The sequence below is a fragment of the Steroidobacter sp. genome (genome assembly GCF_036402275.1).
Classification (GTDB): Bacteria; Pseudomonadota; Gammaproteobacteria; order Steroidobacterales; family Steroidobacteraceae; genus Steroidobacter.
On sequence record NZ_DASWTF010000023.1, the window covers coordinates 1 to 42680 of the forward strand.

At 61.3% G+C, this 42680-nt stretch carries 29 protein-coding genes; 20 read left to right on the forward strand and 9 right to left on the reverse strand.

The window, feature by feature from the left end; genetic code table 11:
• Positions 1 to 220 precede the first annotated feature (220 nt).
• Entirely contained in the window at positions 221 to 1063 is an 843-nt protein-coding gene (locus tag VGD45_RS11140) for a peptidoglycan DD-metalloendopeptidase family protein (RefSeq protein ID WP_331155371.1), read from the reverse strand.
• The gene (gene xseA / locus VGD45_RS11145) at positions 1060 to 2742 is read right to left on the reverse strand and encodes an exodeoxyribonuclease VII large subunit (protein ID WP_331155372.1); all 1683 of its coding nucleotides are present in this window, start codon (positions 2740 to 2742) and stop codon (positions 1060 to 1062) included. Before xseA ends, VGD45_RS11140 begins: the two co-directional genes overlap by 4 nt.
• Before the next feature lie 138 nt (positions 2743 to 2880).
• On the opposite strand from xseA, the gene guaB reads away from it, so the two are divergent.
• The 7 genes from guaB to VGD45_RS11180 all read left to right on the forward strand — a co-directional run bounded on the left by guaB (position 2881) and on the right by VGD45_RS11180 (position 14250).
• Positions 2881 to 4350, forward strand: coding sequence for an IMP dehydrogenase (guaB, locus tag VGD45_RS11150; RefSeq protein ID WP_331155373.1), 1470 nt, complete (start codon positions 2881 to 2883; stop codon positions 4348 to 4350).
• Complete coding sequence (gene guaA, locus VGD45_RS11155) at positions 4337 to 5932, forward strand: glutamine-hydrolyzing GMP synthase (protein ID WP_349263254.1); 1596 nt, start codon at positions 4337 to 4339, stop codon at positions 5930 to 5932. The genes guaB and guaA overlap by 14 nt, the downstream gene beginning before the upstream one ends.
• A gap of 472 nt (positions 5933 to 6404) precedes the next feature.
• The gene (locus VGD45_RS11160; RefSeq protein WP_331155374.1) at positions 6405 to 7970 is read left to right on the forward strand and encodes a class I SAM-dependent DNA methyltransferase; all 1566 of its coding nucleotides are present in this window, start codon (positions 6405 to 6407) and stop codon (positions 7968 to 7970) included.
• Positions 7967 to 9181, forward strand: a complete 1215-nt coding sequence (locus VGD45_RS11165) for a restriction endonuclease subunit S (protein ID WP_331155375.1) — start codon at positions 7967 to 7969, stop codon at positions 9179 to 9181. The genes VGD45_RS11160 and VGD45_RS11165 overlap by 4 nt, the downstream gene beginning before the upstream one ends.
• Before the next feature lie 109 nt (positions 9182 to 9290).
• Positions 9291 to 10349 carry a Fic family protein gene (locus tag VGD45_RS11170; protein WP_331155376.1) on the forward strand — a complete coding sequence of 353 codons (1059 nt, stop codon included), beginning with the start codon at positions 9291 to 9293 and terminating at the stop codon, positions 10347 to 10349.
• 147 nt (positions 10350 to 10496) lie between these two features.
• Positions 10497 to 13922 carry a DEAD/DEAH box helicase family protein gene (locus VGD45_RS11175; protein ID WP_331155377.1) on the forward strand — a complete coding sequence of 1142 codons (3426 nt, stop codon included), beginning with the start codon at positions 10497 to 10499 and terminating at the stop codon, positions 13920 to 13922.
• Between the two features lie 139 nt (positions 13923 to 14061).
• The gene (locus VGD45_RS11180) at positions 14062 to 14250 is read left to right on the forward strand and encodes a hypothetical protein (RefSeq protein ID WP_331155378.1); all 189 of its coding nucleotides are present in this window, start codon (positions 14062 to 14064) and stop codon (positions 14248 to 14250) included.
• A gap of 10 nt (positions 14251 to 14260) precedes the next feature.
• Here the strand turns inward: VGD45_RS11180 and VGD45_RS11185 are convergent, their stop codons facing one another.
• Positions 14261 to 15376, reverse strand: a complete 1116-nt coding sequence (locus VGD45_RS11185; RefSeq protein WP_331155379.1) for a D-alanine--D-alanine ligase family protein — start codon at positions 15374 to 15376, stop codon at positions 14261 to 14263.
• A 144-nt stretch (positions 15377 to 15520) separates the two neighbouring features.
• Between VGD45_RS11185 and VGD45_RS11190 the strand changes: the two genes are divergently transcribed.
• Positions 15521 to 16108, forward strand: a complete 588-nt coding sequence (locus VGD45_RS11190) for a YhgN family NAAT transporter (RefSeq protein ID WP_331155380.1) — start codon at positions 15521 to 15523, stop codon at positions 16106 to 16108.
• Here VGD45_RS11190 and VGD45_RS11195 read toward each other — a convergent pair.
• The 3 genes from VGD45_RS11195 to VGD45_RS11205 are packed head-to-tail and all read right to left on the reverse strand — an operon-like array spanning position 16053 to position 20667.
• The gene (locus tag VGD45_RS11195) at positions 16053 to 17474 is read right to left on the reverse strand and encodes an ELWxxDGT repeat protein (protein WP_331155381.1); all 1422 of its coding nucleotides are present in this window, start codon (positions 17472 to 17474) and stop codon (positions 16053 to 16055) included. The two genes, VGD45_RS11190 and VGD45_RS11195, sit on opposite strands and share 56 nt — an antisense overlap.
• A 29-nt stretch (positions 17475 to 17503) precedes the next feature.
• Positions 17504 to 18520 (reverse strand): ThuA domain-containing protein, encoded by a 1017-nt coding sequence (locus VGD45_RS11200; RefSeq protein ID WP_331155382.1) that lies wholly within the window; start codon positions 18518 to 18520, stop codon positions 17504 to 17506.
• A 35-nt stretch (positions 18521 to 18555) separates the two neighbouring features.
• Positions 18556 to 20667 carry a PQQ-binding-like beta-propeller repeat protein gene (locus tag VGD45_RS11205; RefSeq protein WP_331155383.1) on the reverse strand — a complete coding sequence of 704 codons (2112 nt, stop codon included), beginning with the start codon at positions 20665 to 20667 and terminating at the stop codon, positions 18556 to 18558.
• Between the two features lie 457 nt (positions 20668 to 21124).
• Between VGD45_RS11205 and VGD45_RS11210 the strand changes: the two genes are divergently transcribed.
• Positions 21125 to 24028, forward strand: coding sequence for a TonB-dependent receptor domain-containing protein (locus VGD45_RS11210; protein ID WP_331155384.1), 2904 nt, complete (start codon positions 21125 to 21127; stop codon positions 24026 to 24028).
• Here VGD45_RS11210 and VGD45_RS11215 read toward each other — a convergent pair.
• The gene (locus tag VGD45_RS11215; protein ID WP_331155385.1) at positions 24001 to 24867 is read right to left on the reverse strand and encodes a sugar phosphate isomerase/epimerase; all 867 of its coding nucleotides are present in this window, start codon (positions 24865 to 24867) and stop codon (positions 24001 to 24003) included. The genes VGD45_RS11210 and VGD45_RS11215 overlap by 28 nt on opposite strands.
• 149 nt (positions 24868 to 25016) lie before the next feature.
• Here VGD45_RS11215 and VGD45_RS11220 point away from each other — a divergent pair, with 149 nt between their 5' ends.
• From VGD45_RS11220 to VGD45_RS11240, 5 genes are all read left to right on the forward strand, one after another.
• Positions 25017 to 26456 carry an aldehyde dehydrogenase gene (locus VGD45_RS11220; protein WP_331155386.1) on the forward strand — a complete coding sequence of 480 codons (1440 nt, stop codon included), beginning with the start codon at positions 25017 to 25019 and terminating at the stop codon, positions 26454 to 26456.
• Between the two features lie 23 nt (positions 26457 to 26479).
• Positions 26480 to 27679: a CoA transferase gene (locus tag VGD45_RS11225; protein WP_331155387.1), complete on the forward strand. Its 1200-nt coding sequence runs from the start codon at positions 26480 to 26482 to the stop codon at positions 27677 to 27679.
• The gene (locus VGD45_RS11230) at positions 27676 to 28506 is read left to right on the forward strand and encodes a citryl-CoA lyase (RefSeq protein WP_331155388.1); all 831 of its coding nucleotides are present in this window, start codon (positions 27676 to 27678) and stop codon (positions 28504 to 28506) included. The genes VGD45_RS11225 and VGD45_RS11230 overlap by 4 nt, the downstream gene beginning before the upstream one ends.
• A 30-nt stretch (positions 28507 to 28536) precedes the next feature.
• Complete coding sequence (locus VGD45_RS11235) at positions 28537 to 30294, forward strand: thiamine pyrophosphate-binding protein (protein WP_331155389.1); 1758 nt, start codon at positions 28537 to 28539, stop codon at positions 30292 to 30294.
• A 74-nt stretch (positions 30295 to 30368) separates the two neighbouring features.
• A complete protein-coding gene (locus VGD45_RS11240; protein ID WP_331155390.1) occupies positions 30369 to 32042 on the forward strand; it encodes a carboxylesterase/lipase family protein in 1674 nt (557 codons plus the stop codon).
• A 7-nt stretch (positions 32043 to 32049) separates the two neighbouring features.
• Here VGD45_RS11240 and VGD45_RS11245 read toward each other — a convergent pair whose 3' ends face one another.
• Positions 32050 to 33363, reverse strand: coding sequence for an MFS transporter (locus VGD45_RS11245; protein WP_331155391.1), 1314 nt, complete (start codon positions 33361 to 33363; stop codon positions 32050 to 32052).
• Positions 33364 to 33468: 105 nt separating this feature from the next.
• Here VGD45_RS11245 and VGD45_RS11250 point away from each other — a divergent pair, with 105 nt between their 5' ends.
• The 6 genes from VGD45_RS11250 (at position 33469) to VGD45_RS11275 (ending at position 42247) form a co-directional block, all read left to right on the forward strand.
• The gene (locus VGD45_RS11250; protein WP_331155392.1) at positions 33469 to 34140 is read left to right on the forward strand and encodes a TetR/AcrR family transcriptional regulator; all 672 of its coding nucleotides are present in this window, start codon (positions 33469 to 33471) and stop codon (positions 34138 to 34140) included.
• A 94-nt stretch (positions 34141 to 34234) separates the two neighbouring features.
• Entirely contained in the window at positions 34235 to 36109 is a 1875-nt protein-coding gene (locus VGD45_RS11255) for a bifunctional sugar phosphate isomerase/epimerase/4-hydroxyphenylpyruvate dioxygenase family protein (protein ID WP_331155393.1), read from the forward strand.
• A gap of 74 nt (positions 36110 to 36183) precedes the next feature.
• Entirely contained in the window at positions 36184 to 37221 is a 1038-nt protein-coding gene (locus VGD45_RS11260) for an alpha/beta hydrolase (RefSeq protein ID WP_331155394.1), read from the forward strand.
• Between the two features lie 8 nt (positions 37222 to 37229).
• On the forward strand, positions 37230 to 38117 hold the full coding sequence (locus tag VGD45_RS11265; protein ID WP_414717577.1) for a shikimate dehydrogenase: 888 nt from the start codon (positions 37230 to 37232) through the stop codon (positions 38115 to 38117).
• A gap of 63 nt (positions 38118 to 38180) precedes the next feature.
• Positions 38181 to 41093 (forward strand): TonB-dependent receptor plug domain-containing protein, encoded by a 2913-nt coding sequence (locus VGD45_RS11270; protein ID WP_331155396.1) that lies wholly within the window; start codon positions 38181 to 38183, stop codon positions 41091 to 41093.
• A gap of 26 nt (positions 41094 to 41119) precedes the next feature.
• Complete coding sequence (locus tag VGD45_RS11275; RefSeq protein ID WP_331155397.1) at positions 41120 to 42247, forward strand: hypothetical protein; 1128 nt, start codon at positions 41120 to 41122, stop codon at positions 42245 to 42247.
• Positions 42248 to 42380: 133 nt separating this feature from the next.
• Here VGD45_RS11275 and VGD45_RS11280 read toward each other — a convergent pair.
• Positions 42381 to 42680, reverse strand: a 300-nt coding sequence (locus VGD45_RS11280; RefSeq protein WP_331155398.1) for a fibronectin type III domain-containing protein, incomplete at its 5' end; no start/stop codon positions are given.

A 42680-nucleotide genomic window follows, 5' to 3' on the forward strand; every position in this document is an offset into this window, starting at 1 on the left:
GGCAGTGTCGAGAAAGAGGGACCTTTTCGGCACAGTGCGCCCAGGGACGGGACCCGGCGGCACGCGCGATAGCGCGGGCAAGGGGGAGCACGGTGCCGGAAGGAGGAAGGTCACCTCGGACGACGCGAGCCACGACGCCTCTCTTCTCCGCAGGCAGCTCGCCGCAGGTCAAAAATTAGTTTACTTCCCCAAGGGGTGAAGCTTCTGGCCGGCTATAAAACTACTTGGCCCCGATAAACAACGCCGGATCCACCATCGCGCGATTCAACGCAACGCCCCAGTGCAAATGAGGCCCGGTGACGCGGCCGGTGGCGCCGACGGTGCCGAGGAGGTCGCCTTGGGCGACGCGGTCGCCGAGTTTTACTTTTATGGTGTCGAGGTGGCAGTACATGGTCACGAGACCGTCGCCGTGATCGATATAAAGCGTGTTTCCGTTGAAAAAGAAATCACCCGCCTCCACCACCGTCCCCGCCGCGGGCGAGCGAATCGGTGTGCCTTTGGCGGCCGCGATGTCCATGCCGGAGTGAGGATTGCGCGGCTGGCCGTTGAACACGCGACGCGAGCCGTATGAATCGGAGCGCACGCCTTCGACAGGTGAGATCAGCTGCAGCGCCGGTGCTTCGGTCGCCGTGAACTTCGAGAGCGCTGCGTCGGAACGTTTGGTCTCCGCGCTGATGCGCTTCAGATCATCGGGATCAGGCTCGACTTTGCGCTGATCCTTGATGGTCAGATGCTGCGTGCGATAGATCTTATCTGAAATCCGAAAAGGCACTTCAGTCGTGCCGCTCGGCGTGCTCACTTTCAACTTCAGCTCGCCCGGCTTCTCCGCCAGCGGAATCCCAACCACCGCGACCCACTGATCGTCGCGACGAACCACAGCGACGCGATATGCATTGAACTGGACCGTAGGCGCCAGGTCGCTGCTGCCCGGCACGGGCACGAGCGCAATGCCCCCGGGAACCCGGCTTTCCTTGGGCAATGCCGTAGCGCCGGCAGTGAAGCTGGCGAGTAGCAGTAAAGGCAGGGCGGCGCGAAACAAACGGGACGTGAGCTTCGAATTCATTGGTTCTCGTCATCTCGATGCGGCGTGACTCGTTCGACTCGTGCCTGCAGCGAACCGCGGGACAAGCGTGTTTCGATCACGTCGCCATGCTCGACTGAAGTCGCATCGGTTACCACCTTGCCGTCCGCGTCGGTCACGATGGCATAACCACGTTGCAGCGTGGCCAGCGGACTCACGGCATTCAACTTCCCGGCCGCGAGTCGCAGCCGCGCATCGAGTTTATGAAGCCGCCGATGCAGTAAGGAATCCATGCTATTGCTGGCGATCTCGACTCGACCACGCAGAGCCGAAATCCGTAGCGCCGGCGAGTGTTGCCGCAGACTACCGGCCGCATGACGCAGGCGACTATCCAGCAAGCTGAGCCGCCGCTGCAGCGACGTGCCCAAAGTCTTACGCGCGATTTCCAACCGGCCGCGCGCAGCGGCGACGCGCAGGGCAGGTGAGCGTTGACGAAGATGCGCGGCCAGATGGACGAGCGTGCTCTTACGCTCCTGCAATCCACCGCGAACCACGCGGATCAAGCGTTGCTCCAGCTCATCGAGGCGCTGCGCCTTCTGTCTGAGCTCGACGCCAGGATGAACCTGCGCGAGACGCCGCTCCAGCCACACCAATCGTTGCTGGCAACTCGCCACATGACGAACCATCGCAGCGTTCGCGCGCCTGCTGAGCAGCGCAACGCTTCGCGTCCACTCATTGCAATCAGGCGCGGCGATCTCGGCAGCACCCGACGGCGTCGGCGCGCGCACGTCGGCGACGAAATCCGCGATCGTGAAATCCACTTCGTGGCCGACGCCCGACACGACAGGAATCTGGCAATCGAAAATGGCGCGAGCCACCACTTCCTCATTGAACGCCCACAGATCCTCCAGCGAACCGCCACCGCGCGCGACGATGAGCACGTCGCATTCCGCACGAGCGGACGCGAGTCGGATGGTTGCGGCGATCTGACCCGCCGCGCTCGCGCCTTGCACCTGAACCGGATAGATCAACACGGGAATCGTGCAGAACCGCCGGCGCAGAATGTTCAGTACGTCGCGAATCGCCGCGCCCGTCGGCGAAGTAACAACGCCGATGCGCTTGGGCAGCCTGGGCAACGCCCGCTTGCGAGCGGCATCGAACAAACCTTCTGCCGCGAGCTTGTTCTTCAACAGCTCGAAACGTCGGCGCAATACACCTTCGCCGGCTTCCTCCATGTGATCCGCGATGAACTGATAGTCGCCGCGCGGCTCGTACAGGCTCACGCGGCCGCGAGTCAGCACGTGCATGCCGTCCTTTGGCGTGAAGCGCGCCATCATGTTCTTCTGTCGGAACATGGCGCATCGCAGTTGCGCGGACTCATCCTTGAGCGAGAAATACCAGTGCCCGGAGGAGGGCCGGGACAGGTTCGAGATCTCGCCCTCCAGCCACAGCGACGGCAAGCCGCGCTCGAGCAGGGTGCGGGCCTCCTTGTTCAGGCGGGCGACGGTGTAGACATCCCGCTCAGGGGCCGCGGCGGGGGACTCATCGATATCGTCTATCGGCGGGCGCACCGGCTCCCGGGTCACCGTGCGGGCCGGCGGAGTTGCGGCCCGCTTCACGGCGGGCTTGGGCTCGGCCGGGCGCGGGGCAGGCGCTTCGTCCGGCTGCGCCTTGGGCGCAGGCGGAGGGGCCGAGAAGTCGAATTCCAGTTCACGATTCATGGCTTGGAAGGCTACAGCCTACGTCCGGGCGGCGCACGTCCGGCGTTTAATGGCCTACCCACCGCCAGGAACATTTACCGGAAGCGGCTGGCCGCGTACAATGGCGCGCTTTCATCGATAACCCGCGGGCGCCCCACCATGCGTATTCTCGAGGAAGCACTCACCTTCGACGACGTGCTTCTGGTCCCGGCTTACTCCAATTTCCTGCCGCGCGACGCTGACTTAAGCACGCAACTCACTCGCGCGATCCGTCTCAATCTGCCTGTTCTCTCCGCCGCCATGGACACCGTCACCGAGGCGCGGCTGGCCATCACCATCGCCCAGGAAGGCGGCATCGGCATCATTCACAAGAACATGAGCATCGAGGCCCAGGCGCGCGAAGTGGCCAAGGTGAAGAAGTTCGAAAGCGGCGTCATCCACGACCCGTTCACCATCTCCCCGGACAAGACCATCCGCGAAGTGCTGGAGCTGACGCGCTCCAAGAACATCTCCGGTGTGCCGGTGGTGGTCGGCTCCAAGGCGGTCGGCATCGTCACTCACCGCGATCTGCGCTTCGAGACCAAGCTGGATGCGCCGGTTTCCACCGTGATGACCCCGCAAGAGCGCCTGGTCACCGTGCGCGAGAACGCGCCGAAGGACGAAGTGCTGGCGCTGCTCCACAAGCATCGCATCGAGAAGGTGCTGGTGGTGGACGCCGAGTTCAACTTGAAGGGCATGATCACGGTCAAGGACTTCCAGAAGGCCACCGAATTCCCGCGCGCCGCCAAGGATGATCGGGGCGCGCTGCGCGTCGGCGCCGCCGTCGGCACCGGTGCGGACACGATGAAGCGCGTCGCTGCGCTACGTGAAGCCGGCGTCGACGTGATCATCGTCGATACCGCGCACGGCCATTCCAGCGGCGTGATTCAGATGGTGCGTGAGATCAAGAAGACCTGGCGCGATCAGCAGGTCGTCGGCGGCAACATCGTGACTGCCGACGCAGCGTTGGCGCTCGTCGAGGCAGGCGCGGACGGCGTGAAAGTCGGTATCGGCCCCGGATCGATCTGCACGACCCGCGTCGTTGCTGGCGTCGGCGTGCCGCAGATCACGGCGGTCGCCAATGTCGCCGCGGCGTTGAAGAACACCGATGTGCCGCTGATCGCTGATGGCGGCATCCGCTTCTCGGGCGACATCGCCAAAGCTCTCGTCGCCGGCGCGCACTCAGTCATGTGCGGCGGCATGTTCGCGGGCACCGAAGAGTCGCCGGGCGAAGTCGAGCTGTATCAAGGCGCGTCGTACAAGTCATACCGCGGCATGGGCTCGCTGGGCGCCATGGCGCAGTCGCACGGCTCGAAGGACCGCTACTTCCAGGATGCGACCGAAGAGCTGGAGAAGCTGGTGCCGGAAGGCGTCGAAGGTCGCGTGCCCTACAAGGGCTCCGTGGTCACCATCCTGCATCAGCTGGCCGGCGGCCTGCGTGCGGCGATGGGTTACACCGGCTGTCGCACCATTGAAGAAATGCGCACCCGCCCGCAGTTCGTGCGAATCACGAATGCCGGTGTGCGCGAAAGCCATGTGCACGATGTGACGATCACGAAAGAAGCACCCAACTACCGTGTCAGCCGATAATCTGCCTCGCTCCGACATCCACGCGCACCGCATTCTGATCCTCGATTTCGGCGCGCAATACACTCAGCTGATCGCTCGCCGCGTGCGCGAGTCGGGCGTTTACTGCGAGATTCTGCCCTGGGATGTCACGGACGCCGAGGTTCGTGAGTTTGGCGCCAAGGGCATCATTCTCTCGGGCGGTCCGGAGTCCGTTACGGATGTGAAAGGTCCGACGGCGCCGCAAGCAGTGTTTCAGAGCGGCGTGCCGGTGCTCGGTATTTGCTACGGCATGCAGACGATGGCCGCGCAGCTCGGCGGTCGCGTCACCGCCGGGACGCATCGCGAGTTCGGCTACGCGCAGGTGACTTCCTCCGCGCCCTGCAAATTGTTCGATGGTCTGTTCGACCATAAGGACGCGCAGGGCCGCGCATTGCTGGATGTTTGGATGAGTCACGGCGATCGCGTCGACGAACTGCCGCCGGGCTTCGTTGCTGTCGGCTTCACGAACAGCGTGCCGCTCGCCGCCATGGCAGACGAATCTCGGCACTACTACGCTGTCCAGTTCCATCCCGAAGTCACTCATACCCTCCAGGGTGAAAAGATTCTCGAACGTTTCGTTCGTGAGATCTGCGGCTGCGAGGCTCGTTGGAGCCCGGGCAACATCATCACCGATTCGATCGCTCGCGTTCGCGAGCAGGTCGGTCGCGATAGCGTGCTGCTCGGATTGTCCGGCGGCGTGGACTCTTCCGTCGTCGGCGCGCTGTTGCATCGTGCGATCGGCGATCAGCTCACCTGCGTGTTCGTCGACCACGGCCTGCTGCGGCAGGGCGAAGGCGACCAGGTGATGGAAACCTTCGCCAAGCACATGGGCGTGAAAGTCATCCGCGTCGATGCGGAAGAACGTTTCCTGACGGCGCTCAAGGGCGAAGTCGATCCGGAGCGCAAGCGCAAGATCATCGGTCGGCTGTTCGTCGAGGTCTTCGAAGAAGAGGCCGCCAAACTGCAGGGCATCCGCTGGCTCGCGCAGGGCACGATCTATCCTGACGTCATCGAGTCTGCCGGCGCGCGCACCGGCAAAGCTCACGTCATCAAGAGCCACCACAACGTCGGTGGCCTGCCCGAGAAGATGAATCTGAAGCTGTGCGAGCCGCTGCGCGAGCTGTTCAAAGACGAAGTCCGCAAGCTCGGCGTCGAGCTCGGCCTGCCGCGCGAGATGGTCTATCGCCATCCGTTCCCCGGCCCCGGCCTGGGCGTTCGCATCCTTGGCGAAGTCACCAAACAGTACGCCGATCTGCTCCGCAAAGCCGACGCAATCTTCCTCGATGAGCTGCGCAAGCACGATCTTTACGACCGCACCAGCCAGGCGTTCGCTGTGTTCCTTCCTGTCCGCTCCGTCGCCGTCATGGGCGACGGCCGCCGCTATGACTACGTCATCGCTTTGCGCGCCGTCGAAACCATCGACTTCATGACGGCCCGCTGGTCGCGGCTGCCCTACGAGTTCCTCGATCTCGTAGCTCGTCGGATCTGCAACGAGGTCAACGGGATCTCGCGGGTGACTTACGATATTTCGGGGAAGCCGCCGGCGACGATCGAGTGGGAGTAGGTCCAAGTCATATGCAAAACTCGTTGTCTCGGCGAGATTTTTGCGCATGACTAGGGAACGACCTTTGAGCAGGCGGAAGGCTCCTGGGTCGGCAGCTGATGCTTGCCTTGTGCAAGGATGCGCGGCCACGTTGGTTTTCGAGGACGGGCGGTAAGGTTAGCGTCTGGGTCGGGAAGTCTGTCGACGCAGACATCCCTGGCCTGTATCTTTCGTGCCCAAGACCAACTAATTAGAACGGCAAGGCAACTGAATCCTCAGTTATAGGAGCCAAGGGGGACACATGGCTGGAACCGAATGCCTTCCTCCTTGATCCGAATGCTTGGTTACTGAGCCTCCGCCAATTCGATGGAGCGTGGATGTATTCGACCTTCGTCCGGCCGGACGTCGTATTCGGCGACCGCATCAGGCGGAGCTATCTGCTGCGCGTAGCCATGGCGATCACGTTCGACTTTTCTGTCACAAGAGTTGATTGATGATTACAGGTTCAATCAGAAGCCAGATCGACCAAATCTGGAACGCGTTCTGGTCAGGCGGGATTTCCAATCCCCTCGAAGTGATCGAGCAGATCACGTATCTGCTGTTTCTCAAGCGCCTAGATGACCTCCACACGCTGGAAGAGAACAAAGCTGCGCGGCTGAAGCGGCCGTTGGAGCGTCGGGTATTTCCGAAGGGCAAGGACAAGATCGGCAAGGACGGCGGGCGCTCGTATGAGGATCTGCGCTGGTCGCGATTCAAGCACTTTGCACCGGCTGACATGTTCGAGGTCGTCGGTCAACACGCGTTCCCTTTTCTGCGCGAAGGGCTGGCGAAGAACAACGGTGGGGAGGATTCGACGTACGCGCATCACATGAAGGATGCGCGCTTTACGATTCCAACCGCTGCGTTGCTTGCGAAAGTCGTGGACCTACTCGATCAGGTGCCGATGGAGGATCGCGATACCAAGGGCGACGTGTACGAGTACATGCTCGGCAAGATCGCGAGCGCCGGGCAGAACGGTCAATTTCGCACGCCGCGGCATATCATCCGCTTGATGGTCGAGCTCACCGCGCCGAAGCCGGACGATGTGATCTGCGATCCTGCGTGCGGCACGGCGGGATTTCTGGTCGCAGCCGGCGAGTACTTGCGCGAGCACAATCCGAACCTGCTGCACGATGCGAAGCAACGGAAGCATTTCCATCATGGCATGTTTCACGGCTACGACTTCGATAGCACCATGCTGCGCATCGGTAGCATGAACATGCTGCTGCACGGGGTGGAGAATCCGGACATCACCTACCGCGATTCTCTGGCGCAAGAGCATTCCGGCGAAGATGAGAAGTACACGCTGGTGCTCGCGAACCCGCCATTCGCAGGCAGTCTCGACTATGAGTCGACAGCCAAAGATCTGCAGCAGATCGTCAAGACGAAGAAAACCGAGTTGTTATTCCTCGCGCTATTTCTGCGTTTGCTGAAGCCAGGCGGACGCGCGGCGGTGATCGTGCCCGATGGCGTGCTGTTCGGTTCGAGCACGGCGCATAAGACACTGCGCAAGATGCTTGTCGAGGATCAGAAGCTTGACGCAGTTGTGAAGCTGCCGAGTGGCGTCTTCAAGCCGTATGCGGGTGTGTCCACTGCGATCCTGCTGTTCACGAAGACCAACTCCGGCGGTACGGACCACGTATGGTTCTACGACGTGCAGGAGGATGGCTTGAGTCTCGATGACAAGCGCACTCCCTTGCTCTCGGACGACAAGTTGGGTCCAGTACCAGCGACGACGCTGAGCGCCGAAGAGCAGGCGAAGAACAATCTGCCCGATGTGCTGGCGAGATGGCCGAAACGAAACGGCGACGAGCTCAAGCGACCTCGTACCGCTCAGAGTTTCTGCGTGCCGAGGAAGGATATCGCGGATCAGGGCTACGACCTTTCGCTCAATCGTTACAAGGAAGTCGTGCACGAGGAAATCGAGCATCGTAAGCCCAAGGAGATTCTCGCGGATCTCGCGAAACTGGAGGAGGAGATCCAGCGGGGGATGAAGGAGTTGGAGAGAATGCTGGGATGAGTAGTGTTCGAATTGCCAGGATCGCCGACTTCTGCACAACCGGCACAGGCGGCACTCCGTCACGAGATAAGTTCGATCGTTACTACGATGGCGGCACTATTCCGTGGGTGAAATCGGGCGAACTGAGGGAAGAGACGATTTATGGAACAGAGGAACGTATTACTGAATTGGCCTTGAAGGAAACCAACGTAAAACGAGTACCTCCCGGTGCATTGCTACTCGCAATGTATGGAGCCACGGTGGGACGCCTTGCCACCTTGGGAGTTGAAGCGACTACCAATCAAGCCGTTTGCCATATCATTCCAGATCCCACTCAGGGGGATGTGCGCTACTTATTCCATGCGCTAAGAAGTCAAGTTGCCAGCATCATTGGCAAAGGTGTCGGCGGAGCCCAGCCAAATATCAGTCAAGGAATCGTAAAGCACATCAAAGTGCCCCTGCCGCCTCTGGCAGAGCAGCGGCGGATTGCGGATATCTTGGACAGGGTGGATTCGCTGCGCGCCATGCGCCGCGCGGCCATCGACCAACTCGAGACGCTTAGCCAATCCATCTTTTTTGACATGTTCGGTGACCCGGCGACCAATTCTAAGGCTTGGCCCACCAGTCGTCTTGGGGAAATTTGTACGGTGGACTCGCCGCTGGTGGATCCAAGGAGGGAGGAGTACCGGCATTTCTTGCACTATGGGCCCGATCGAATTCAGCGGGACACAGGCGAATTGTTACCCGCAAAGACAGCTGTGGAAGATGGGCTGATTAGTGCGAAGTTCCTCTTTGACGAGAACGCGATCCTATACAGCAAGATCCGACCAAACCTGAATAAGGTTGCATTGGCGGAAGCCCGTGGGCTATGCAGTGCTGATGTTTATCCCGTGAACGTGAAGCCTGAGAAGTTGGCTCGCGAGTTTCTGTGGTGCCTGCTGAGAGGGGCTCACTTTCTGAGCTATACCGCGGAAGTCTCAAATCGCGCGAACATCCCGAAGATCAATCGAGAGCAGTTTCTGAAGTACGTGGCGGTGTGTCCCCCGATCACACTACAAACAGAGTTCGCACAGAAAATACGCAAGGTGAGGCAATTAAAGACATCGCACCGGGCGTCACTCGTGGAACTGGAAGCTTTGTTTGCTTCGTATCAGCAGGAAGCCTTTGACGAGCATAAGTCACAGCAGCGGAGCAGTCCAAATCTGCATCATCGACATGCGGGTGCCGCGTGATACGCGTGCCTGATGGCGTATGCTCTGGGCGCCTCCCACCAGACTCTGAGCTAGTATTCTGGAGCGCGGTCGGCACGTCTCAGCTTCTGTGGCTAATCGCAATCTTCTAATGCACACCCTCAGGCTCTTCTCCTCCAGCCGCTTCGAGATCCCCGCCACCACGGCGTGGTACGTCTCCGATCTCGGCGAGTACCGGGGTAAGCAGGAGTTGTACACGCGGCAGTCACCACAGCGTTTGAAGGCGCTGCGCGAACACGCGCTCATTGAAAGCGCGGTGTCTTCCAACCGCATCGAAGGCGTCGAGGTCGAGCCTGCGCGGGTGCGCGCTCTGCTTGCGTCACCGCAGCCGCTGTTTAGAGATCGAGATGAAGAGGAAGTGCGCGGCTATCGAGACGCACTGGCCTGGATTCATACTGATGCGGCGTCAATCGAGATTTCCGATGCGAATATCCAGCGATTCCATGCGCTGACCCGTGGCCAGATCTGGGATGCCGGGCGCTACAAGGAAAAGGACGGTGACATCATCGAACGTTTCGCTGACGGAACTGAGCGCGTTCGATTCCGGACCGTGCCCGCCGCAGATACTCCAGCGGCAATGGCAAAGCTGCTGGCCGACTGGCAGGCGTGCATCGAAGAGCGCTGGGCGCCCCCGCCGATTGCATTGGCAGCCTTCAATCTCGACTTCCTTTGCATCCATCCATTCCGCGATGGTAACGGGAGGGTTTCACGCCTGCTGTGGCTCCTGCAGAGTTATCACGCAGGCTACGAGGTCGGCCGCTACATCAGCTTTGAGCGCCTCATCGAGCAGAACAAAGCGCGCTACTACGAGACGCTGGAGACGAGTTCTCAGGGATGGCATGAGGGGCGGCACGATCCATGGCCCTATATCAACTATGTGCTCTCGATTCTGAAGCTTGCCTATCGCGAATTTGAGGAGCGCGTGGGGGAAATCAAGGCGCCGAGAGGGGCAAAGCGCGAGCAGGTTCTCGCCGGAATCAGCCGCCTTACCGACCGGGCGATGTCGGGTTTCAGCATTCGAGAACTCGAGCAGGCCTGTCCAGGGGTCAGCCGCGATATGGTTCGGCGGGTGTTGCGCGAGGAACAGAGTGCCGGACGGCTCGAGTGCCAGGGCAAGGGGCCGGCAGCTGTCTGGCGCAGGAAAGGGTAATGCCCCAAAGTGGGGGTAATAGTGAGGGCAACAAAGGGGTGTAGCCGCAGTTGAGCTGATTTCATTGGACGGCAGGGATGAAACGCAGGTGCGTGATGGTCAAAAGGAATGGGACAAGCTGAATAGAACGAACGCAAGGGCATATGGATGAGTCAGTTCGCCTTCCTGCAGCGTGAGTGGCCTGCCGAGTTCGAAGCCTGCCGTAGGTCTGAAGCTTCGGTACATGCCGATCCGCGTACCGCATGCTTCTATGCGCGTCGTGCACTGGAACTCGCCGTCGCGTGGACGTTCAAGCACGATCCTAATCTCAAGCTGCCGTATCAGGACAACCTCTCCGCGCTGATCCACGAGCCAAGCTTCAAGCAGGCCGCTGGCGAGGCCGTCTTCAGTAAGGCGCGCGTGATCGTCACGCTGGGTAATCGCGCGGTTCATAGCCATCGTGCGATCCCTGTCGATGATGCTCTCGTTGCCGTACGTGAGCTCTTTCATGTCGGCTACTGGCTGGCGCGCACCTATGGTCGCATTGGGCGGCCGGCGCCTGGTCTGAAGTTCGATCCTGCGGCTTTGCCTCACCCGGCGCGCGTTGAGAAACAAACCGCCGAGCAGTTGAAACGCCTGGAAGGCGAACTGCGAGCGCGCGATGAGAAGCTGGCGATTTTGCTCGCCGACAAGTCCGCGCTGGACGACGAGCTGAAAAAATTGCGTGCCGAGGTGGCCGAAGCACGCAAGGCCGCCGCGGCTGTGGAGGACACGCACGACTATTCCGAAGCCCAAACCCGCGAGTACTTCATCGATCTGCTGCTCAAGGAAGCAGGTTGGGCACTCGATCAGCCACGCGACACGGAGCTCGAAGTCACGGGCATGCCGAACAACCAGGGTAAGGGCTACGTCGACTATGTCCTGTGGGGCGACGATGGCAAGCCGCTCGGGCTGGTCGAGGCAAAGCGTACCCGCCGCGATCCTCGCGTCGGCCAGCAGCAGGCAAAGCTTTATGCGGATTGCCTGGAAAAGCAGTATGGGCAGCGGCCGCTCATCTTCTACTCCAACGGTTACGATCACTGGTTCTGGGACGATACGAACTATCCTCCTCGAGCCGTGCAGGGCTTCTACAAAAAGAATGAGCTGGAGCTCTTGGTCCAGAGGCGCAGCATGCGTAAGCCGCTGGCTTCGGCCGAGATCGATGGCAAGATCGTCGAACGCTATTACCAGTCACGCGCAATTCGGCGCATCGCCGAAGCTTTTGAGCGCGATCACGACCGTAAGACATTGATCGTGATGGCGACGGGCGCCGGCAAGACCCGCACGGTGATCGCATTGGTCGATCTGTTGATGCGATGTAACTGGGTCAAGCGAGTGCTTTTTCTTGCCGACCGCGTGGCGCTGGTGAAGCAAGCAGTGAATGCCTTCAAGGCGCACTTGCCTGACTGTTCTCCGGTCAATCTGGTCACTGAAAAGGACGCGGAAGGGCGCGTTTTCGTTTCGACCTACCCAACCATGATGGGTCTCATCGATGAAACGCGGGACGGGCAGCGACGTTTCGGCGTCGGTCATTTCGACCTGGTGGTCATCGATGAGGCGCACCGCTCAGTCTTTCAAAAGTATCGGGCCATTTTCGATTACTTCGACTCGCTGCTGGTGGGGCTGACGGCCACCCCGAAGGAAGAGCTGGACCGCAATACTTACAGTCTGTTCGATCTCGAGAACGGGGTGCCTACGGACGCCTATCCGCTCGATGAAGCTGTGAAGGAGCGCTTCCTCGTGCCGCCGAAGACGGTGTCGGTTCCCTTGAAGTTTCAACGGGACGGCATTCGATACGACGAATTGTCAGACGAGGACAAGGACCAATGGGACGCGCTGGAGTGGGACGATGAGACCGGAATACCCGATCGGATCGAGGCCGAGGCAGTCAACAAATGGCTGTTCAACAAAGACACTGTGGACAAGGTGCTGGAACACCTGATGAAGCGCGGTCTCACGGTCGCAGGCGGCGATCGGTTGGGGAAGACCATAATCTTCGCCAAAAATCAGGATCACGCCGACTTCATCGCGGACCGGTTCAACGCGCATTATCCACATCTCAAGGGTGAGTTTGCGCGGGTGATCACGTTCAAGACCGAATACGCGCAAAGTCTCATCGACGACTTTTCGGCGAAGGACAAAGCTCCGCACATCGCGATCTCCGTCGACATGCTGGACACCGGAATCGATGTGCCGGAAGTCGTGAATCTGGTGTTCTTCAAGCTGGTGCGCTCGAAGACCAAGTTCTGGCAGATGATCGGCCGGGGCACTCGTCTGTGTCCGGGCCTGTTTGCGCCGGGCAAGGATAAGGAGTTTTTCTTCGTCTTCGATTACTGTCAAAACCTGGAATTTTTCGGACTGAACATGCCGGCGAGCGAAGGCCGTGTGGCGGACAGCTTGAGTGCGAAACTGTTCAAGTCGCGGCTCGATTTGATCGGCGCCATCGACGCACAGCTCGGCCCCCCCATGCAGTACTCGGTGGGCGACTCCGCTGCTGAGATTGAGCCCGACAGCGGCCTGTTGGACAAGGATGTCCGCCGCCAGGCGGCAGCGCGTCTCCATCGCGAAGTGGCAGCCATGAATCTGGAGAACTTCGTGGTCCGATCCAAACGGCGTCTGATCGAGAAGTATGCCAAGCGCGAAGCCTGGAACGCATTACCCGTGGAAGCTCGAAGCGAGCTTGCGCATTACGTCGCCGGACTGCCCACAGAGCTTGACCCCGAGAAGGAAGAAGCCAAGCGTTTTGATCTGCTCTTGTTGAAGCTCATGCTCGCGACCCTGAGAGGCAGTACGGCCTTCGAGCGGTTGCGCGACCAGGTGAAAGAGATCGCCGGCATGCTGGAAGAGAAAGCGTCCATTCCTGTCGTGAGTGCGCAGATGCCATTGATTCTGGAGCTGCAAACCGATGAGTGGTGGCAGGACGTCACGCTTGGCATGTTGGAGGGCGCGCGCCGCCGACTCAGAGACCTGGTCCAGCTCATAGAGAAGGCCAGACGCAAGCCCGTGTACTCGGACTTCGAAGACCAAATGGGAGCGGAAGTCGAGCGGGAGCTGCCAGGTTTCGAGGAAGTCGTCGATCTCGCCAGATTCAGAGCGAAAGCACAGGCGTTTCTACGCGCACATCAGGATCATATCGCTGTCCACAAACTGCGCATGAATAAAGAGCTGACAGCGACAGACCTCTCCGAGCTCGAGAGAGTACTGGTGGAGAGCGGAATCGCGCAGCGGGCGGGTTTGCAGCGGGCGGCGCAAGAGGCTCAGGGCCTCGGTCTGTTCGTGCGCTCCCTGGTGGGACTGGATCGAAGCGCCGCGAAGGAGGCGCTGGGCACGTTTGTGACCGATACGACTTTGAGCGCCAACCAGATCGAGTTCGTGAATCTCATCGTCGAGCACCTGACTGAGCACGGAGTCATGGAGGCAGCTCGTCTCTATGAATCGCCGTTCACGGATCTTAGCCCTCGGGGTCCCGATGGGTTGTTCTCATCGACTCAACTCGAACAACTGATCGCCCGGCTGGAGAGCATCAGAAAGACCGCACAGGTCGCTGCTGCCTGACAGATTCATTGAGCGTAGGACCGGGGCTTGCAAAATCTCCACGGCGGGAGCGCCGTGGAGTGGGTTCAGCGGGCGCCCTATGTTAGCCGCACGTGCGCTGCCTTAAGTTGATGACTCCTCAACTCGCGCTCGCCCGCTCATGCAGAACCGTCTTCGTGGTCGTCCTAGAACCGATCGCCTCGCTTTGATCGAGGAAGAAGATCAGGCGCGCAGCCCCTCTTACTTCGAGTGGTGCGAGCGGACGGCGCGCACCCAGGCGTTCAAGCCGGCGCCGAAGCCGGAGCCGAAGCGCAACGCCATCGTTCGCCTGTTTCGGCTGTTCATGTAACTATCCCTGTTCAGGGACTGCGGGGCAGTGAGCGCCGCAGTCCCGTCCGGTCCCGGTTGCGTTGGAGCGCCAGGTCGATCAGGCGCGTCACTAACTCTGTAGGCGCAAGGCCGGAGAGCGCCCAGAGTTTCGGATACATCGAGATGGCGGTGAATCCCGGAAGCGTGTTGATCTCGTTGACCAAAAATTTCCCATCGTGGGTCAAGAACAGGTCGACGCGAGCCATGCCTTCGCACTCCAGGACATCGAACACGCGCAGTGCGAGCGCCTGAGCTTCCCATTGTTGGTCAGGCGAAATCCGTGCGGGAAGATCGAGCCGCGCGCCGTGCTCGTCGACGTACTTAGCGTCGTACGAATAAAAGCCGTCCGGATGATCGACCACGATTTCACCTGCAACGGAGACCGTGGGCGGGTTGCCACCGAGCACGGCCAGTTCGATTTCGCGGCCGGAAACGGCGGTCTCGGCGATGACTTTGGTGTCGAAGTCGAAGGCGAAGCGGAGTGCATCCGCAAGCGCCGCTGCACGGGTGACCTTGCGTATTCCGACGGATGAGCCGGCGTTGGCGGGTTTTGTGAACAGCGGGAATCCGAGGAGGGCGAGTTCGTCGCATACCCGCTGGGGTTCGGCTTCGAACTGACGTCGACGCACGCATCGGAAGTTGGCCACTGGGATATTGGCGTCACGAAGCAGACGTTTCATCACGTCCTTGTCCATGCCGATGGCGGAGCCAAGTACGCCGGCGCCCACGTACGGAATACCTGCGACCTCGAGTAACCCTTGAAGCGCGCCGTCTTCCCCGAACGTCCCGTGTAGAACTGGGAAAACGACATCCAGCCGCTGGGATGAATTCGACGAGCCTGCGTCAGCTGCAGCAAGCGTCCCGGGCATATCGAGCGGCCGGCCGGCCGCGATGGCCACCTGCCGAGGATCCCCCACGCAGGCGAGGAGTTTCTGCTCGTCCTGCAGGAGCCAACGGCCGGCTTTGTCGATGCCGATCAGCACCGGCTCGAACCGTGTGCGATCAAGGGCCGCGAGCACGTTGCGGGCCGAGAGAATCGAGATCTCGTGTTCGGTCGACTGCCCGCCAAACAGGATGCCGACCCGGATCTTGCCGTTTTGAGCCATGCACTGCCTCGTTCGGATGAAGCTCGGTTTTGCATAGCGTGCGTGCCGATTGTGGCGAGGCCGTGGCAGAATCGGGCGCAAACGCGGCGCTCGAGCGGCAGCGCCCAACAACATTCTGATCCCAAGCCGTGAGATCTTTGTGAGATGGACATCCTTTCCGCCGTCATCACGCTGTGGCTGATCATGGACCCGTTGGGCAACGTGCCGGTGTTCCTGGCCGTGCTCAAAAGAGTGCCAGCGGAACGGCGGCGGAAGATTCTGGTTCGCGAGTGCCTGATCGCCTATGCGGTGCTGGTGTTTTTCATGCTGGTGGGCGAGCGGGCGTTGGCGCTGCTGCAGATCAAGCAGGAGACGATCAGTATCGCGGGCGGCATCGTGTTGTTCTTGATCGCGGTTCGCATGATTTTCCCGGGACCAGGAGGGCTGGACGATTCCTCGGAGGGCGAGCCGTTGGTCGTGCCGCTGGCCATTCCGCTGATCGCGGGGCCATCGACATTGGCGACGCTGCTTCTGCTGCGCGCGACTACGGAAAGCATGTTCGAACTGTGGCTTGCGACGACGGTTGCGTGGTCGGCGACTGCGGCCATTCTGATCGCGGCGCCGTTCTTTTATCGTGCCCTTGGCGAGCGCGGGTTGATCGCGATGGAGCGGCTGATGGGCATGGTGTTGGTAATGATCAGCGTGCAGATGTTCCTGAACGGAGTGGCGACGTTTCTGGGGAACTCTGCGTAAGCGGCGGGTCGCCCAGACGTCGAAGGCCCTCGCGATCTGATATCCAAAGACGCGCCTGGCCGTGCTCGTCGTCGGCGACGAAGGCGACCCCGCTGCCGAACGGGATGATTTGGTTCGGGTAGGAGCTCTCTTTCCCCGGACGCGCGTCGCCCACCAGGGATAGGAACTGGCCCCGCGCGTCGGTTCGCCACAATTCCCAGCCGTGGGATGGCGAGCCAGCCGCGAAGTAGAGTATCTGGTCGATCGCGGTGAGTTGGCCTGGCGAGGCGCTGTCTGGACCGGGATTGATCTCACCTACTATTCGAGTGCCCGCTGAAGTGCCGTCACTGCGCCAGAGTTCGACGCCGTGCGTCGCATCGGTGGCGGCGAAGAACAAAGAATTGCCGGCCGCGACGAGATGGCTCGGCAGGGAGCTTTCAAGGCCCGGGCGAATGTCTTTCACGGGTTGCGTGCCCCTCGAGGTGCCGTCGGTTCGCCATAGCTCATAACCGTGCTTGCCGTCGTCGGCCTGGAAATACAAATGATCCTGCAGTCGCTGTAAGTAACGCGGGCGCGAGGCAGATAGGCCGGGGCGAATATCTTTGATGAGTTGCGTATCGGCCTTCGCATCCGTGCGCCAAAGTTCGATGCCGTGGTCTTGGTCGGCGGCGACTACCGCGACGAAGTCATGCAGAACGGTCAGAGAATGGACGTTTGTATCCAGCGGGCCGGGATTGATGTCCGAAACGCGGCGTGTCCCGGTTTGTGTGCCGTCGGTGAGCCAGACTTCTGTTCCGGCGTCTGGGTCGTGAGCGACGAAGAACAGCAGGTTGCCAGCTGCTGTAAGGTGGCGTGGAGTGGAGCTCGCCAAGCCGGGAGAGATATCCGCGACGAGCGCCGTGGTCTCGGCCGAGCCACGCGTTCGCCATAGCTCGTGTCCATGCGTGCCGTCGTTGGCTACGAAATAGAGATAATCGCCCGCGACTGTCAGTGCGGATGGCATCGAGGCGCCCGAGCCTCGTTGGATATCAAGAACCGGGCTCGTGCCTTGCGCGGTGCCGTCGCTGCTCCATAGCTCGAGGCCGGTTTGGCCGTCGTCCGCCGTGAAGAACACTCGCGCGCGAAACTCCGAAATAAACGTGGGATAGGAGCCGCGAAAGCCGTTCCGAATGTCTTTGACTTCGCGAGTGCCGGCTTCCGTGCCGTCAGAAACCCATAGCTCGAAACCCGTGCTCGGCCGAAATGCGCCGAAGAAGATCCGATCATTGGCGACGGTGAGTCCGGCTGGAGCTGTGAACGCTGCTTCCGATGACACGCGTGACGGTTCGTCCGCCGCGCAGTGAGCGAACGCGCCGAGTAAGAACGCAGCGAGGGCATGCGATGCCATGCCCTCACTGCCGAAATTCCGCACGGACATCAATGCCCGCGCCCGGTCGTGCAAAAGGGCGCGAGCCCCATCGCCGACTTGATGCCGTTCACGACCATTTGTTTGAACGGCTCCTGGCCAGGAAAGCCTGAGCCGTCCGTGAAGGCCGCGCCGTCGTGCCCGAGTGTGGTTACCCACGAGCGACCGCCATCGTAGTACTGGCACCAAGTCACAGGATGAAAGTCTCCGTGTCCCGGATGCAGTTCGCGCCGTGTGGCCAGCGTGTCTTCATCCACGGTGGCGAGAAACTTGACGCGCGTCGGGAACGGCTCGAGGTTGTACCACTCGTCGCGGAACGGAAAAGTCTTCGGCAATCCATTGGTGGACGAATCGTTGCGAGCCACGATCTTCACCATGCCGTCCTGATTAGCGCCGTGATCGTAGTAGTTCGCGTTGCCGAGCAGTCCTTCGTACCACGGCCAGTTGTACTCGGTGCCGAACGCATTGTGGATACCAACGAAGCCGCCGCCCGCTCGAATGTACTGACGCAACGCTGTCTTCGCCGCGTCCAGATGCGCACTCGTGGAGGTGTTCACGGCGAACGCCGGATCGACCGCGCGACCATGCGCTTGTAACGCATCGCGAGTGGTGCTGGCGAAGATCACCGCCTTGTAGCGATGCAGGTTGGACAGGCGAGTGACATCTTCCGTCCAGTCCACTTCGATCCCTTCCTGCTCCAGCCAGCTCTTGAGTGCGTTCTGCACGACGTTCCCGGCAGCGAGGGGCGGATTCAGACCTGCCGCGAGACGAGGGCCCAAGTTCGCGTGGCGCGGACCAGCCGTGCGCGAGTAAATAAGGACTCGATTGCCTGCCCTCTCAGCAGCTGCCCAATCGTGATAGCAACGCGGGTCGCTGCCACGGCAGACGTTGTATGCAGGATCGTAGCTACTGCCTCTTTCATTGCGGTCACGGTATTCATCGTCGTCATAGCCGCGGTCGCCTGCTGAGGCTCCGAAACCGGCGAGTGTCAACCCCGCGCCCGCGAGCCAGGCCGCTTTGTTCGTCATGTTTGTATCCCCCTAACGTAGTTGTCGATGCGCGATCACGGTTGAACGACTTCCACCTTGCCGGTCGGCCGTGGGCTGAAGCAGTCATTGAAGAAGTACTCACCCGGCTGATCGAACCGATAAGTCGCGGACTCCCCGGGCGCGAGACGAAAGTTGAACAGGCCCTCGAAGAATTGCGTGGCGCAATGTGTATTGAGATTGGTTGCCGGGTTGGTGAAGGTCACCGTGGTACCGGGTGCGACACGCAAATGAGTCGGAGCCATCGCATTGACAGCCGTCGACTCGGTCGTGCTCACCGTGTTCGACGCGGCGTTGTATGTGCGAGCGAGCACGATTGTATTGGCGACGAGGCTACCCTCGACGGGAGTACCGGAGACTGGACGACGAACGACCGGCGGCGGGGGTGTAGCAGCTTCGGCGAGCTTGCCACCGATCTTGAATGCCCATAGGTTGTCACCGCGCGGGGCGGAGTTGCCGTACGGAATGCCGGTGCCGCCCGCATAGATCGCGATGTATTGCTCACCGTCGATCTCATAACTGATCGGGCTCGCGCTGATCGCCGCGCCAGTCTGAAAACGCCACAACTCCTGGCCGTTTCTCGCATCCAGCCCCAGCAGATTGCCATCGGGCTGCCCAATGAACAGCAGATCCGACGCCGTGGTCAGAATGCCGTTGCCGTGAGCCAGCGAGTACGGCATGCGCTTCTTCCAGCGGATACGATTGGTGCTGGGATCGACCGCGACGATACCGCCGGTCAAGTACTCGCCCGGCGGTCGCAAGCCATTGCTCGATTCGGTGAGCGAGTGGGCCGCGGCGACATAGCCGAAACCGGTGTACATCAAGCCGGTGCTTTGGCTGAAGGAATGGTGATTCCAGTCCGCGCCGCCGCCATGTCCCGGGATCGAAAGAATCGGCACATCCCAGTGAGCGGCGTACAAACAACCGCGCTCGTAGTTCGGCACGGCGCGATTGGGATTGCCCGGAACCGCCGTGCCCAGCTGCTGATCGACGACGCAGGTTTCGGTCCATGCGCCTTGACGGGGGAAAGGTTGTGTTGGCGACGTTTTCTGGCGTGGTTCTTGAGGCACCGGCACTTCGTCGATGCCGAGCGGCGCGCTGCCGTCACGGCGATCGAGGATGTAGTACATGCCGGACTTGCTGCCGTAGACGATGAGCTTGCGCTCACGGCCTCGGATCTTTGTGTCGACCAGCACGGGCGCCATCACGTTGTCCATGTCCCAGATGTCGTGATGGATGGATTGGAAGTGCCATTTGTAAGCGCCGGTGTTCATGTCCAGCGCGACGATGGAGTTGGCGAACAAGTTGTCGCCGCCACGCGTGGAGCCATTCTGTGAGGAGCCTGCGCGAACATTTCCAAACGTGAAGTAGACGGTCTTCAGTTCGGGGTCGACGGCCGGATGAATCCATGGAGTGGCGCCGCCGTCTTGCCACGTGTCTCCTTCCCATGTGTCATTGCCGAACTCCCCCGGTCCGGGCGCGCCCCAGAAGTGCCAGATCTTGTCGCCTGTGGTGGCATCGAGCGCGAGAGCAGCGCCACGCGGTCCATCGTTCGTGCCGATGAAGAGACGGCCGCTGTGATAAACGACCGCGACTTTCTCGACGTTGCCCCAGCCTTCGTGCTGGCGCTCCCACACCACTTCGCCCGTGTCTTTGTTGAGCGCCACGACATAGTTATCGCCGGACAGTGTGTAAACCAAGCCTTGGCCGACGGCGACTCCGCGACGAGTGAGATTTCCGCGTGTCTGCAGATATTTCCATTTGGTTTGTCCGGTGCGTCCATCCACGGCCACGACGTTGCCCAGCGCCGACTCGAGATAAATGACGCCGTCGACCACGACCGGCGTGCTCTGATTCGTGCCGGTGGTCATGCCACCTTCGATCTTGTTCAGCCACACGGCGCCGAGCTTGCGCACCTTGCCGCGATCGATTTGTTTGAGACGCGTGTAGTTCTGATTGCCGAGATTGCCGCCGACCTTGGGAAAGTCCTCGTCGCCCGGCGTGCAACAGTCCTGTAGATCCGCGGCGCCGGGCCGATGGCCGCCTCTATGATCGTCGCCTGCATGAGCGGCGAGGGCGGCGAACGACAAGGCGCCCGTCGCAATCGACATCGCAAGTTTGAGCTTCATCGAGATCTCCACTGACGCGTTGATCCCGCGCCTTTTCCCAGGCGCGAGGAGAGAGCGCGCGCTGCAAGCAGCGCGACGATGTAGAAAACCGCAGGGAAAGAAACGTTAGTAGCGGGGCGGCCCGCGTGAGCCGCGGGTCGTGGTTATGACTATCTGGCTGGCGGCCGCGCGCACGCGCCGATCATGCAAATGTTCCATTCGCACGCCCCCTGGTGGTCGTTCGTTTGCTATCGGGCCGCCGGCGTCGTCCGACGCATCCGTCGATCGAACATAAATGAACTATTTAGTACATGTCAACGCGTCCCGCGCACTTGACACAAACGTACTAGTTCGTACACTCCGAGAAAATGAGCTCGCCCCCTGTGACTACAGGGTGATGGAACAGCACAAACGGCAAGCACGGGCGGGCGCGCGTACAGATATCGTCCAGACATCGTCCAGGTATGGGGGGCAATCGATGCGTATTAGAACAATGGCCGCTGCGCAGGCTGCGTCGTTTCTCGCGGTCTTCACCAGCGGCGTCGCCTTGGGGCAGGCGGCGGAACCCGCCGACACGTCCGACTCAGAACAACTCGAAGAGCTGGTCGTCACCGGCACCCGCATTTCACGACCCGATTATTCCTCCACCAGTCCGATCGTGACCTTCGGCGAGGCGGCGATCACGCAGACCGGCACGGTCAACATCGAGAACGCGCTCAATCAGTTGCCGCAGTTCGTGCAAGGACAGACGCAGAGCACGATCGGCGCGGTGGCGCTGGCGGGACGCGCGTCACTGAACCTGCGCGGCCTCGGCGAAACGCGCAACCTGGTGCTGCTCGACGGTCGTCGACTGCCACTGTCGAACGCCAATGCCGTGGTCGACGTGAATCTGATTCCGCAGTTCATCCTCGAAGGCGTCGAGACGATTACCGGCGGCGCGTCGGCGGTCTACGGTTCGGACGCGATGTCCGGCGTCGTGAATTTCAAGAGCAAGCGGCGTGTCGACGGCGTGCAGGTCGATGTGCGATCGGGTATCAGCGATCGCGGCGACGCGAATACCACCGATGTCGGCATTACTGCGGGCTTCGCCATCGATGAAGGGCGGGGCAACGTACTGTTGTCCGCCGGCTATACCGACCGCGATGTGCTGTTTGGCAAGGATCGTGACTTCTATCAGCTTGGCGTGCTCTCGTCGTTCATCGCGAATGGCACGTATGTGCCTTCACCGACCAATCTTCCCTCGCAGGCCGCCGTCAACGCCGTGTTCTCGCAGTACGGTGTCGCGCCAGGAACAGTGCTGAACTCGCGCACCTTGGGCGTGAATGACAATGGCTCGCTGTTCGGGCAGATCGGCGTGATCAATTATCAGGGCCCGACCACTGGCTACTTCAGCACCACCGGCAACAACGTGCGCCAGCCGGTCACGTATCAGGAGTACATCGTCAATCCGATGGAGCGCAAATCGTTCTTCGGCAAGTTCGACTACGACGTGACCGAGAACATCGAGGCATACGGTCAGTTCCTATACAACCGTACGACGGCGACCGGCCAGGTGGGCTGGACGCCGACGCTGTACGTCGTGCCCACGGTACCGGTGACGAACCCATTCATTCCGCAGGACCTGCGGACGATCCTGGCGTCGCGGCCCAACCCCACGGCGGATTTCACGATCAACCAGCGCTTCATGGGGCTGGAAGCACGCGCGTTTCCCTCCGACTTCACCGTCGGCCAATACATTTTCGGCCTGCGCGGCGATCTGCCGTTCAAGGATTGGGAGTGGGATATTTATGGCTCCTACGATTCGACCGACCTGGTGGAGACGCAAGACAAAGCGATTCTGAACTCACGCATGCGCACGCTGCTGTACGCAGCGGACGGCGGCGCCTCGATCTGTGAAGGCGGCTTCAATCCGTTCGGTTTCGCCAACTCGACCAACATTTCGCAGTCCTGCCGAGATTATCTCGAAGCGGAGACGCACGATTACACGCAGCTCACGCAAACCATCTTCGAAGCCAGCATCAAGGGTTCTCTGTTCGCCCTGCCGGCGGGCGATCTGAAGTTCGCATTCACCCTCGATACGCGCGAGAACAAATTCGAGTTCGATCCGGATCCATCGCGCGAGAACCTGGACATTATCGGTACCCTCCAGACTTACCCGGCGGATGGTTCGACTGACGTGAAGGAAGCTTCCATCGAGTTGCTGGTGCCGTTGCTGAAAGATAAGCCGTTCGCCCGTACCCTGGACTTGAACGTTGGCTTCCGTGTGTCTGATTACGACGTCTCCGGCAGAGTGGAAACCTACAAGGCCGACGGTATGTGGGAGCCGTTCCGTGGCTTCTCTTTCCGCGGCGGTTTTGAGCACGCGATTCGGGCGCCGAACATTGGCGAGCTCTACAACCGCCTCGGGGCGCAAGCGCAGATCGGTACACCGCCGGGGCAGGGCGATCCTTGCGACGTGCGCTCGTCAGCACGCACGGGCGCGAGCGGTGCCGCTGTTCGCGCACTGTGTGTCGCGACTGGGGTGCCTTCGCAGATCGCGGATACATACCAGTATACGACCGTCGCAATCGGAGTCATCAACAGCGGCAACACCGATCTGACACCCGAGGAGGCGGATACCATCACTTTCGGCGCCGTGTACCGTCCCGAGTTCGAAGCCGAGTTGTTCTCGAATCTGCAAATTTCAGTGGACTACTACGACATCGATATCAGCGACGTTATCGGTCCGGTCAGCGGCGGCACTGCGTTGAGCAAGTGCTACAACCTGGATGGCAGCAACCCGACGTACGACGCGGCGAATGTTTATTGCCAGATCATCCAGCGCAATGCCACCACGGGCGGCGTCGACATCATTGCCACGCCGTACTTCAATCTGGGTGGCCTGCGGACCAGCGGTATCGATGCGCAGATCGATTGGCAGTTCCCGCTGGGCCCCGGCAAACTCGACGTGAATCTGGTCGCGAACTTCACCAACTCCTACGAGGTGCAGTTGCTGGAAGGCTCGGCGTGGCAGGAGTTCGCGGGCACTATCGACGGTACGCAGAATGGTGGCATTCCGCTGCCAGACTGGAAGACGTTGATGTCGCTGACGTATCGGCTGTCGGACTTCGAGGCTGGCGTGCGCTGGCGTCATCTGCCCTCGATGGACGACGTGACGGCGGTGACGCGGCCGGCGAGCCCGGCGCCCGGTGTGCCTTCGTACGATCTGTTCGACGCGACCCTCTCTTATCGTTTGAACGCCGGCATCTTGTTCCGCGGTGGTGTCAATAACATCACGGACAAGGAGCCGCCCATCGTCGGCGGTACGATTGGCCAGACTCAGCCGGGCACGTACGACATCCTGGGCCGCTACTACTACGCGGGCTTGCAGCTGAACTTCTGATGCGATCGCGGCGCCGAGGAGCACAGTGCTCCTCGGTGTCCGAAGAATTCTTTGGCGCTCTCCAGGGCCAACCGTGCGCATTCCTGGAGTCCGATTTTCTTCGCCAGCGCCGCCGTGGGTATTTCCAGGGAGTAAGGAATGTCCGGCGGCAGGGCGCTCAGAATGCCTCGCAGATCCAGGCCGCCGTCGCCTGGAAACATCCGTTCGTTTCGGGCGGCGAAAATCAAGCCGTCCAAAGTGGTGGGAGGAACGCTGGGCGCATCGCAAACCTGCACATAACGAAACCAGGAGCGCGGCAGCTTGGCCAACTCCGCAATGTCCTCGTTCGATCGAGAGAAATGCAGCGTATCTATGAGCAGGCCGCCGTTACTGCGGGCGGCTGAGCGAACGATTGCAGCGGCACGCGCGAGGTCCGCTGTCTCGGTCCATGTAACGAACTCGATATCCGCGGTGAGATCGCGCTTGGCCGCCGAGTCGCACAACTGGCCGAAATGCTCGCTGACGCGCGCCAGATCGGAATCGGCGCCCTGAACGATGAGATGACGGGCGCCCAACTCCGCGCTCCCGTCCAGCAGCGCATCGTAGTCATGCACGTCGAAAGATGGAGTCAGCTTGATGAGCTCGACATCGAGCACCCGGATGCCGCTCGCCGCCAGTTCACGTTTCGTCTCCAGCAGCAGCAAACGATCGGTATGCAACGGATAGCGCGGCTCCTGTGTCGTGACGGCGTTCAGCCGCAGGCCGACGTAGGAATAACCCGCCTGGGCGGCGGCGACGATCATCTGCGGCGGCGCCAGGCCCAGAACAGTCAGATGGGCGAGGGAATATTCGACAGTCATGGGAGGTCTCGCTGCCTGGATGCGCGATATTGAACCAAATGGTACACGCGTATGGACTAGTTAGTCCATAAACGGATACTCTAGCGTCCGCGCCGCCGCGGGGATTCTCATCGCATCGATGAGTGCGGACGGCCAGCGGGCTGCGGTCAATGAAACGATACGGTCATTACATCGGCGGCAATGAGCTTGCGCCACGCGGCGGGCGCTATCTCGGGACCGAGAATCCATACACGTGCGAGACCTGGGCCGAAGTGGCCCGAGGCGATGCCGACGATGTGAACGCCGCCGTGAGCGCGGCCAAAGCGGCCTTCGCAAATCCTGCCTGGTCCGGCATCACCGCGTCGAAGCGTGGAGCTTTGCTACGAAAAGTCGCCGACCTCATCGCTGAAGAAGCGCCGCGCCTCGCGCAGATCGAACAACGCGACAACGGCAAGCTGGCCAGCGAGGTGAACGCGCAGGTTCGTTACGTCAGCGATTATTTTCACTACTACGCGGGCCTTGCTGACAAGGTGCAGGGGCACGTCATACCCAACGACAAGGGCGGCGCGCTTACATACATTCGGTACGAGCCCAAGGGTGTGATCGGAATCATCACGCCTTGGAACTCGCCTCTGACCTTGACGAGCTGGAAGCTGGCGCCGGCGCTTGCCGCCGGGTGCACGGCAGTCATCAAGCCGTCCGAGTTCACCTCGTGCGCCATCGTCGAGTTCGCGGACTTGTTCCGGCGCGCCGGATTTCCCGATGGCGTCGTCAACGTAGTGACTGGCCTAGGCGAGGAGGTCGGCGCGCCGCTGGTGTCGCATCCCGAGGTTGCGCACGTCGGTTTCACCGGCGGCGAGGCGGCAGGTGTCCGCGTCTATGAGCTTGCGGCACGCGGTCTCAAGACAGTGACGCTGGAGCTCGGAGGCAAATCGCCAAACATCATCTTCGAGGACGCCGATTTCGATCAGGCGTTGAACGGCGTGTTCTCCGGGATCTTTGCGGCCTCGGGTCAGAGTTGCCAGGCCGGCTCCCGGCTGCTCCTGCAACGTTCCATCTACGATCGGTTCGTCGAACGCCTGGTCGCATTCACTCAGAGCATCCGTCTCGGCGATCCCTCGCTGGCCGATACGCAAATGGGGCCCATCGCCACGCGGCCGCAGTTCGAAAAGATCCTGAAGTACATCGAGATTGCCAAAAAGGAGGGTGCACGCTGTGTGGCCGGCGGCAAGGCGCGACCGGATCTGGGCGGCCAGTTCGTCGAGCCGACGGTGTTCACCGACGTCGATATGCGGATGCGCATTGCGCAGGAAGAAGTGTTCGGGCCAGTTCTGTGTGTCATTCCGTTCGAGGACGAGGCGGATGCCGTGCGAATCGGCAACGACGTGGCGTTCGGCCTCGCCGCTGCTGTTTGGACGCGCGATCTACAGCGCGCGATGTCCATGACTTCCAAGCTCAAGGCCGGCACGGTTTGGGTAAACAACTATCGCGCCACGAGTTTCACAGCGCCTTTCGGTGGCATGAAACGGTCGGGCGTGGGGCGCGAGTCTGGCATGGATGCGGTTCGTGAGTATCTGGATACCAAGTGTGTGTGGATCGCTGCGCGCTGAGCAGCGGCGAGGAGAATCGATTCATGACGGCAGTGCTGACCGGCATCCGGGTCATCGATATCACTAATGTGCTGGCGGGCCCGTTCTGCGCCTACCAGCTGGCGTTGTCGGGCGCCGAGGTAATCAAGGTCGAAGTGCCCGGCACAGGCGATCTCGCGCGCCAGCTGGGCGCGGACCCCGAGCTCAGCCGGCAACTCATGGGCGCATCGTTCATCGCCCAGAACGGCGGCAAGAAATCGATCACGCTGAATCTCAAGCTTGAAGGCGGCAAAGAAATATTCCGCCGACTGGTGCGCAGCGCCGATGTGCTGGTGGAGAACTTCCGCCCTGGCGTGATGGATCGGCTCGGCTTGGGCTACAACGCGCTCGCGGGCATCAACCCGCGGCTGATCTATTGCGCCATTAGCGGCTTCGGTCAGGAAGGGCCGATGCGCGAAGCGCCTGCGTACGATCAGATCGTGCAAGGCCTGTCGGGCGTCATGAGCATTACGGGCGATCGTCACAACGCGCCGTATCGCGTCGGTTATCCGGTGAGCGACAGCATCGGCGGATTGACGGCGGCGTTCGCTATATCCAGCGCTCTCGTGGGCCGAGAGCGCACGGACGAAGGTCGCTTCATCGATGTGTCGATGTTGGATTCGACGCTCGCCACCATGGGATGGATCGTTTCGAACTATCTCATCGCCGGGGTCGAACCCGAGCCCATCGGCAACGACAACTTCACGGCCGCGCCGTCCGGCACGTTCCGGACAGGCGCGGGATTGTTGAACATCGCTGCGAATACGGACGATCAGTTCGCCGCGCTTGCCAGACTCATCGAGCGGCCAGACCTGGTAGGCGATCCTCGCTTCTTGACCCGAGAGTCGCGCAAGCGCAATCGCGAAGTGCTGACTGTGTTGATCGAAACGGAGTTGCGACAACAGCCGGCCGCGTATTGGGAAGATCAGCTCAACAGAGCTGGCGTGCCCGCGGGACGCGTGCTCAACGTGCCGCAGGCGCTGGACCTCCCGCAGATCGCGCATCGGCAGTTGATTCACAAGGTCAACGTTCCGGCCATCGGCAAGGACGTGAGCGTGGTGCAGGGAGGCTATCGATATTCCGATGCCGATGTTCCCTCGGATCTGCGTCCGCCGACCTTGGGGCAGCACACCGACGAGTTGCTGCGCGATCTCGGATACGGCCCGGAAGACATCGAGACGTTCCGTTCGAATGGTGCCATATGAGTGACGATCCAAAAGCGCAGATCGACAAAGTCCGTGCGTGGTGGGACACGCAGATCATCGATATCGAGCCGGGCAAGATCGGCGTGCGCGGCTACCCCATTGAGGAGCTGATCGGCCGCGTGTCGTTTCCGGACATGATCTGGCTCATGACGCGGGGCGACTTGCCGTCTCGCGCGCACAGCAAACTTCTGGAAGCGGCGTTGGTTGCGTCAGTCGATCACGGCCCTCATGCCCCGTCGATTGCCATCGCACGCATGGCAATCACCTGCGGCATCGATCTCAACAATGCCATGGCGTCGGGCGTCAACGTGCTCGGCGATATTCACGGCGGTCCTGGGCAGCAATGCATGGAGTTGTACCAAGAGATCCACGCGGCCGGTGGCGATGACTTGCCAGCCACTACGGACCGGGTCCTGGAGCGATTCGTTGCAGCCAACGGCAAGATCATTCCGGGCTTCGGCCACCGCTTTCATCCTGTCGACCCGCGAGTTGTGCCGTTGTTGTCCTTGGTCGAAGACGCGGCACGTGATGGTGCAGTTTCAGGAAGCTACGCGCGCATCGGCCGCGAAGTCGAAGCGGCGCTTCGCAGGCGTACCGGCAAAGCCATTCCGATGAACATCGACGGCGTCATCGCGGTGATTTTCTGCGAGCTGGGTTTTCCTCCGCCCATGGGGCGCGGCCTGTTCATCCTGTCGCGCTCCGTAGGAATCCTCGCTCATGCCTGGGAGCAGTCTCAGCGGCAGGAACGCATCAAGGGGCCCATGCCCAAAGAGATTCCTTACACCTATAGCGGTCCGAAGCGACGCACGCTCGATCCGGATCGATAACGCACATTGCATCTGAAGGCAGAGGTTCGTATGACACATACCGTAGCTCAATTGCTGGTGGAGTATCTCGAAGCGCGCGGCGTCGAGCACATCTTCGGGCTCTGCGGACACACCAACATCGCCGTGCTCGCTGCGTTGGAGAAGAGCTCCATTCGTTTCGTGAACACGCGCCACGAGCAGATCGCTGCGCACGCTGCGGATGGCTATGCGCGAGCCAGCAAGAAGACCGGTGTTGTGCTGAGCCATCTGGGGCCCGGCCTCACGAATGCGGCCACCGGCGTTGCGAATGCAGCGCTCGATTCGATTCCCATGGTCGTGTTCGCGGGGGACGTGCCTAGTCACTACTACGGCAAGCATCCCCATCAAGAAGTGAACATGCATGCCGACGCGTCGCAGTTCGAGATCTATCGGCCGTTCGTCAAGCGGGCGTGGCGGGTGGAGCGACCGGATCTGCTGCCCGAGATCGTCGACAAGGCTTTTCATCTGGCCGAAAGCGGCCGTCCTGGGCCGGTGCTGATATCCGTGCCCATGGACATCTTTTCAGCGCTCGCGTCACCCACGTTGTTCGATCGAGTGAAGGCGAACGCATCGAGATATCACAAGCCGTCCATCGACGAGCCGACGGCGCGCACCATCGTCAAGACGTTGCTTGGGGCGAGCAAACCGGTGATGTATGTCGGCGGGGGCATTTTGCTGGCCGACGCTGCGAGGGAGTTGCGCGATCTTGCGGATCATCTGGGCATTCCGGTGGCGCATTCGCTCATGGGCAAAGGCGCGTTGCCCGACGATCATCCGTTGACACTGGGCATGACCGGCTTCTGGGGAACGAAATATATCAATGACAGCTGCCGCAATGCCGATTACGTGCTCGCGCTAGGCACGCGCTTCTGCGAGGCAGACTGCAGCTCATGGGAAGGTGAGTACACCTTCAACATGCCGCCGACCAAGCTGATCCACATCGATATCGACCCGTCGGAGATCGGCCGCAACTATCCCGTGGAGATTGGAGTGATCGCCGATCTCAAGCAGGCGCTTACAGTGTTGAACCGAGTGGCTCGTGAGATGCTGCCTCAGCCGCGCTTGAACCAGCCGCTGCGTGAAGAGATCGCCGCTTATCGTAAGCAGTTCAAGAGCGGCAACGCGGCGGCCGAGGCGAGCTCGCAGTTTCCGATGCGGCCCGAGCGCATTCTCGCCGACGCGAGAGCGGTGTTGCCGAGGGACGCTTTCATCACGACCGACGTGGGCTGGAACAAGAACGGCGTGGGGCAGCAGTTTCCGATCTACGAGCCGGGCACGATATTCACGCCCGGTGGTTACGCCACGATGGGCTTCGGCGCGCCGGCCGCGTTGGGTGCGAAGATCGCGCGGCCCGATCGGGTCGTGGTCTCGTTGGTGGGCGATGGCGGCTTCGGTCAAAACCCCGCGGTGCTGGCGAGCGCGGTCGAGCAGAATGCCGCGGTGATCTGGGTCGTCATGAACAATCTCGCCTTTGGCACCATTGCGGGATTGGAGAAGGCGCACTTCGGGACCACGTTCGGCACGGTGTTCCGTCACAACGATCAACCTTACTCGCCCAACTTCGCGGCGTTGGCCAAAGCCTACGGGGTGGACTCGGTGCGTATCGAGTCGGCGGATCAATTCAAGCCGGCGCTCGAGCACGCGGTACGCTGTGGTAAGCCGTACCTGCTGGATGTGATCATGGAGAACGCGCCGGTGCCTACCGCGGGGCATTGGAACATCATGGATATCTATTCGCCGGGGCGGAAAGTCAGCCACGTTTCTACCTGAGCCGGCGCTTTCAATAATCAGCTGCCATGTCCCCTCAGGGGATCATGGCAGCGTTTGTTTGATCGGGAGAATGAATGCAGAAGTCTTTGGGCGTGCGCGCCTCCGTGCTGCGCGCGTTGATGGCGGCTACAGCGTTGTGGATGGGCAGCGCGGCCGCGCAGATCGTCGAAACTCCGATCCCTGGCGATCCCGTGAGCATCGACACGGGCAAGCTTAGCGGGAAACTTTTGCCGTCGGGTGTGAGAGCCTACTTCGGCGTGCCATTCGCGGCTCCGCCGACGGGCGATCTGCGCTGGCGTGAACCTCAACCGCGCGAGCAGTGGCAAGGCGTATACAACGCCGATCGCTTCGCGCCCGAATGCATTCAGATCCTGCGTCCTCACAACATCAATCATTACTTCGGCGAGGAGGCGACTAGCGAGGATTGTTTGTATCTGAACATCTGGGCGCCCGCCTCACTGCCTCAAGGTGAAAAGGCGCCGGTCATCCTGTGGCTCTATGGCGGCGGTCTGTCGATTGGCTCCGCCAGCATGCCGAATTACGGCGGCGAAGGACTCGCGCAGAAGGGTGTCATCTACGTGAGCGCGGGATATCGCGTCGGCGCATTCGGGTTCATGGCGCATCCCGAGTTGACCGCAAGCTCGCCGCATCGAGCTTCCGGCAACTATGGCCATCTCGACCAGATCGCAGCCCTGCAGTGGATCCAGCGCAATATCGAGCGCTTCGGCGGCGATCCAAACCGCGTGACGGTGATGGGGCAGTCCGCCGGCGCAAGCTCCGCTTTCAGCTTGCAGGCGAGTCCTGTTGCGAAGGGCTTGTTCCATCGCATCGTCGGCATGAGTGGCGGCGGGCTGCGTGCGGGCGGCGATCCGATCTCACAAACGGAAGCAGAGCAGTCGGGGCTGGAGTTGCAGCGCGTGCTTGGCGCGGATTCGCTCGCGGGTCTGCGGAATGTGCCGGCTGATCGCATTCTTGCGGCACAGGCGGAGTTTCAACTGGGCGGGACGGCGGGCACTGTGCGATTCCGGCCGAACGTCGACGCTCACTTCATGCCAACTACGCCGCGAGAGATCTTCAGCAGCGGTCAGCAGAACGACGTGCCGCTGCTCATCGGCTTCACGCGCGATGAAAGCGGCAACGAGCTTCGCTTCGCGCGCTCGATCGAAGACTTCAAGGCGGCGGCAAACAAGTACTTTGGCGACAAGGCCGGCGAGTTCCTGAAGCTATACCCGGTGCGGACCGATGCCGATGTTCCTTCGGTCGGGGCCACGGCAGTTCGGGACGGCGGGATGGCGACGTCGATCCGTAGCTGGGGACTGGGTCAAGCCGCGAAGGGCAAGGCGGCAGTTCACATCTACATGTACAGCCATCCGCATACATACGAGCCCGGCGTCGCCATTGCCGATCTCAATCCTGCGACCGCCGGCGCATATCACACCAGCGAAGTTCCGTTCTTTCTGTTGACGCAGGATGTCTATAACCGCATTCGTCGCACGCGAGCCTGGACCGACTACGACCGCGCGCTCGCCGACAAGATGTCCGATGTTATCGTGACGTTCGCGGCCACCGGCAACCCGACGACGAGCGAGGTGAAGGTTCCTAGGTTCACGGTGCGCAATCAGGAATTCGTCGAGTTTGGCGATGAGATCCGCACGGGCCGCTTCGATGTGAAGCGGATGGACTTCTTCTCAACCGTGAACATGCCGGGCGCTGTCGGCCCCGGCGCGCCACGGACGCCTCGGGACTGAGGCCGTTTCAAACTATATCCATCTCCACCGGCTTCACCTCGCCGACGATGAAGATGTACGACAGTGCGCCGATGACGGCGACGACGGCGATATAGGCGAGCGCGAAGAAGAACGAACCGGTGGCGCCCACGATCACGCCGATCACGATCGGCGTGATGATTCCTGCCAGGTTGGCGCAGAAGTTGAAGACGCCGCCGGTCAGGCCGATCAGCCGCTTCGGCGCCACGTCGGTGATCAAGGTCCAGCCCAGGTTCACCATGCCCTGGCCGAAGAACGCCACCGACAGGATCGCAATGACCACGGGGTCGCTGTCCACGAAATTCGCGATCACGATGGTGGAGGCGAGCAGCAAGCCGCTCAGGATGGGCAGCTTGCGGCCCAGGGTCGCCGAGCCGGTGCGTCGGATGATCGTGTCCGAGACCCAGCCGCCGACCAGCACGCCCACCGACGCGGCAATGAACGGCATCACCGCGTAGAAACCTACCTTGAGCCAACCCATGTTGCGCTCGGTGGCGAGGTAGGTCGGGAACCAGGTCAGGAAGAACACCAGCGTGGAATTGCCGGCGAATTGCCCGATGGACGCGCCCAGCACCTGCCGATGTTTCAGCAGTCCTATGATATTTCGCCACTGGAAGGGCGTGGCCGCGCCCCGGTAACCCAGGCCGCCGCCGGCTTCGATGTAGGCCAGCTCGGCGCTGTTGACGGTGGGATGATCGTGCGGCTCCCGATAGGTTTTCAGCCAGACCGCCGCGAACGCGATGCCGGCTAAGCCTGCGATCACGAACAGCGCGCGCCAGCCGAGCTCGGCGACGATCCAGAACAGCAGCGGGCTCAGGAACGCCAGGCCGAAGTACTGCCCGACCGAATACACGCCGGTGGCGCGGGCCCGCTCATGTTGCGGGAACCATGTGCTTAGCACGCGGCTGTTGGTGGGATAACATGGCGCCTCAGCGACGCCCAGTCCAAGGCGAAACGTGAGCAAGGAAATCAGACCGGACGCGAAGCCCTGCAGCAGCGTGAAAACAGACCAGATGCTGACCGACCAGAAATACGACAGCCGCGCGCCGACGCGATCGACGAATGCGCCGCCCGGAATCTGGGCCGCGGCATAGGTCCAAGAGAACGCCGAGAACACGATGCCCATCACCACCGCATCCAGTCCCAGCTCCTTGGTCATCGACGGGGCGGCGACGCCCAGCACCGCGCGATCCAGATAATTGATCATGGTGCCGACAGTGATCAGCCCCAGCACGGTCAGCCGCGCCCGGCTGCGCAGGACGCCCGTGTCCGCCTTCACCGCCACTGTCGCCGTGCTCTCCATCCCGTCCCCCGTCAGCGAATATTTATTACGGCAGGCGTTTCGCCCGCCGGTGCATTTTTTCACTATGTACCAGACGGTACAGAGTGTCAATGAACGAGGTAGCCCATGAGCAAGACGCCCAAGAAAAAAGCGACCGCCGAACCGATGCCGGTCGTGACCCGCGATCCGGAAGCCTCGGTGCAGGACATCCTCGCGGTCGCCACCGAAGAGTTCGCGATCAACGGCCTGAGCGGCGCGCGCGTCGATCAGATCGCCGAGCGCACGCGCACCTCGAAACGCATGATTTATTACTACTTCAAGGGCAAGGAGGGCCTGTATCAGGCGGTGCTCGAGAAGGCGTACATGGACATCCGCGCGCTCGAGGAAAAAGCCAAGCTGCTCGACATGGAGCCGCGCGCGGCCATGCGCAAGCTGATCGAGCTCACGTTCGATTACGACGAAACCCATCCGATGTTCATCAGCCTGGTGAGCGTGGAGAACATCCATCGCGCCAAGCACATGACCAATCTCACCTCGATCAAGGACGTGAACCAGAGCGTGATCCGCACGCTGACCAGCATTCTCGAGCGGGGCCGCAAGGAAGGGGTGTTCCGAGCGGATCTCGATCCGGTGGACGTTCACTTGTTGATCAGTGCGTTCTGTTTCTTCCGCGTATCGAACCGGCACACGTTCGGGGCCATTTTCGATCGCGACCTGTCGGACCCGAAGCTCCGCAAGCGGCACAAGAAGATCATCATCGAGGCGGTGGAGCGGTTGCTGGAAGTGCGTAAGAGCTGAGACGGTTCGCCCGGGCCGCCAGGGATGGTGCGCGGGCTCCTCGGCGCGTAGAGTGTACGAACTGGTACGGACGCACGTGCCGGGGAGGAGCGCCATGTTCACGTCCATTGCTTCGGTTTCCATCAGCGGGCGGCTCGACGCCAAGCTACGCGCGATTGCGGATGCTGGGTTCGACGGCGTCGAGCTGGTCGAAAACGATCTGCTGACTTATGACGGCGCGGCGCGCGAGGTCGGGCAGATGATTCGTGACCTCGGGCTGACTTGTACGGCATTCCAGCGCGTCAGCGATTTCGAAGGCATGTCGGGCGCTGTACGGACGCGAAACTTCAGCCTGATTGAACGCAAGCTCGACACGATGGAGCAGGTCGGCGCCGATCTGTTGATCGTCGGCAGCAACTCATCGACGGCCACGTCGGGAGATCGGCAGCGCATCGTGGAAGATTTCCGCGAGTTGGCCGATCGCGCGCAAGGGCGTGGCATGCGCATCGGTTATGAGGCGCTCGCTTGGGGTCGATACATTTTCGATCACCGGGAAGGCTGGGCGGTGGTGAAAGAAGCGAATCACCCGGCATTGGGCCTCGTGCTGGGCAGCTTTCATTCGCTGGCGCGACAAGTACCCATCGACAGCCTGCCCGACATCGATCCGGCTCGAATCTTCCTGGTGCATCTCGCCGACGCGCCTGTCATGAAAATGGACTTCCATTCATGGAGCCGCCACTGGCGCTATCTGCCAGGGCAGGGCGAGCTCGATCTGGAAGCTTACGTGGCCGCGCTGCGAGCGCGCGGTTACGACGGCATCTGGTCGCTCGAAGTCTTCAACGATCGCTTTCGCGCCAGCGCGGCGGCGACGACGGCCGTCGACGGCATGCGGTCGCTACGATACATCGAAGATCAAGTGGCTCGTCGCTTGTTGCTCGCCAAAGGATCGGGCCGGCCGCCGCGAGTGCAGTGTCACGGCATCGAGTTCATCGAGTTCGCTGCCAACGACAACGAAGTCGAGCCGCTGGGACAAATGTTCTCTTCGCTGGGATTCACGCGAACGGGTCAGCATCGCTCCAAGCGCGTGACACGCTGGACCCAGAACGGAATCAATCTGCTGATCAACAACGAGCCGGCGAGTTTCGCCAGAGCCTATGCGGACATGCACGGAGCGTCAGTGTGCGCGATGGGCGTGAGAGTTGAAAACGTGCAGGCGGCGATGGAGCGCGTAGAGGCGCTGCAGATCAGCAGCTTCTCGCAGCCGGTAGGTCCCGGCGAGCTGCAGATTCCCGCGGCCCGCGGCGTAGGGGAGAGCCTGCTGTATTTCATTCGCGCAGGCGAAGAACAGCACGTCTGGAAGAACGATTTCGTCGCGGTCAGCGAGCCCGCTTCAGCCCAGCCGCAAGTCGGGCTGCTGCGCATCGACTATGTGACGCAAACAATGGAGTACGAAGCCATGCTCTCGTGGCTGTTGTACTACCTGTCGTTGTTTGCTGTCTCCAAGACCGCGCAGGTGGAAATCGACGATCCGTTCGGACTGGTCTACAGCCAGGCGGTGGAATCGTCAGACCGCACCTTCCGAATGGTTCTGAACAGTTCGTCGACGCCGCAGACGCTGTCGTCTCGCTTCCTGCATGGATTCATGGGCGCTGGCGTCCAACAGATCGCGCTGCAGTCGGAGGATATCTTCCAAACAGCGCGGCTGTTGCGAGAGCAGGGCGCGCAGATGCTGCCCATTCCCGCGAACTACTACGAGGATCTGCAAGCGCGCCTCGATCTGGACAGCTCGCTGATCGAGCGGCTTGCCGCCAATAACATCCTGTACGAGCGCGAAGGGCAGCGTGAATATTTCCAGCTGTTCACGCGGGCCTTCGCCAAGCGGTTCTTTTTCGAGATCGTGCAGCGTCGGGGCTACCAGGCCTACGGCGCGAGCAACGCCGCCATTCGCATCGCTGCGCAGTCGCGCTATCGCTCCGATCCTCAGGGTTAAGTCGCGGCGATGCTTGCCATCGGCCCGCGTCCGAGGCAGTATGTACGAACTAGTACAGAACATAGCCGGCGGCGATGACCACGATCAAACGTTGGGGCGATACAAGGTTGGGGGCTTGGATTGGCGCGGCGGCGCTGGCGCTGCTGAATGCAACGCCATTGCACGCGCAGACGGAGGTCACGGCCGAGACCGCGGCGGAGCCCGTCCTCGACGATCGATACCCGAGGGCTAAGATCGCCTTCGGCAGCGATGTCGAGAGTTATCCCGATGTGATCTTCAGCACGCCCGCCGGATTCCGACCGTTGCGGCTAGATATCTATCGGCAGGTCGCGCCGAGCGGTGCTCGGCCTCTGATTGTTTATATCCATGGCGGCGGTTGGCAGAGTGGCCACACGCGTCACTCGGGTGCATTCGCCAACTGGCCGGAAGTGCTGGCCTCGCTCGCGCGCCGCGGTTATGTGGTTGCGTCCATCGAATATCGGTTGAGCAGTGAAGCCCGGTTTCCCGCGGCCATTCACGATGTGAAGAATGCGATCAAGTGGCTGCGGCTCAGCGCGGCGAAGTACTCCATCGATCCGCGCAAGGTGATCGTGTGGGGCGGCTCGGCCGGAGGTCAGTTGGCTGCGCTCGCGGCAACATCCTGTGGTGTCGAGGCGCTCGCGCCGGAAGCCACGGACAAAGCCGCGCCGATCGCTGCTCAGTCAGATTGCGTGCAAGGCTTGGTCGCTTGGTACGGAGTCTTCGACTTCAACGCCATCCCAGAGCTGTCATCGCAAACAGCCGCGCGTTCCGCACCCGGCAAGTACCTTGACTGCTCGACTCAGTGCGGCAGCAAGGCAACGCTCGCGAGCCCGATTTCACATGTGGACGCGAAGGATCCGCCGACGCTGCTGATTCACGGCGAGTTGGACAAGGTCGTGACCGTCAGCCAATCGCGCGCTTTCGATGCGACGCTTCGATCCAAAGGTGTGCCGGCCGAACTGGTCGTGATTCCAGCCGTCGATCACAGTTTCATCGGCAACTCACCCGAGGCGACGCGGCAAGCGAGTTTGCAGGCGTTGGCGAAGACCTTCGCATTCATCGATGCGGTGAGCGGAGGAAAACGGGAGTGAGCTCCGCTATCGCCACCGAAAGCCGCCGGCGCGTGCTCGCCGGGCTGATCGGCTCCGGTATTCAACAGTCGCTGACACCGGCCCTGCACATGGAAGAGGGCTCGCTGCAAGGTCTGGACTATCGCTATGAGCTGCTGGATCTGGACCGCATCGCTGGCGGGGCAACGGCTTTGCCATCGTTGCTCGCTTCGGCCGCAGAGCGTGGCCTCGCAGGATTGAACATCACGCATCCGTGCAAGCAGATCATTCTGCCGATGCTGGATGCGTTGAGCGATGATGCGAAAGCGCTCGGCGCGGTGAACACAGTGGTTTTCTCCGAAGGCCGGAAAGTCGGGCACAACACCGATTGGTGGGGCTTCGCGGAGAGCTTCAAGCTGGGTCTGCAAGGCGCGGCCTTGCAGCGAGTCGTGCAGCTAGGCGCCGGCGGCGCTGGCGCGGCGGTCGCTTACGCCATGCTCAAACTCGGCGCGCAGCGCTTGGACATCTTCGACATCGACGCGTCCAAGACGCGGACGCTGGTCGCTTCTCTCAGCGAATTGTTTCCCTCGCGGCAAATCTCCGCAGTCACCGACCTGCGCGTAGCGATGCAAGCCGCCGATGGACTCGTTCATGCGACCACGACGGGTATGTCCAAGAACCCAGGCTTGCCGCTGCCCGCCGACATGCTGCGCGCATCGCAGTGGGTGGTCGAGATCATCTATTTCCCGTTGCAGACGCAGTTGTTGAAGACCGCGCGCAGCATCGGCTGCCGCACTCTCGATGGCGGCGGCATGGCCATCTATCAGGCCGTCGGCGCATTTCGTTTGTTCACTGGCATTGCGCCGGACGCGCAACGCATGGCCCGGCATTTCGATTCGCTCGCGCGACGTCCCGCGGCGCTCGCTGCCACGGAATGAGAGAGGGCGCGCTCATCTGACGATTGGTTCGACATAGATAAGTTCGGATTTGGGGGATGAACAATGAAACACACACGATGGCAGGCCGCCCGCCGCGGCCATGGCCCGATTCCCATGCTGTGCTTTACCGGCTTGGTGACGGTGATGAGCACCGCCTCCGCGCAGGAGCAGGCCGACACCGGCCTGGAGGAAGTCGTGGTCACGGGCTCGCTGATCTCGGATCCGAATCATGTCGCGCCCAGTCCCATCGTGATCGCCAATGTCGAGGCGTTGAAAGAAACGGGCGCCGTCACCATCGAAGCGGCGCTCAATCAGTTGCCGCAGTTCTCGCCCGCCGGCACGGCGGGTAACGGCGGGCAGGGTACGGGTGGTCATGCTACGGTGAATCTGCGTGGCTTGGGATCGAATCGCAACCTCGTGTTGCTCGACGGACGGCGCCTGCCGCTCGCCGATATCTCCGGCAACGTCGATATCAATCTCATCCCCGACGCCATTCTCGCGAGCGTGCAGACCATCACCGGCGGTGCGTCCGCGGTGTACGGTTCGGACGCGATGTCCGGCGTCGTCAACTTCATCACCCTCGGCCACTTCGAGGGGATCAAGACCGATCTGCAATATGGCAATTCGGAGCGCGGCGACTACGAGCAGATCACGTCGTCGGCGGCGTTCGGAACGTCGTTCGCGGACAATCGGGGTCAGGCATTGCTGTCCGTCGGTTACGCGACGCGCCAGGGATTGAACGGCGACAAGCGGGACTTCTTCGATCTGGTGACGCCGTCGTCGTTCATCGGTCAGGGAACATTCGTTCCCTCGGCGACCAACCTGCCCAATCAGGCGGCGGTCAATGGTTTGTTCGGCAGCTACGGCGTGTCGGGGCCGGTGGGCAACACGCTCAACCTCGGCTTCAACGATGACGGCACGTTGTTCACGCAGACTGGCGCTAGAAACTATCGCGGGCCCACCGATAACGGCTACGCGATCATCGCCGGCAACGTGCGCATGCCGGTCGGGCCGCAGACGGTGATTCAGAACCCGCTCGATCGCACGTCCATCTACAGCAAGTTCGATTATGAGTTCACGCCCAGCTTGACCTTGTACGGGCAGTTCATGCACGTGGACTCCGAAGTTCACACCAGCAGCGGCCGCAGTCTCACTCAGTTCGGCACGCTGACGAGCATTCCCGTGACGAATCCGTTCATACCGGCGGACCTGCGCACGCTGCTGGCGTCGCGGCCGGATCCGAATGCGCGCTTCACCTGGAACGGTCGTTACGTCGGCTTGCCGGCCAAGTCGTGGGATGAGCATTACGACACTTCGCAGTACCTGGTCGGCATCGAGGGCGACCTGCCGCTCGAGAGCTGGACCTGGGACGTCTACGGTTCCTATGACGACACCAATCATTTGCAGTCCAACTACAACGCGGTGCTGAAGAGCCAGGTGCAGAATCTGCTGAACGCGCCGGATGGCGGCGCGTCGATCTGCGCAGGCGGTTTCAATCCGTTCGGATTGGTCAATAGCATGGCGATCTCGCCGGAATGCCGTGCTTACATGACCACGACTGCGAAGAGCACCGAGGTGTTGACGCAGGCGAACTTCCAAGGCGTTGTTCAGGGCGATCTGTTCAGCCTGCCGGCGGGCGAGGTGAAGCTTGCGGTGCTGGGCGCGCATCGCAAGAACACCTATAAATACAGCCCGGACTCGCAGCTGGCTTCACAGAACATCGAAGCCGTCATCGCGTCGCTGCCGTCACAGGGCAAGTACGATGTGACCGAATATGCGGCGCAGATCGATGTGCCGATCCTAAGTGGCATCACGCTCATCGAGCGTTTGAATCTGGGCGCGGCGTTCCGTCGGTCGGATTATTCCACCAGCGGCAGCGTCGACAGTTACGAGGGTGACATCAAGTGGACCCCTGTGCCGGGGCTGCTGGTGCGAGGTGGCTACCAGCGCGCGGTCCGTGCACCGAATATTGGCGAGTTGTTTGCTGCCGATAGCGGTGCGCAGATCGCGTTCGGTACGCCGCCTGCTTCGATCGGTGATCCGTGCGATGTTCGGTCTTCGGCGCGTACGGGTTCTGGTGGTGCAAACGTGCGGGCGCTGTGTCTTGCGCAGGGTATTCCTGCCTCCGTAATCGATAACTATACGTTCCCGACCACGGCGACCGCCGGCCTGTCGCGCGGCAATCGAGATCTCGATCCGGAGACTGCCGATACATACAACGTCGGCTTCTCGTGGCAGCCGCGCTCGCAGTCGCCGTGGTTTAGTGGCGTGTCGCTCTCGGTCGACTATTACAACATCAGCATTGAGGACGTGATCTCGATCGTTCCGGGACTGACGGCGTTGAGCAAGTGCTACAACCTCGATGGGTCCAACCCGGGCTACGACGTCAACAATTCGTTCTGCACGTTGCTGAACCGAGACTCGAACGGACTGCTGCAGGTCATCGAGACGCCATACTTGAACCTGGGCGGACTCAAGACCAGCGGCATCGACGTGCAACTCGCGTGGAGCGCGGACTTGAATGAGTTGGGCTTCGGTACAGGGCGCGTGTTCTTTTCCACCGGCTTCGGTTATTCGAAGAACTTCTCGATCCAGACGTTGCCGGATACGCCGTTCCAGGAATACGGCGGCACGAACACCATCGGCGCGTCGTATCCGGAGTACAAGGCTTTGACGACGCTCGGCTATGGGATCGGTGGCGCGTCTGTGTCCGTGCGCTGGCGGTATCAGAATGCCATGGACGATGTGACGTCGGTGACGACGCCGGCGAATCCGGGCATCGGCGTGCCGACTTACAACCTGTACGATCTGGTGGGCACGTTCGACATCACGGAGCAATGGCAGCTTCGCGCCGGCATCACCAACTTGACGGATGAAGATTCTGTATTCGTGTCCAGCTCGCAGACGAGCACCGATACGAGCGTCTTCGATGCGGTGGGGCGCTCGTACTATTTGGGCGTGCAATTCTCGCTGTAGTGGGAATGGCGAGCGAGCTTTGCCGAATGGTGGCGCACCGAGCAATCGCTGGTCGCGCCATTCGGCATGTCGTCTTCGGCATGCTGACGATGTGGCTCGCGGTTGGCATGACGCCGCGAGCAGTGAGCGCATCAGAGGCGGCCGAGTGCGCGGACTCGCCGAAGTTGCGTTTCATCTGTGGTGCCGAGCGGCCGGAGGACGTCGCGCGTATTCCGGGCACGCGGTGGTTGGTGTTCAGCGGATTCGCCAATGGGGCTGGGCTGAAGCTGGTCGATACGGCTTCTTACTCGATGCGACTGTGGTACAGCGGTGCGCCAGAGCAGATCCAGCATGATCGAAAAGGTTTCCCGAGGTGCTCGTCGCCGCCTTCGGTCGAAACATTCAATGCGCAGGGCATTAGCCTGCGTACCGTTGAGCCCGGAATGCATCGTCTCTATGTCGCGAACCACGGTGGTCGCGAAGCCATCGAAGTATTCTCCATCGATGCGCGCGCGGATGAGCCTGAGCTTTCGTGGATAGGATGCGCGCCTTTGCCGGACGGAATCGCTGCCAACAGCGTCGCGACTTATTCCGATGGAACCATTCTCGCGAGCGTGCTCACACATCCAGGCACGTCTATCACCGACTTCGTCCTCGGCAGGACCACTGGCGGCGTTTACGAATGGCGGCCCGGCAGCGGCGCCTTCAAGTTACTCGAGGGCACACAGTTGCCCGGCAACAATGGCATCGAGACCTCACCGGACGACAAAGAGTTCTATGTCGTCGCGTTCGGCTGGCGCTCCGTCGTGGTCTTCTCCCGTGCCGATCCGTCAAAGCCACTGCGACGAGCGGTCGCACCGGGCTTCATGCCAGATAACATCCACTGGCAAGAAGGCCGCCTGCTGCTCGCAGGCATGCAGTACGACGAGCCCGCATGCGGCGGCCTGCGAAAGATCGTCGATGGCAAGGCCGACGGCATGCTCTGCCGCCGCGGCTACAGCGTTGCGCAGCTCGATCCTGCTTCCATGGAGTTCAAGCTGATCGCTTACGATGGGCCTGATTCCGTGTACAACGGCGTGTCGGCGGCGGTGCTCGTGGGCGAGGATTTGTGGCTCGCGTCGTATCAGTCGGATCGAGTTGCCGTGCGTGGGCTTGGCTATTCGATCTCGCGCTGACGGAGATCGGATGGCCCGGCCTTGGGATTTTTTCACGCGCCAGCCCCTTCAAGATGGAAGGTGAGGCGATGGCAAAGAAAAACGGCGACCCAAGTGGGTCGCCGTTGTATCGAGCCTGAGTTTGTCGTTGCGATTACTGCACGACCTTGCTGAAGACGTTCGAGTTGCTGCTCTGGGTGCCGTTCGAGGTGTAAGCGCGGACCGCGAAGTAGTAGGTGCCGGGAGAGAGGTTGTCCATGGTGTAGCGAGTGATGCCGGGGTTCGCGACCTGGATGGACTGCGTCATCGCGTTCGGGGAGGTGCCGTAGGCGATGCGGTAGCCGGCCAGGTTGGTCAGCGTGCTGCCGTCGGTGTTCTGGGTCGGGGGAGTCCAGGACAGTTCGGCGCCGCCGCTGGAAACATCGACCACGTTGATGGAGAACGCGGGCAGCGT

Coding starts and splice junctions, on each gene's coding strand:
- VGD45_RS11195 (WP_331155381.1), bottom strand. CDS start 17,474: ATGGCATCGCATGCCCTCGCTGCGTTCTTACTCGGCGCGTTCGCTCAC.
- VGD45_RS11165 (WP_331155375.1), top strand. CDS start 7,967: ATGAGTAGTGTTCGAATTGCCAGGATCGCCGACTTCTGCACAACCGGC.
- xseA (WP_331155372.1), bottom strand. CDS start 2,742: ATGAATCGTGAACTGGAATTCGACTTCTCGGCCCCTCCGCCTGCGCCC.
- VGD45_RS11215 (WP_331155385.1), bottom strand. CDS start 24,867: ATGACTGTCGAATATTCCCTCGCCCATCTGACTGTTCTGGGCCTGGCG.
- VGD45_RS11255 (WP_331155393.1), top strand. CDS start 34,235: ATGTTCACGTCCATTGCTTCGGTTTCCATCAGCGGGCGGCTCGACGCC.
- VGD45_RS11250 (WP_331155392.1), top strand. CDS start 33,469: ATGAGCAAGACGCCCAAGAAAAAAGCGACCGCCGAACCGATGCCGGTC.
- VGD45_RS11270 (WP_331155396.1), top strand. CDS start 38,181: ATGAAACACACACGATGGCAGGCCGCCCGCCGCGGCCATGGCCCGATT.
- VGD45_RS11185 (WP_331155379.1), bottom strand. CDS start 15,376: ATGGCTCAAAACGGCAAGATCCGGGTCGGCATCCTGTTTGGCGGGCAG.
- VGD45_RS11170 (WP_331155376.1), top strand. CDS start 9,291: ATGCACACCCTCAGGCTCTTCTCCTCCAGCCGCTTCGAGATCCCCGCC.
- VGD45_RS11235 (WP_331155389.1), top strand. CDS start 28,537: ATGACACATACCGTAGCTCAATTGCTGGTGGAGTATCTCGAAGCGCGC.
- VGD45_RS11245 (WP_331155391.1), bottom strand. CDS start 33,363: ATGGAGAGCACGGCGACAGTGGCGGTGAAGGCGGACACGGGCGTCCTG.
- VGD45_RS11260 (WP_331155394.1), top strand. CDS start 36,184: ATGACCACGATCAAACGTTGGGGCGATACAAGGTTGGGGGCTTGGATT.
- VGD45_RS11220 (WP_331155386.1), top strand. CDS start 25,017: ATGAAACGATACGGTCATTACATCGGCGGCAATGAGCTTGCGCCACGC.
- VGD45_RS11180 (WP_331155378.1), top strand. CDS start 14,062: ATGCAGAACCGTCTTCGTGGTCGTCCTAGAACCGATCGCCTCGCTTTG.
- VGD45_RS11200 (WP_331155382.1), bottom strand. CDS start 18,520: ATGACGAACAAAGCGGCCTGGCTCGCGGGCGCGGGGTTGACACTCGCC.
- VGD45_RS11175 (WP_331155377.1), top strand. CDS start 10,497: ATGAGTCAGTTCGCCTTCCTGCAGCGTGAGTGGCCTGCCGAGTTCGAA.
- guaB (WP_331155373.1), top strand. CDS start 2,881: ATGCGTATTCTCGAGGAAGCACTCACCTTCGACGACGTGCTTCTGGTC.
- VGD45_RS11275 (WP_331155397.1), top strand. CDS start 41,120: ATGGTGGCGCACCGAGCAATCGCTGGTCGCGCCATTCGGCATGTCGTC.
- VGD45_RS11210 (WP_331155384.1), top strand. CDS start 21,125: ATGCGTATTAGAACAATGGCCGCTGCGCAGGCTGCGTCGTTTCTCGCG.
- VGD45_RS11140 (WP_331155371.1), bottom strand. CDS start 1,063: ATGAATTCGAAGCTCACGTCCCGTTTGTTTCGCGCCGCCCTGCCTTTA.
- VGD45_RS11205 (WP_331155383.1), bottom strand. CDS start 20,667: ATGAAGCTCAAACTTGCGATGTCGATTGCGACGGGCGCCTTGTCGTTC.
- VGD45_RS11225 (WP_331155387.1), top strand. CDS start 26,480: ATGACGGCAGTGCTGACCGGCATCCGGGTCATCGATATCACTAATGTG.
- VGD45_RS11240 (WP_331155390.1), top strand. CDS start 30,369: ATGCAGAAGTCTTTGGGCGTGCGCGCCTCCGTGCTGCGCGCGTTGATG.
- VGD45_RS11160 (WP_331155374.1), top strand. CDS start 6,405: ATGATTACAGGTTCAATCAGAAGCCAGATCGACCAAATCTGGAACGCG.
- VGD45_RS11230 (WP_331155388.1), top strand. CDS start 27,676: ATGAGTGACGATCCAAAAGCGCAGATCGACAAAGTCCGTGCGTGGTGG.
- VGD45_RS11190 (WP_331155380.1), top strand. CDS start 15,521: ATGGACATCCTTTCCGCCGTCATCACGCTGTGGCTGATCATGGACCCG.